Raw genomic sequence first — 57278 nt, 5'->3', positions numbered from 1 at the left:
GAAGTCGAGCCACTTGCCGACGTCCGAGGGCAGGTCCACGTCGTACAGCGTCGTGCCGGTGAGGAGCAGGATCGCCGTCTCCACGAGACCGGTGACAAGGACGAGCCAGATCTTTCCGAGGAAGTACGAGGCGGGGGGCATCGGCGTGCCGCGCAGCCGGCGCAGCACCTTCTCGTCCCGTTCGATCGCGATCGAGATGCCGAGGGACTGGAAGCTGGTCGACATGATGCCGGCGGCCATCATCGCGGGGACGTAGAGCTGCGAGGCGGTGATGCCCGCCCCCTCCACGTCGTCGCTGAAGATGGACGCGAAGAGGAAGAGGAACATGACCGGGAAGGCGAAGGTGAACACCACCTGGTCGCGCTGGCGGAAGAACTGCTTGATCTCCAGAGCGCCCTGGTGAAGGCCGAGTCCCCACACTCCGGGGAGCCGCTGTGCCGCCCGGGCCTCGGTCGCGGTGCCGCTCGTGGTCGTGATCGTGGTCATCGCGGGTTCTCCTGTCCGGTCAGCCGCAGATAGACGTCCTCCAAGGTGGGGCGGGTGATGCTCAGTCCCGGGATCTCCCCGTCGAAGCGCCGCGTCAGCTCGGCGACCGTGCGCGTGGGCGTGGTGGTGCGCTCGCCGCGCGGGGTGCCGTCCGGCTCCGTCCACTCGACCGTGGCTTCGTCGCCGTACCGGTCGCGCAGTGCCGCGGGCTCTCCCTCCGCCACGACCTGCCCCTTCGCGATCACCGCGAGCCGGTGCGCGAGCGCCTCCGCCTCCTCCAGGTAGTGCGTGGTCAGCAGGATCGTCGTGCCCTCGGCCGCCAGCTTCCGGATCAGCTCCCAGAACTGGCGACGGGCCGCCGGGTCGAAGCCGGTCGTCGGCTCGTCCAGGAGCAGCAGTTCGGGACCGCCGATCACACCGAGCGCCACATCCAGACGCCGCCGCTGTCCGCCGGAGAGGGCCTTGATCCGGCTGCCCGCCTTCTCCTCGAGGCCCACCAGGCCGATGACTTCCTCCGGGTCACGCGGCTTCGGGTAATACCGGGCGAAATGCCGCACCGTCTCGCGCACCGTCAACTCGGCGGGCGCCGATTCGTCCTGCCATACGATCCCGACGCGCGAGCGCCACGCGCGCGTGGCCGTCGCCGGGTCCGAGCCGAGCACGGACACCTCGCCCGCGTCCCGGCCGCGATTGCCCTGGAGGATCTCCACCGTGGTGCTCTTGCCCGCGCCGTTGGGTCCGAGCAGGCCGAAGACCTCCCCCTGCCGGATGCCGAGATCGATACTGTCGACGGCGGTCACGTCCCCGTACTGCTTGCGCAGCCCCCGTACGTCCACCGCGAGATCGTTCGCGTGTGCTGTCATACCGACGAGCGTCCCGCCGAAGCGAACGTTCCGGGACGACCGTGCGTACCTCCTTATGTCCATCGAACGGTGGACAGACGCGCGTGTGCGGCACAATGACCGTGCCCGAAAGGTCCTCTCAAGCTACGGAAACGGCGTGATGAGCAAGACGACAGTCAGGGAAGGCGTCACCACCGACCAGCAGCGCGCCGAGGTCCCACGGACGGCGGGCGGCAGCCGTGCTCTCGCGGTCCTGCTGGTGATCACGGGCGCGGCCGGTCTGCTGGCCTCCTGGGTCATCACGATCGACAAGTTCAAGCTGCTGGAGGACCCCAACTTCACGCCGGGCTGCAGCCTGAACCCGGTCGTCTCCTGCGGCAACATCATGAAGAGCGACCAGGCCTCCGCCTTCGGGTTCCCCAACCCGATGATGGGGCTCGTCGCCTACGGCATCGTGATCTGCGTCGGCATGAGCCTGCTCGGCCGGGCCACCTTCCCGCGCTGGTACTGGCTGACCCTCAACGCGGGCACGCTCTTCGGGGTCGGCTTCTGCACCTGGCTGCAGTACCAGTCGCTGTACAACATCAACTCGCTGTGTCTGTGGTGCTCCCTCGCCTGGGCCGCCACCATCGTCATGTTCTGGGCCGTGACCTCGTTCAACATCCGCAACGGATTCCTGCCCGCGCCGGGCTGGCTGAAGGCCTTCCTCGGCGAGTTCGGCTGGGTGCTGCCGGTGCTGCACATCGGGATCATCGGCATGCTGATCCTTACGCGCTGGTGGGACTTCTGGACCAGCTGACGGACGGGCGGATCCCTTGGAACGGACCGGCGGATTGCTTGAGGACAGCGGCCCCGACGGCGTTGTCAGTGGCGTGACATAGGGTTTTGGACGTGGAGCCCGACCTTTTCACCGCCGCAGCAGAAGAACGCCAGGAGAAGGACCCGTCCAGCAGCCCCCTGGCGGTACGGATGCGCCCGCGCACCCTCGACGAAGTGGTGGGCCAGCAGCATCTGCTGAAGGCGGGCTCGCCCCTGCGCAGGCTGGTCGGCGAAGGTGGCGGAGGCCCGGCGGGACCGGCCTCGGTGATCCTCTGGGGGCCGCCCGGCACCGGCAAGACGACCCTGGCGTACGTGGTCTCCAAGGCCACCAACAAGCGCTTCGTGGAGCTCTCCGCGATCACCGCCGGCGTCAAGGAGGTCCGAGCGGTCATCGAGGGCGCCCGCCGCGCCACCGGTGGCTTCGGCAAAGAGACCGTCCTCTTCCTCGACGAGATCCACCGCTTCAGCAAGGCCCAGCAGGACTCCCTGCTCCCCGCGGTGGAGAACCGCTGGGTGACGCTGATCGCCGCGACCACCGAGAACCCGTACTTCTCGGTGATCTCTCCGCTGCTGTCCCGCTCCCTCCTGCTGACCCTCGAACCGCTCACCGACGACGACCTGCGCGGACTGCTCCGCCGCGCCCTCACCGACGAGCGCGGCCTCAAAGAGGCCGTCACCCTCCCCGAGGACACCGAGGAGCACCTGCTGCGGATCGCCGGCGGCGACGCCCGCCGCGCGCTGACCGCGCTGGAGGCCGCGGCCGGCTCCGCCCTCGACAAGGGCGAGCCGGAGGTCACCCTCCAGACCCTGGAGGAGACCGTCGACCGGGCCGCCGTGAAGTACGACCGCGACGGCGACCAGCACTACGACGTGGCGAGCGCCCTGATCAAGTCCATCCGCGGCTCCGACGTGGACGCCGCGCTGCACTACCTGGCCCGGATGATCGAGGCCGGCGAGGACCCCCGCTTCATCGCCCGCCGCCTGATGATCTCCGCCAGCGAGGACATCGGGCTCGCCGATCCGAACGCGCTGCCGATAGCCGTCGCCGCCGCACAGGCCGTCGCCATGATCGGCTTCCCCGAGGCCGCGCTCACCCTCAGCCACGCCACCATCGCCCTGGCCCTGGCCCCGAAGTCGAACGCCGCGACGATGGCGATCGGCGCCGCCATGGAGGACGTACGGAAGGGCCACGCGGGCCCCGTGCCGCTCCACCTGCGCGACGGGCACTACAAGGGCGCGGCCAAGCTCGGCCACGCGCAGGGGTACGTGTATCCGCACGACCTGCCCGAAGGCATCGCCGCCCAGCAGTACGCGCCGGAGGAGCTCAAGGACCGGGAGTACTACACACCCACCCGGCACGGCTCCGAGGCGCGCTACGCGGACGCGGTGGAGTGGACCAGGAAGCACCTCGGTCGAGGGCGGTCCTGACCACCCTGTAGACTTTCCCGAAGCGCTGCGTCCCGTGTCCGGCTCCGGTCGGCACCACCAGAACGGGACATCCAGCCGGAGCCCCCGCCTTCACGGGGGGATTCCAGGAGCGTCGCGCACCGTCGAAGGTGTCGCGGGCCGCCCACCACCCTCCCGGACCTCCGGGAAACGGTCGGTGGGCCACTCGCGTGCTGCACGTATGTGCCCAGACCAGGGAGCGGCTGCCCAGCAGGTCCGTAAGGGCCCGCGGGGTTTCCCAGGCTGCGGATGCGACCTCCCCTAACCCTGGTGAAGCCGTATTCGCATCAGAAACACGAGGTGTTTGGTTCATGCCGAACCAGTCCCGCCCCAAGGTCAAGAAGTCGCGTGCCCTCGGCATCGCGCTGACCCCGAAGGCCGTCAAGTACTTCGAGGCCCGCCCCTACCCGCCCGGCGAGCACGGCCGCGGCCGCAAGCAGAACTCGGACTACAAGGTCCGTCTGCTCGAGAAGCAGCGCCTCCGCGCGCAGTACGACGTGTCCGAGCGCCAGCTCGTCCGCGCCTACGAGCGTGCCGCCAAGACGCAGGGCAAGACCGGTGAGGCCCTGGTCATCGAGCTCGAGCGCCGTCTCGACGCGCTGGTCCTGCGTTCGGGCATCGCCCGCACGATCTACCAGGCCCGTCAGATGGTCGTCCACGGCCACATCGAGGTCAACGGCCAGAAGGTCGACAAGCCGTCCTTCCGCGTCAAGCCCGACGACGTCGTGATGGTCCGCGAGCGCAGCCGCGAGAAGACGCTGTTCCAGGTCTCCCGCGAGGGTGGCTTCGCCCCCGACGGCGAGACCCCGCGCTACCTCCAGGTGAACCTCCGCGCCCTGGCCTTCCGCCTGGACCGCGAGCCGAACCGCAAGGAGATCCCGGTGATCTGCGACGAGCAGCTGGTCGTCGAGTACTACGCCCGCTGATCCAGCGGCCATAGCACCACCGGCTTCGCGCCTCAGCCCGCCGCTTTCCCGCCGTCACCGGTGGGGGAGCGGCGGGCTTTCGCGGCTCCCCTCCCAAGGGCCCCCGATCCGGTAAGGCGAGCCACCGCGGTCGCGATAGGGTCGGTGGCGACTTTCGAAGTACCCATGGACGAGAAGTACCCATAGACGAGCAGAGAGTGGTGCAGCGTGACCGGTGGAGAGGTTGCCGGGATCCTGGTGGCCGTCTTCTGGGCGATCCTGGTCTCCTTCCTCGCCGTCGCGCTGGTGAGGCTGGCCCAGACCCTCAAGGCGACCACCAAACTGGTGTCGGACGTGACGGAGCAGACCGTGCCGTTGCTGGCCGACGCCTCCCAGGCGGTGCGCTCGGCGCAGACCCAGATCGAGCGGGTCGACGCCATCGCCTCCGACGTCCAGGAAGTCACCTCCAACGCGTCGGCGCTCTCCACGACCGTCGCCTCGACCTTCGGCGGCCCGCTCGTCAAGGTCGCGGCATTCGGTTACGGCGTACGCCGGGCGATGAGCCGCAACAGGGCCGACGAGGCGCCGCCCGAGCGGACCCGGCGCACGGTCGTCGTCGGCCGCACCGTGCCGGCCGCAAGGCGCCGCAAGCAGAAGGGCTGAGCCCTCGATGTTCCGTCGTACGTTCTGGTTCACCGCGGGCGCCGCAGCCGGTGTGTGGGCCACCACCAAGGTCAACCGGAAGCTCAAGCGGCTGACCCCCGAAAGTCTTGCCGCCCAGGCCGCCAACAAGGCGATCGACGCCGGGCACCGCCTCAAGGACTTCGCCCTCGACGTCCGGGACGGAATGGCCGAGCGCGAGGCCGAGCTCGACGAGGCACTGGGCATCGCGGCACCCGAACGCCGTGGGCTCCCCGCGCAGCGACGCCTGGTCGCCCTCGACGGCCGCGTCGAAAACCAGAAGCAGGAAGAGAAGCACTACGGGATGCTGGACAACAAGCACTCGTACAACCGGAATGAGGACCACTGATGGAGTCGGCCGAGATTCGTCGCCGCTGGTTGAGCTTCTTCGAGGAGCGCGGGCACACCGTCGTCCCTTCGGCGTCGCTCATCGCGGACGACCCGACTCTGCTCCTGGTCCCGGCCGGCATGGTGCCCTTCAAGCCCTACTTCCTGGGCGAGGTGAAGCCGCCGTACTCGCGCGCCACCAGCGTGCAGAAGTGCGTGCGTACGCCGGACATCGAAGAGGTCGGCAAGACCACCCGGCACGGCACGTTCTTCCAGATGTGCGGCAACTTCTCCTTCGGCGACTACTTCAAGGAAGGCGCCATCAAGTACGCCTGGGAGCTGCTCACCAGCTCCGTGGCGGACGGCGGCTACGGCCTGGAGCCGGAGAAGCTCTGGATCACGGTGTACCTGGAGGACGACGAGGCCGAGCGCATCTGGCACGAGGTCGTCGGCGTGCCCAAGGAGCGGATCCAGCGCCTCGGTAAGGCCGACAACTACTGGTCCATGGGCGTCCCGGGCCCCTGCGGCCCGTGTTCCGAGATCAACTACGACCGCGGCCCGGAGTTCGGCGTCGAGGGCGGCCCGGCCGTCAACGACGAGCGGTACGTGGAGATCTGGAACCTGGTCTTCATGCAGTACGAGCGCGGCGAGGGCACCTCGAAGGAGGACTTCGAGATCCTCGGCGACCTGCCCAGCAAGAACATCGACACCGGCCTCGGCATGGAACGCCTCGCCATGATTCTGCAGGGCGTGCAGAACATGTACGAGATCGACACCTCCATGGCCGTCATCAACAAGGCCACCGAGCTGACCGGTGTCGAGTACGGCGCCGGCAAGAACTCCGACGTCGCCCTGCGCGTGGTCACCGACCACATGCGGACATCCGTGATGCTCATCGGCGACGGCGTCTCGCCCGGCAACGAGGGCCGTGGCTACGTGCTGCGCCGCATCATGCGCCGCGCCATCCGCAACATGCGGCTCCTCGGCGCCACCGGCCCCGTCGTCCAGGACCTCATCGACGTCGTGATCGAGATGATGGGCCAGCAGTACCCGGAACTCATCTCCGACCGCAAGCGCATCGAGACCGTGGCCCTCGCCGAAGAGGCCGCCTTCCTCAAGGCCCTCAAGGGCGGCACCAACATCCTCGACACAGCCGTCACGGAGACCAAGGCCGCCGGCGGCAAGGTCCTGTCCGGCGACAAGGCCTTCCTGCTCCACGACACCTGGGGCTTCCCGATCGACCTCACCCTGGAGATGGCCGCCGAACAGGGCCTCTCCGTGGACGAGGACGGCTTCCGGCGCCTCATGAAGGAACAGCGCGAGCGCGCCAAGGCCGACGCCAAGTCCAAGAAGACCGGCCACGCCGACATGGGCGCCTACCGCGAGATCGCCGACGCCTCCGGCGAGACCGACTTCATCGGCTACACCTCCACCGAGGGCGAGTCGAGGATCGTCGGCATCCTGGTCGACGGTGTCTCCTCGCCGGCCGCCACCGAGGGCGACGAGGTCGAGATCGTCCTCGACCGCACTCCGTTCTACGCCGAGGGTGGCGGCCAGATCGGTGACACCGGCCGTATCAAGGTGGACACCGGTGCCGTCATCGAGGTCCGTGACTGCCAGAAGCCGGTCCCGGGCGTGTACGTCCACAAGGGCGTCGTCCAGGTCGGCGAGGTCACCGTCGGTGCCTCCGCCCAGGCCGTCATCGACGTACGCCGCCGCACGGCCATCGCCCGCGCCCACTCGGCCACGCACCTCACGCACCAGGCCCTGCGCGACGCCCTCGGCCCGACGGCCGCCCAGGCCGGTTCCGAGAACCAGCCCGGCCGCTTCCGCTTCGACTTCGGCTCCCCGTCCGCCGTGCCCACGGCCGTGATGACGGACGTCGAGCAGCAGATCAACGAAGTGCTCGCCCGCGACCTCGACGTCCACGCCGAGATCCTGAGCATCGACGAGGCCAAGAAGCAGGGCGCCATCGCCGAGTTCGGCGAGAAGTACGGCGAGCGGGTGCGCGTCGTCACCATCGGCGACTTCTCCAAGGAGCTCTGTGGTGGCACGCACGTGCACAACACCGCCCAGCTGGGCCTGGTGAAGCTGCTCGGCGAGTCGTCGATCGGCTCGGGTGTACGCCGTATCGAGGCCCTGGTGGGTGTCGACGCCTACAACTTCCTCGCCCGCGAGCACACGGTCGTCGCCCAGATCCAGGAGCTGGTCAAGGGACGTCCCGAGGAACTGCCGGAGAAGGTCTCCGCCATGCTCGGCAAGCTGAAGGACGCCGAGAAGGAGATCGAGAAGTTCCGCGCGGAGAAGGTCCTGCAGGCCGCCGCCGGTCTCGTCGAGTCCGCCAAGGACGTACGCGGCGTCGCTCTCGTCACCGGTCAGGTCCCGGACGGCACGACCGCCGACGACCTGCGCAGGCTGGTCCTCGACGTGCGCGGCCGCATCCAGGGCGGACGGGCCGCCGTGGTCGCCCTGTTCACCACGGTCAACGGCAAGCCGCTGACGGTCATCGCCACCAACGAGGCCGCCCGCGAGCGCGGCCTCAAGGCCGGCGACCTGGTCCGTACGGCCGCCAAGACCCTCGGCGGTGGCGGTGGCGGCAAGCCGGACGTCGCCCAGGGCGGCGGCCAGAACCCGGCCGCCATCGGCGAGGCCGTCGACGCTGTCGAGCGCCTCGTGACCGAGACGGCCAAGTGAGCCAAGTGAGCGGAGACGAGCGGGTCATGCGCCGCGGCCGCCGTCTCGCCATCGACGTCGGGGACGCCCGCATCGGGGTCGCCTCGTGCGACCCCGACGGGATCCTCGCCACTCCGGTGGAGACCGTGCCGGGACGCGATGTCCCCGCCGCCCAGCGGCGGTTGAAGCAACTCGTCGACGAGTACGAACCGATCGAGGTCGTGGTCGGACTCCCTCGCTCCCTCAAGGGGGGCGAGGGCCCGGCCGCGGTCAAGGTCCGCGCCTTCGCCCAGGATCTCGCCCGCATGATCGCCCCTGTTTCGGTGAGGCTCGTGGACGAGAGGATGACTACCGTGACGGCCAGTCAGGGATTGCGCGCCTCGGGCGTGAAGTCCAAAAAGGGCAGAGCGGTCATTGACCAGGTAGCGGCCGTGATCATTCTTCAGCAGGCACTGGAGTCCGAACGAGTGTCGGGTATATCTCCGGGCGAGGGCGTCGAAGTGGTCATCTGATCGCGATACGGTAACGTTCCGCGCGATGCGGAGGTGTTCGAATAACCTCCATAACCTCCGCACAGGAGAAGAGGCGGACAAGAGCCGTGCCGCAACAGCCAGCGGCCGCCGCCTCGCGGCTCTAGGGGATCGATGACTGAGTATGGCCGGAGCCCAGGCTCCGAACCGTGGCATCCGGAGGACCCGTTGTACGGGGACGGCGGATGGGGAGGGCAGGAGGGCCACGAGCCCCAGTCCCCCTACGGCGGCCAGCCGCAGCACTATCCGCAACAGCCGCAGCAGCCGCAGTACGGCGACTGGGGCACGGGCCAGCAGGGCGGCTACGACCAAGGGCAGCAGCAGTACGCCCAAGGACAGCAACAGCAGCAGCCCTACGGCCAGGGGCAGCAGCAGTACGGCGACCAGGGTCCGCAGCAGTACAACAACCAGGGCGGCCAGGGCGGTCAGCAGTACGGCAACGGCCAGGGCGGTCACCAGTACGGCAACGGCCAAGGTGGTCAGCAGTACGGCAACGGTCAAGGCGGTCAGCAGTACGGCAACGGCAACGGTCAGGGTGGCCAGCAGTACAACGGCGGCTGGGACACGGGGCAGCAGCAGCCCCAAGTCCCGTACGGTGCCGATCCCTCCGGCTCTTATGGGAATCAGCCAGGTGCGTACGGCGGCCAGCAGCACGACTATTACGGGACCCCCGACGCGTATCCGCCGCCGGAGCCGCCCAGCCGCCGCGGTGCCGAGCCCGAGTCGCGGACCGACTGGGACCCGGGTCCCGACCAGGGCGAGCACGCCTTCTTCGCGGGCGGCGACGATGACGACGACGACTTCGACGACGACGACTCTCAGGGTCGACGGGGTAAAGGCGGCAAGGGCAAGAAGGGCAAGGGCGGCAAGAAGCGCCGCAGTGGCTGTGCCTGCCTGGTCCTGACGCTCGTCTTCGTCGGTGGTGTCGGCGGAGTCGGCTATTTCGGCTACCAGTTCTACCAGGATCGTTTCGGCGAGGCTCCCGACTATGCGGGGGACGGCACGAGCGAGCAGGTCACCGTCACCGTTCCCAAGAACGCGACCGGCTACGCCATCGGGCAGGCGCTGAAGGACAAGGACGTCGTCAAGAGCGTCGACGCCTTTGTGACCGCGCAGGCGAATAATCCCAAGGGTGACTCGATTCAACCGGGCGTCTACACGCTCAGCAAGGAAATGTCCGCCAAAAGCGCTGTTGCGCTCATGCTCGACCCCAAGAGTCGTAATAACCTGATCATTGCCGAGGGTAGGCGTAATGTCGAAGTATATACGCTGATCGACAAACGCCTTGAGCTCAAGAAAGGCACGACCGCGGCGGTCGCGAAGAAGGAGTGGGACAATCTCGGTCTGCCTGAGTGGGCGAACAACGGCAAGGACATAAAGGATCCGCTGGAAGGGTTCCTCTATCCGTCCAGCTATCCCGTCTCCAAGGGCATGAAACCCGAGGATGTCCTGAAGGAAATGGTCAAGCAGGCGACGGTGAAATACAAGGAATTCGGGCTCGAGTCGAAGGCCGAAGCGCTGGACCTGAAGAACCCACTGCAGCTCCTCACGGCGGCGAGCCTCGTTCAGGTCGAGGGCAAGTACGATCACGACTTCCGCAAGGTCGCCCGCGTCGTCTACAACCGCCTCAAGCCGGGCAACCTCGAGACGGTCGGCAGGCTGGAGTTCGACTCCACCATCAACTACATCAAGGGTCAGAGCACCCTGGACCTCGGGCCGGTTTCTCAGCTGCGGCAGATCAAGGACCCGTACAACACGTACGACATCAGGGGACTTCCGCCGGGCCCCATCAGCAACCCCGGCAAGGAAGCGATCGAGGCCGCGATGAAACCGACCCCCGGGCCCTGGTACTACTTCGTGTCGATCAACGAGGACAAGACGGTGTTCTCGGTCACCAACGAAGAACACAACAAGAACGTGGAAGAGTACGAGAAGGAACGGAACTAACAAGGTCAATGAGGACAGCGAAGCGCGCCGGGGTTGTCGGCTCGCCCATCGGCCACTCTCTCTCCCCAGTGCTGCACAGGGCCGCTTATGCGGAGTTGGGCCTTACTGACTGGATGTATGGGCGTTTTGAGGTCGATGAGGCCGGACTGCCCGGTTTTTTCGAGAAGCTCGACACGTCGTGGGCCGGGCTGTCCCTTACCATGCCGTTGAAACGGGCGGTCCTTCCGCTGCTTGACGAGATCAGTGAGACGGCGGCCTCGGTTGAGGCGGTCAACACCGTCGTGTTCACCGAGGACGGGCGTCGCGTCGGCGACAACACCGACATTCCCGGGATGGTCGCCGCCCTGCGTGAGCGGGGAATCGAACAGGTGGAGTCCGCGGCGATTCTCGGCGCCGGCGCCACCGCGTCCTCCGCGCTGGCCGCGCTCGCGCGGATCTGTACGGGCGAGGTCGTCGCGTACGTCCGGAGCGAGGCGCGCGCCGCCGAGATGCGGCAGTGGGGCGAGCGGCTCGACGTGGAGGTGCGTACGGAGGACTGGGCGGACGCCGAACGGGCCCTGCGGGCCCCGCTCGTGATCGCGACGACGCCCTCGGGCACCACCGACTCCCTCGCGGCCGCCGTTCCCGAGCGGCCGGTCGCGCTCTTCGACGTCCTGTACGACCCGTGGCCGACCCCTCTCGCGGCGCGCTGGTCGGCGTACGGCGGCGCCGTCGTCAGCGGTCTCGACCTGCTTGTGCACCAGGCGGTGCTCCAGGTCGAGCAGATGACGGGCCGCGTACCTGGCCCGCTGGACGCCATGCGAGAGGCAGGGGAGAAAGCGCTCGCGGGCCGCTAGGTTCCGGTTTCCGGTTCCGCGGCGCCGACGCGAGAGCGCCCGCCGACTAGCTCTCGGCCCAATCAAGCCCATCCCCGACGTGCCGTACGCGCAAGGACGCGGCGCCGACTGTCTGGGCTCGTACGCACCCGGCCTCGCCAGGACGACGCCACGACCTGACGAGGTCGCGTCCGCCTGATGGACCGGCGGCCGGGTCGGGGGCGCGGACGTGGGAGGATCGGAAGTGGCGGGCCAGGGCCGCGCACCCGGTCGCGCCGTCGCCGTACGCGAGGACGCGCGTACGCAAAGGCAGTACGCAGTACCAGGGCGCGAGCATGAGGAGCACCGTTGAGCAGGTTGCGTTGGCTGACCGCGGGGGAGTCCCACGGTCCCGCACTTGTCGCGACGCTGGAGGGCCTTCCCGCCGGCGTGCCGATCACCACGGAGATGGTGGCGGACCACCTGGCCCGGCGGCGGCTCGGGTATGGGCGCGGTGCCCGGATGAAGTTCGAGCGGGACGAGGTCACCTTCCTGGGCGGCGTACGTCACGGGCTGACCCTCGGTTCGCCAGTCGCGGTCATGGTGGGCAACACCGAGTGGCCCAAGTGGGAGCAGGTCATGGCGGCCGACCCCGTCGACCCGCAGATCCTGGGTGAGCTGGCGCGCAACGCGCCGCTGACGAGGCCGCGGCCCGGTCACGCGGACCTGGCGGGGATGCAGAAGTACGGCTTCGACGAGGCCCGGCCGATCCTGGAGCGGGCGAGTGCCCGTGAGACGGCGGCGCGGGTGGCGCTGGGTGCGGTGGCCCGGTCGTACCTGAAGGCGACCGCCGGGATCGAGGTCGTCTCGCACGTCGTGGAGCTGGCGGCCGCGAAGGCGCCGTACGGTGTCTACCCCAAGCCGTCGGACGTCGAGAAGCTCGACGCCGACCCGGTGCGCTGCCTCGATGCGGACGCGTCGAAAGCGATGGTCGCGGAGATCGACCAGGCCCACAAGGACGGCGACACCCTCGGTGGCGTGGTCGAGGTGCTGGCGTACGGGGTGCCGGTGGGCCTCGGCTCGCATGTGCACTGGGACCGGCGGCTGGACGCCCGGCTGGCGGCCGCGCTGATGGGGATCCAGGCGATCAAGGGGGTCGAGGTCGGTGACGGTTTCGACCTGGCGCGGGTGCCGGGCTCGAAGGCGCACGACGAGATCGTGCACACCGAGGACGGGATCCGGCGGACCTCGGGGCGTTCCGGCGGTACCGAGGGCGGCCTGACGACCGGTGAGCTGCTGCGCGTGCGGGCGGCGATGAAGCCGATCGCGACCGTGCCGCGCGCGTTGGCGACCATCGACGTGGCGACCGGTGAGGCCGCCAAGGCGCATCACCAGCGCTCGGACGTGTGCGCGGTGCCGGCTGCAGGAATCGTGGCCGAGGCCATGGTGGCGCTGGTGCTGGCGGACGCGGTCGCGGAGAAGTTCGGCGGCGACAGCGTGCCGGAGACGCGCCGCAACGTCGAGTCGTACCTCGAGAACCTGGTCGTGCGGTGAGTCCGCTGAGTGCGCCGCGGGTGATCCTGGTCGGGCCGATGGGCGTCGGCAAGTCCACGGTGGGCGCGCTGGTCGCGGAGCGGCTCGGCTGTGCCTACCGGGACACCGACGACGACATCGTGGCCGAGCAGGGCCGCACCATCGCGGACATCTTCCTCGACGAGGGGGAGGCGGCCTTCCGCGCGATCGAGAAGCGGGCCGTGCACAAGGCGCTGGCCGAGCACGACGGCGTACTGGCGCTGGGCGGCGGCTCGATCCTCGACGCGGACACCCGCGCACTGCTGGCCGGGCAGTCTGTCGTGTACCTCTCGATGGACGTCGAGGAGGCGGTCAAGCGGACCGGGCTGAACGCCGCCCGGCCGCTGCTCGCCGTCAACCCGCGCCGGCAGTGGCGCGACCTGATGGAAGCCCGCCGCCACCTGTACACCGAAGTCGCCCGTGCGGTCGTCGCCACCGACGACCGTGGCCCCGAAGAGGTCGCCCAGGCGGTCCTCGACGCCTTGGAGTTGAAGCACGCATGAGCGAGCAGGCCCTCACTCGGATCCACGTCGGCGGCACGGCGGGCACCGACCCGTACGAGGTGCTGGTGGGCCGTCAACTGCTGGGCGAGCTCGGTGCGTTGATCGGCGATCGGGCCAAGCGGGTCGCGGTGATCCACCCCGAGGCGCTCGCCGAGACCGGTGAGGCGCTGCGGGCCGACCTGGCCGGGCAGGGCTACGAGGCCGTCGCCATCCAGGTGCCCAACGCCGAGGAGGCCAAGACCGCAGAGGTCGCGGCCTACTGCTGGAAGGCGCTGGGCCAGTCCGGCTTCACACGTACCGACGTCATCGTGGGCGTGGGTGGCGGTTCGACCACCGACCTGGCCGGGTTCGTCGCGGCGAGCTGGCTGCGCGGGGTGCGCTGGGTGGCCATCCCGACCACGGTGCTGGCCATGGTGGACGCGGCGGTCGGCGGCAAGACCGGCATCAACACCGCCGAGGGCAAGAACCTCGTCGGCGCCTTCCACCCGCCCGCCGGTGTGCTGTGCGATCTGGCGGCGCTGGACTCGCTGCCGGTCAACGACTTCGTGTCCGGGCTCGCCGAGATCATCAAGGCCGGCTTCATCGCCGACCCGGTGATCCTCGAACTCATCGAGGCCGACCCGCAGGGTGCCCGTACCCCGGCCGGTCCGCACACCGCCGAGCTGATCGAGCGCTCCATCAAGGTCAAGGCCGAGGTCGTCTCGTCCGACCTGAAGGAGGCCGGGCTGCGGGAGATCCTCAACTACGGGCACACGCTCGCGCACGCCATCGAGAAGAACGAGCGCTACGAGTGGCGGCACGGTGCGGCGGTCGCGGTGGGTATGCACTTCGCGGCCGAACTGGGCCGACTGGCAGGGCGGTTGGACGACGAGACCGCGGACCGGCACCGCACGGTCCTGGAGTCCGTCGGGCTGCCGCTGAGCTACCGCTACGACCAGTGGCCCAAGTTGCTGGAGACCATGAAGGTCGACAAGAAGTCCCGCGGCAACCTGCTGCGCTTCATCGTCCTGGACGGCCTGGCCAAGCCCACCGTCCTGGAGGGGCCCGACCCGGCGGTCCTCCTCGCGGCCTACGGCGAAGTGGGCGAATAGCTCCCCGGGGCACCGCTTGGGCCGATTTGCCTTGTGCGGATGGGCACTTCGGACCGTTCCCGGCCGTTCACCAAACGGCGGCCGGGGACGGTACCGTTCGGTAGGGAGCGGGGCAGGTACCCCGCTGCCAGCGCCAATCGCCTGCGGCGAGTGAGCTGAAGGGGCGCGTCGGGCTCTCGAAACCGACTGAGGCGCCCCGGAGGCGAATGAGTCAAGGACACGAGACGGAGTGGCACCGGATGCAGGACGCAGTGGGGTCTCCGCTGCCGCCGCCCCACCAACCGGGGCACGGACCGGCCGTCGGCTGGTCGTCGGCCGCGCAACACCCGGGACCGCACCACCCGGGCACGCACCCGGGCCCCGCGCCTGCGAGTCTGCCCGCGGGTCCCGCGCCCGTGGGTCCGCCGCCCGGCTTCGCCGGAGTGCCGACGGGGCCCGGCGCACCGCACCCGCCGAGCCACGCGCCGGCGTCGCATCACCCGGGCCCGCCGCGCCACGCTCCCGTACCGCCGACACCGGACACCACGGGTCATGTGCAGCTGCCCCCGGGCGGCCCCGTCCCCATGCCGAGCGCGCCGCCCGCGACCGGCACGCCCGACCCCACGTCCACGACGCTCGCCGTTCTGCTCATCGGCCCGGCCGGCGCCGGGAAGACCAGCGTCGCCAAGTACTGGGCGGGCCACCGCCGGGTGCCCACGGCGCACATCAGCCTCGACGACGTACGTGAATGGGTGCGCTCGGGCTTCGCCGACCCGCAGTCGGGGTGGAACGACAACTCGGAGGCGCAGTATCGTCTCGCCCGCCGCACCTGCGGCTTCGCGGCCCGCAACTTCCTGGCCAACAACATCTCCTGCATCCTCGACGACGCGGTGTTCCCCGACCGGCCCGTCGTGGGCCTCGGCGGCTGGAAGCGGCACATCGGCCCCGGGCTGCTGCCGGTCGTCCTCCTGCCCGGCCTGGAGATAGTCCTGGAGCGCAACGCCGAGCGCTCCGGAAACCGCCGCCTCACCGACGAGGAAGTCGCCCGCATCCACGGCCGGATGGCCGGCTGGTACGGGTCGGGGCTCCCCATCATCGACAACTCACAGCTCGACGTGCCGACCACGGCGCGAGTCCTGGACGACGTACTGGCACGGTCGATCGCGAGCCCGCCCCAGTGGTAGGGGACGTTCGAGGGGACTGAGCCCACCCACCCCACCCAGGGCACGCAGGGGCGCGGGGCTGTATCGATATGCGGCTCCGCCGCGCGGGCGCGACAAGCCCCCACAGACCCGCACCCGGCAAACAACCGTCGAACCCACCACATCCCCCGAACGGCACCCGCCCACTCGGCCTCCCTCAACCGGCGCCAACCCCCCGGAGCTCTTACGCTCGGGTCATGTCAGAGGTGTACGCGGCCCGCCGGGAGCGGCTACGGGAACGTTGCACGGCGGGCGGCAACGCGACCGCGCTGGTCTCCCGTCCCGCCAACGTCCGCTATCTAGCGGGTATGGCGCCGCTCGGCGCCGTTCTCCTGCTGGGCAAGACCGAGGACCTGCTCGTATGCGGCGGTCCGCCTGATACCCCACTGGACGAGGGCCGGCCGGACGAAGCCCTCCGGGTCCACCCGCTGCCGAGCCCCGGCGGCGACCCCGCCGTCGCCGCCGCGGACCTCGCGGCGGCCCAGGGCGCCGAGTCCCTCGCCGTCGAGGAGCACCACCTCACCGTGGCGCGGCACCGCGCGATCGGCTCGGTGGTGCCCCGGCTGCGCCTCGGCGACCTCGGCGGAGCCGTCGAGCAGCTGCGCGTGGTCAAGGACGAGGAGGAGATCTCCTGTCTGCGCATCGGCGCGGAGATCGCCGACCAGGCTCTGGGCGAGCTCCTGGAGTCGATCCTCGTCGGCCGCACCGAACGCCATCTCGCCCTGGAGCTGGAGCGCCGCCTCGTCGACCACGGCGCCGAGGGCCCGGCCTTCGCGACCTCGGTCGGCACGGGGCCGAACTCCGGGCGCGGCGGCCACCGACCCACCGACCGCCGGGTCGAGGAGGGCGATTTCCTCTCCGTCTGCCTCGGCGCGGTCTACCGCGGCTACCGCTGTGAGATCGGCCGCACGTTCGTCATCGGCACCTCGCCCGCCGACTGGCAGATCGAGCTGTACGACCTCGTCTTCGCATCCCAGCGCGCCGGACGCGAGGCTCTCGTACCCGGCGCCGCCTACCGTGACGTGGACCACGCGGCCCGTCAGGTACTCGACTCCGCGGGGTATACGGATGGCCTTCCTCCGCTGACCGGGCACGGTGTAGGGCTCGAAATCGACGAGGACCCGCAGTTGGCCCCCGCGGCCATGGGTAAACTGGACGCTTGCGTGCCGGTCACCGTCGAACCGGGGGTCCACCTTCCGGGCCGGGGCGGTGTCAGGATCGATGACACGCTCGTCGTACGCCCTGAGGCGGACGGCGGACCCGAGCTACTCACCATCACGACCAAGGAGCTGCTCGCGCTCTAGCTTCGAGCTGTCGCGCCTGCCCCGTGGTCGTCCACGTCAGTCCAGGAGATTCCGCAACCGTGGCTTCCACGAACGACCTCAAGAACGGCCTGGTGCTCAAGCTCGAAGGCGGCCAGCTCTGGTCCGTCGTCGAGTTCCAGCACGTCAAGCCCGGCAAGGGCCCGGCCTTCGTGCGCACCAAGCTCAAGAACGTGCTCTCCGGCAAGGTCGTCGACAAGACGTTCAACGCCGGCGTCAAGGTCGAGACGGCCACGATCGACAAGCGCGACATGCAGTTCTCGTACATGGACGGCGAGTACTTCGTCTTCATGGACATGGAGACGTACGACCAGCTCCACGTGGACCGCAAGGCCGTCGGCGACGCCGCCAACTTCCTCATCGAGGGCTTCACCGCCACCGTCGCGCAGCACGAGGGCGAGGTGCTCTTCGTCGAGCTGCCGGCCGCCGTCGAGCTCGTCATCCAGGAGACCGAGCCGGGCGTCCAGGGCGACCGCTCCACCGGCGGCACCAAGCCCGCCATCCTGGAGACCGGCCACCAGATCAACGTGCCGCTCTTCATCACCACCGGTGAGAAGATCAAGGTCGACACCCGCACGAGCGACTACCTCGGCCGGGTGAACAGCTAACCGTGGCTGCCCGCAACACGGCCCGCAAGCGCGCCTTCCAGATCCTCTTCGAGGGCGACCAGCGCGGCGTGGACGTCCAGACGGTCCTGGGGGACTGGATTCGGCACTCCCGGACCGACACCCGGCAGCCGCCGGTGAGCGAGTACACGATGCAGCTTGTCGAGGGCTACGCGAACTACGCGAAGCGCATCGACGAGCTCATCGCGCAGTACTCCGTCGGCTGGACACTCGACAGGATGCCCGTCGTCGACCGGAACATCCTGCGTCTCGGCGCGTACGAGCTGCTTTGGGTCGATGAGACTCCGGACGCTGTGGTGCTCGACGAGGCTGTACAGCTTGCCAAGGAGTTCTCGACGGATGAGTCGCCCGCCTTTGTGAACGGGTTGCTCGGCCGCTTCAAGGAGCTGAAGTCGTCGCTGCGTCGCGACGAGGTCTGACCTTCAGCTCAAGTGCTCCGTGCCGTCCGCTGTGAGGTGCGGGCCGTATTGGGCCGGTCGCACAGTTCCCCGCGCCCCTACCGGGGCGTGCACGAATGCCGGAGGGCCCCCAGCGAGACTGCTGAGGGCCCTCCGGCGTTCCCGTACGTGTGGGGCCTCTGAGGGTTTCCGGCCGCCCCGGCGGCACGTTTCTTCTCAGTGGTGGTACGGGTCAGGCGTCTTCGTGGGAGACCGCGCGGCGCGCGTCCGCGTCCAGGACGCCCCAGCTGATCAGCTGCTCGGTGAGGACCGAGGGCGACTGGTCGTAGATGACGGCGAGCGTGCGAAGGTCGTCCTGGCGGATCGACAGCACCTTGCCGTTGTAGTCGCCGCGCTGCGACTGGATCGTGGCCGCATACCGCTGGAGAGGACCCGCCTTCTCGGCCGGGACGTGGGCCAGCCGCTCCAGGTCCAGGACCAGCTTCGGCGGCGGCTCGGCGGCGCCGCCAGGCGTGGTGCCCGGCAGCAGCTCCTGCACCGGCACGCCGTAGAAGTCCGCCAGCTCGGCAAGGCGCTGCACGGTCACGGCGCGGTCGCCGCGCTCGTAAGAGCCGACCACGACCGCCTTCCAGCGTCCCTGGGACTTCTCCTCGACGCCGTGGAGGGAAAGGCCCTGCTGGGTGCGGATGGCGCGGAGCTTGGCCCCGAGCTGTTTGGCGTATTCGCTGGACATATAGCTCCCCGGACACTGTGTCATCATGCGGCTCCGCCGCGCGGCTGGTGACTCACTGTGAGGTTACGCAGCGTGACTCTGCCCCGTCAAGCCGAATGGTCCGGACCGACCCTTCCGTGGGAGTCACGCAAACGTGACGACAGGGTGGTGATCAGGGCTGTTGCCGGGCTGGTACCGTGGATGGCGCAATTCCGACGTCCTTTAATGATCCGTCCAGTGAGGCGGAGAAGGAGGTCCGTTTTTTATGGACTCAGAGCAGGACAAGCAGCAGTACGAATCCGATGCGCGGGCCGTTCTCGAAGCCCCCGACATCGCGCGGGTCCTGACCCGCATCGCCCACGAGATCGTCGAGCGCGCCAAGGGCGCCGACGACGTGGTGCTCCTCGGCATCCCGACCAGAGGCGTCTTCCTCGCCCAGCGGCTCGGCGCCAAGCTCGAGGAGATCACCGACCGCAAGATCCCGGTCGGCTCCCTCGACATCACCATGTACCGCGACGACCTGCGCATGCACCCGCCGCGTGCGCTGGCCCGTACCGACATCCCAGGTGACGGCATCGACGGCCGCCTGGTCGTCCTCGTCGACGACGTGCTCTTCTCCGGCCGCACCATCCGCGCGGCGCTCGACGCGCTGAACGACATCGGCCGCCCGCGCGCCGTGCAGCTCGCGGTCCTCGTCGACCGCGGCCACCGCGAACTCCCGATCCGCGCCGACTACGTCGGCAAGAACCTCCCCACGTCGTTGCGGGAGACGGTCAAGGTCCAGCTCGCCGAGGAGGACGGTCGCGACACCGTGCTGCTCGGTGCGAAGCGGACCTCCCAGCCCGGCGAGCAGTAGCAGGGTTCAGGCGTACGCCCACTCGTACGGCCCCCTCAGCGCGCCCCTGCGCGTCCGCGCGCCCGAATCCTCCCGATCTTGAACTGCCTTACGGAGCCTGACAGATGCAGCGTCATCTCATCTCGGCCGCCGACCTCACCCGCGACGACGCCGTCCTGATCCTCGACACCGCCGAGGAGATGGCCCGGGTCGCCGACCGGCCGATCAAGAAGCTGCCGACCCTGCGCGGCCGCACCGTCGTCAACCTCTTCTTCGAGGACTCGACCCGCACCCGGATCTCCTTCGAGGCCGCCGAGAAGCGCCTCTCCGCTGACGTCATCAACTTCACCGCCAAGGGATCCAGCGTCTCCAAGGGCGAGTCCCTGAAGGACACCGCCCAGACCCTGGAGGCGATGGGCGTCGACGCCGTCGTCATCCGGCACGGCGCCTCCGGAGCCCCGTACCGCCTCGCGACCTCCGGCTGGATCGACGCCGCCGTCATCAACGCCGGTGACGGCACCCACCAGCACCCCACGCAGGCCCTGCTCGACGCGTTCACCATGCGGCGCAGGCTCGTCGGCCGGGACGCGGGCCTCGGTCACGACCTGGCGGGCAAGCGCATCACGCTCGTCGGCGACATCCTGCACAGCCGGGTCGCCCGCTCCAACGTCGACCTGCTGCACACCCTCGGTGCCGAGGTCACCCTCGTGGCCCCGCCGACCCTGCTGCCGGTCGGCATCGGATCGTGGCCCTGCGAGATCTCGTACGACCTCGACAGCACGCTGTCCAAGTCCGATGCCGTGATGCTGCTGCGCGTCCAGCGCGAGCGGATGAACGCGGCGTTCTTCCCGACCGAGCGCGAGTACTCGCGGCGCTACGGGCTCGACGGCGACCGCATGGCGAAGATGCCCGAGCACGCCATCGTGATGCACCCCGGCCCGATGGTCCGCGGCATGGAGATCACCGCCGAGGTCGCCGACTCCGCGCGCTGCACGGCGATCGAGCAGGTCGCCAACGGTGTCTCGATCCGGATGGCCGTCCTCTACCTGCTGCTCGGCGGAAACGAGCCCGCCGTCACCCACACCCGTACCGAGGAGAAGTAAGAACATGAGCAAGACCCTGATCCGTGGTGCGAAGGTGCTCGGCGGCGAGCCGCAGGACGTGCTGATCGACGGCCGGACGATCGCGGCGGTCGGTGTCGGACTCGGCGCCGACGGCGCTGAGGTCGTCGAGGCCGACGGCAAGGTGCTGCTTCCGGGACTCGTGGACCTGCACACCCACCTGCGTGAGCCCGGTCGTGAGGACTCCGAGACCGTGCTGACCGGTACGCGAGCCGCCGCCAGGGGTGGCTACACCGCCGTGTTCGCCATGGCCAACACCTTCCCGGTCGCCGACACCGCCGGTGTGGTCGAGCAGGTCTACCGGCTCGGCCAGGAGCACGGCTACTGCGACGTGCAGCCCATCGGCGCCGTCACCGTCGGCCTGGCGGGCAGGAAGCTCGCCGAGCTGGGCGCCATGCACGAGTCGGCGGCCGGTGTCACGGTCTTCTCCGACGACGGCAAGTGCGTGGACGACGCGGTGATGATGCGCCGGGCGCTCGAATACGTGAAGGCCTTCGGCGGTGTCGTCGCCCAGCACGCGCAGGAGCCCCGGCTCACCGAGGGCGCCCAGATGAACGAGGGCGTCGTCTCCGCCGAGCTGGGGCTCGGGGGATGGCCGGCGGTGGCCGAAGAATCGATCATCGCCCGGGATGTGCTGCTCGCCGAGCACGTCGGCTCCCGCGTCCACATCTGCCACCTCTCCACCGCCGGTTCCGTCGAGATCGTGCGCTGGGCCAAGTCGCGCGGCATCGACGTCACCGCCGAGGTGACCCCGCACCACCTGCTCCTCACCGACGAGCTGGTGCGGACGTACAACCCGGTCTACAAGGTGAACCCGCCGCTGCGTACCGAGCGCGATGTGCTGGCCCTGCGCGAGGCGCTCGCCGACGGCACGATCGACATCGTCGCCACCGACCACGCCCCGCACCCGCACGAGGACAAGGACTGCGAGTGGGCCGCGGCCGCCATGGGCATGGTGGGGCTCGAGACCGCGCTGTCCGTCGTTCAGCAGACGATGGTCGAGACCGGGCTGCTCAACTGGGCCGCGGTCGCCGACCGCATGTCCTTCAAGCCCGCCGAGATCGGCCGGGCCAAGGGCCACGGCCGTCCCGTCTCGGCAGGTGAGCCCGCCAACCTCACGCTGGTCGACACGGCATACCGTGGTGACGTGGACCCCGCGGGCTTCGCGTCACGCAGCCGCAACACTCCGTACGAGGGTCGTGAGCTGCCGGGCCGTGTCACGCACACGTGGCTCCGGGGCAAGGCCACGCTCGTCGACGGGAAGCTCGCGTGACATCTCTGCCGCATCTGACGTACATCGCCGCCGAACAGAAGTCGGCGGAAGTGACCGACTGGGCCGCCCGTATCGGCTGGCTCGTGGGCCTCGCCCTGTTCATCGCGCTCGTCTACTGGCTGATGCGCGAGGGCTGGAAGTGGCGCGGCACCCTCCAGGGGGACCTGCCCGAGCTGCCCAGCGCGCCGACCGAGCCTGGTCCGGCCAAACTGACGATGAGCGGGCGCTACCACGGCTCCACCACCGCCGGGCAGTGGCTCGACCGCATCGTGGCGCACGGCCTGGGCACCCGCAGCCGGGCCGAGCTCACGCTGACGGACGCGGGACTGGACGTCGTACGCCCCGGAGCTGCCGACTTCTTCGTCCCCGTCTCGCAGCTGCGCGAGGCGCGGCTCGACAAGGGCATCGCGGGCAAGGTCCTCACCGAGGGCGGTCTGCTGGTCGTCACCTGGGAGCACGGCGACAAGCTGATCGACTCCGGGTTCCGCTCCGACCACGCGGCCGAGCACAGCGAGTGGGTCGAGGCCCTGAACCACATGATCAACAAGACGGAAGGCGCACGATGACCACCTCCACCAGGGGAGCCTCGAAAACTCCCGCCGTACTCGTCCTCGAGGACGGCCGGATGTTCCGCGGCCGTGCCTACGGGGCCGTGGGGGTGACTTTCGGCGAGGCCGTGTTCTCCACCGGGATGACCGGCTACCAGGAGACCCTCACCGACCCGTCCTACCACCGCCAGGTCGTCGTGATGACCGCCCCGCACGTCGGCAACACCGGCGTCAACGACGAGGACCCCGAGTCCAAGCGGATCTGGGTCGCCGGATATGTCGTACGCGACCCCGCGCGCGTGCCCTCCAACTGGCGCTCCCGGCGCTCGCTGGACGAGGAGCTCGCCAAGCAGGGCGTCGTCGGGATCTCCGGCATCGACACGCGTGCCCTCACCCGCCACCTCCGCGAGCGCGGCGCCATGCGCGTCGGCATCTTCTCCGGCAACGCGCTGCCCGACGAGGGCACCATGCTCACCGAGGTCCGCCAGGCGCCCGAGATGAAGGGCGCCAGCCTCTACGAGGAGGTGGCCACCGAGGAGGCGTACGTCGTCCCCGCGATCGGCGAGAAGAAGTTCACCGTCGCCGCCGTGGACCTGGGCATCAAGGGCATGACCCCGCAGCGCATGGCCGAGCGCGGTATCGAGGTGCACGTGCTGCCCGCGACCGCGACCGCCGAGGAGATCTTCGCGGTCGCCCCCGACGGCGTGTTCTTCTCGAACGGCCCCGGCGACCCGGAGAAGGCCGAACATCCCGTTTCCCTGATGCGGGAAGTCCTGGAGCGCAAGACGCCCCTCTTCGGCATCTGCTTCGGCAACCAGATCCTGGGCCGCGCGCTCGGCTTCGGCACGTACAAGCTGAAGTACGGCCACCGGGGCATCAACCAGCCCGTGCAGGACCGTACGACCGGCAAGGTCGAGGTCACCGCGCACAACCACGGCTTCGCCGTCGACGCCCCGCTCGACAAGGTGTCCGACACCGCCTACGGGCGTGCCGAGGTCTCGCACGTCTGCCTGAACGACCAGGTCGTCGAGGGGCTCCAGCTGCTCGACCAGCCGGCCTTCAGCGTCCAGTACCACCCCGAAGCGGCAGCGGGCCCGCACGACGCCGCCTACCTGTTCGACCGCTTCGTATCCCTGATGGAGGGCCAGCGTGCCTAAGCGCACCGATATCCAGTCCGTCCTGGTCATCGGCTCCGGCCCGATCGTCATCGGCCAGGCCGCCGAGTTCGACTACTCCGGCACCCAGGCCTGCCGCGTCCTCAAGGCCGAGGGCCTGCGGGTGATCCTGGTCAACTCCAACCCGGCGACGATCATGACCGACCCGGAGATCGCCGACGCGACGTACGTCGAGCCGATCACCCCGGAGTTCGTGGAGAAGATCATCGCCAAGGAGCGGCCGGACACCCTGCTGCCGACGCTCGGCGGCCAGACCGCCCTCAACACCGCCATCTCCATGCATGAGCAGGGTGTGCTGGAGAAGTACGGCGTCGAGCTGATCGGCGCCAACGTCGAGGCGATCAACAAGGGCGAGGACCGCGACCTCTTCAAGGACGTCGTCGAGGCCGTCCGCGCGAAGATCGGGCACGGCGAGTCCGCCCGGTCGGTCATCTGCCACTCCATGGACGACGTTCTCAAGGGCGTCGAGACGCTCGGCGGCTACCCCGTCGTCGTCCGGCCCTCCTTCACCATGGGCGGTGCCGGCTCCGGCTTCGCGCACGACGAGGAGGAGCTGCGCCGGATCGCCGGACAGGGCCTCACGCTCTCGCCGACCACCGAGGTGCTCCTGGAGGAGTCCATCCTCGGCTGGAAGGAGTACGAGCTCGAGCTGATGCGCGACAAGCACGACAACGTCGTGGTCGTCTGCTCCATCGAGAACTTCGACCCGATGGGCGTCCACACCGGCGACTCGATCACCGTGGCGCCCGCGATGACGCTGACGGACCGCGAGTACCAGCGACTGCGCGACATCGGCATCGCGATCATCCGCGAGGTCGGCGTCGACACCGGCGGCTGCAATATCCAGTTCGCGGTGAACCCCGAGGACGGCCGGGTCATCGTCATCGAGATGAACCCGCGGGTGTCGCGTTCGTCGGCGCTGGCATCGAAGGCGACGGGTTTCCCGATCGCCAAGATCGCGGCGAAGCTCGCCGTCGGCTACACGCTCGACGAGATCCCGAACGACATCACCGAGAAGACCCCGGCGTCGTTCGAACCGACTTTGGACTACGTCGTCGTCAAGGCGCCGCGTTTCGCCTTCGAGAAGTTCCCGTCCGCCGACTCCACGCTGACCACGACCATGAAGTCGGTCGGCGAGGCCATGGCGATCGGCCGGAACTTCACCGAGGCGCTGCAGAAGGCGCTGCGGTCGCTGGAGAAGAAGGGCTCGCAGTTCACGTTCGTGGGCGAGCCGGGTGACAAGGCCGAGCTGCTGGCCGAGGCCGTCCGCCCGACCGACGGCCGGATCAACACCGTGATGCAGGCCATCCGCGCGGGCGCGACCCAGGAGGAGGTCTTCGAGGCGACGAAGATCGACCCCTGGTTCGTGGACCAGATGTTCCTGATCAAGGAGATCGCGGACGAACTGGCCGCCGCCGACAAGCTGGACCCGCTGCTGCTCGCGGAGGCGAAGCGGCACGGCTTCTCCGACGTCCAGATCGGTGAGATCCGCGGGCTGCGCGAGGACGTCGTCCGCGAGGTCCGGCACGCGCTGGGGGTGCGGCCGGTCTACAAGACGGTCGACACCTGCGCGGCCGAGTTCGCCGCCAAGACGCCGTACTTCTACTCCTCGTACGACGAGGAGAGCGAGGTCGCGCCCCGGACCAAGCCCGCCGTGATCATCCTGGGCTCGGGACCGAACCGCATCGGCCAGGGCATCGAGTTCGACTACTCCTGTGTCCACGCCTCCTTCGCGCTGAGCGACGCCGGCTACGAGACCGTGATGGTCAACTGCAACCCGGAGACCGTCTCCACGGACTACGACACCTCCGACCGCCTGTACTTCGAGCCGCTCACCCTCGAAGACGTACTGGAGATCGTCCACGCGGAGACCCTGGCCGGACCGATCGCGGGCGTGATCGTGCAGCTCGGCGGACAGACACCGCTGGGGCTGGCGCAGGCCCTGAAGGACAACGGCGTGCCGATCGTGGGCACTCCGCCCGAGGCGATCCACGCCGCCGAGGACCGCGGCGCCTTCGGACAGGTGCTCGCGGAGGCCGGGCTGCCGGCGCCGAAGCACGGCACCGCCACGACGTTCGCCGGGGCCAAGGCCATCGCCGACGAGATCGGGTACCCCGTCCTCGTACGGCCGTCGTACGTCCTGGGCGGGCGCGGCATGGAGATCGTGTACGACGAGACGCGGCTGTCCTCGTACATCGCCGAGTCGACGGAGATCTCCCCGTCCCGCCCGGTGCTCGTCGACCGCTTCCTCGACGACGCGATCGAGATCGATGTCGATGCCCTCTACGACGGGCAGGAGCTGTACCTCGGCGGCGTCATGGAGCACATCGAGGAGGCCGGCATCCACTCCGGTGACTCGGCGTGCGCCCTGCCGCCGATCACGCTCGGCGGATTCGACATCAAGCGGCTGCGGGCGTCGACCGAAGCCATCGCCAAGGGTGTCGGCGTGCGCGGACTGATCAACATCCAGTTCGCGATGGCGGGCGACATCCTCTACGTCCTCGAAGCCAACCCGCGAGCCTCGCGCACCGTCCCCTTCACCTCGAAGGCGACCGCGGTGCCGCTCGCGAAGGCCGCCGCCCGCATCTCGCTGGGCGCGACCGTCGCCGAACTGCGCGCGGAGGGCCTGCTCCCGGCCGTCGGTGACGGCGGTGAACTGCCGCTGGACGCACCGATCTCCGTCAAGGAGGCGGTCATGCCGTGGTCGCGCTTCCGCGACATCTACGGGCGCGGCGTCGACACGATCCTCGGCCCGGAGATGCGATCCACCGGTGAAGTCATGGGCATCGACTCGGTGTTCGGCACGGCGTACGCCAAGTCGCAGGCGGGCGCGTACGGTCCGCTGCCGACCAAGGGGCGCGCCTTCATCTCCGTCGCCAACCGCGACAAGCGCTCGATGATCTTCCCGGCGCGTGAACTGGTCGCCCACGGCTTCGTGTTGCTCGCCACGTCCGGCACGGCCGAGGTGCTCAAGCGCAACGGCATACACGCCACCGTCGTACGCAAGCAGTCCGAGGGCGAGGGCCCGAACGGCGAGAAGACCATCGTCCAGCTCATCCACGAGGGCGAGGTCGACCTCATCGTCAACACGCCGTACGGCACCGGAGGCCGCCTCGACGGCTACGACATCCGCACCGCCGCCGTGGCCCGCTCCGTGCCCTGCCTGACGACGGTCCAGGCGCTCGCCGCCGCCGTCCAGGGCATCGACGCGCTCAACCACGGTGATGTGGGCGTGCGTTCACTCCAGGAACACGCCGAGCATCTGACCGCGGCCCGCGACTAGCAGCCCCGAGGGGGACACCGGAAACGGTGTCCCCCTCTTCATGAGGCTCTCCCGAGGCTCTTCATGAGGACATGACTATGTACAAGCTCTTCTTCCGGCTCGTCTTCAAGCGGATGGACCCCGAGCGGGCCCACCACCTCGCGTTCCGCTGGATCCGGCTCGCCGCCCGGATCCCCGTCCTGCGGACGTTCGTCGCGGCCGTGCTCGCGCCCCGCCACAAGGAGCTGCGGACCGAGGCGTTCGGGCTGCGGATGCACGGGCCCTTCGGGCTCGCGGCGGGCTTCGACAAGAACGCCGTCGCCGTCGACGGGATGTCGATGCTCGGCTTCGACCACATCGAGATCGGTACGGTCACGGGGGAGGGCCAGCCGGGCAATCCGAAGAAACGGCTGTTCCGGCTCGTCCCCGACCGCGCGCTGATCAACCGCATGGGCTTCAACAACGAGGGCTCGGCGGCCGTCGCCGAGCGCCTGGCCTCCCGTACGCCTGTCTTCAGGACCGTCGTGGGCGTCAACATCGGCAAGACCAAGATCGTCCCGGAGGCCGACGCGGCCGCCGACTACGTGAGGTCCACCGAGCGGCTGGCCGCCCACGCCGACTACCTCGTGGTCAACGTCAGCTCCCCGAACACGCCCGGGCTGCGCAACCTCCAGGCCACGGAGTCGCTGCGGCCGCTGCTGACCGCCGTCCGCGAGGCCGCGGACCGGGCGGTGACCACGCGCCGCGTGCCGCTGTTGGTGAAGATCGCGCCGGACCTCGCCGACGAGGACGTCGACGCCGTCGCCGACCTCGCCGTCGAGCTCGGCCTGGACGGCATCATCGCCACGAACACGACCATCGCGCGCGAGGGCCTCGGTCTGAAATCAGACCCCTCACTGGTCAAGGAGACCGGCGGGCTCTCGGGCGCGCCGCTGAAAGCGCGCTCCCTGGAGGTGCTGAGGCGCCTCTACGCGCGCGTGGGGGACCGGATCACCCTGGTGGGTGTCGGCGGCGTGGAGAACGCCGAGGACGCCTGGCAGCGGATCCTGGCCGGTGCCACGCTCGTCCAGGGCTACAGCGCCTTCATCTACGAGGGCCCCTTCTGGGGACGTGCCGTCCACAAGGGCCTCGCCGCCCGCCTGCGCACCAGTCCGTACGCCACCCTCGCCGACGCGGTCGGCGCCGACGTGAGGAAGACAGCATGAGCCTTACCGGAGAAATCGCATGAGCGTTTCTGGAGATTCCGTATGAGCCTTTCTGGAGAACCCTTCGGCGCCCGGCTGCGCCGTGCCATGGATGAGCGGGGGCCGCTGTGCGTCGGCATCGACCCGCACGCTTCCCTGCTCGCCGACTGGGGCCTGAACGACGACATCGCCGGCCTGGAGCGCTTCAGCCGCACCGTCGTCGAGGCGCTGGCCGAGCGGGTCGCCGTCCTGAAGCCGCAGAGCGCGTTCTTCGAGCGCTTCGGGTCGCGCGGCATCGCCGTCCTGGAGAAGTCGGTGGCGGAGGCGCGGGAGGCCGGGGCGCTCGTCGTCATGGACGCCAAGCGCGGCGACATCGGATCGACCATGGCGGCGTACGCGTCCGCCTTCCTCGAGAAGGACTCGCCGCTCTTCTCGGACGCGCTGACCGTTTCCCCGTATCTCGGCTACGGCTCGCTGAAGCCGGCGGTCGAACTCGCGCGCCGGAGCGGTGCGGGTCTGTTCGTGCTGGCGCTCACCTCCAACCCGGAAGGCGGCGAAGTGCAGCACGCGGTACGTCCCGGGGACCAGGTCGGCAGGAACGTCGGCGCGACCATGCTGGCGCACCTCGCCGAGGAGAACGCGGGGGAGACCCCGATGGGCTCCTTCGGCGCGGTCGTCGGAGCCACGCTCGGCGATCTCTCCTCGTACGACCTCGACATCAACGGCCCGCTGCTCGCCCCCGGAATCGGTGCCCAGGGCGCCACCCCGGCCGATCTGCCGGGCGTCTTCGGAGCGGCGGTGCGCCAAGTGGTACCGAACGTCAGCCGAGGTGTTCTGCGTCACGGACCCGACGTCGGCGCGCTACGCGCGTCATCGGACCTCTTCGCGGAAGAGATCCGCGCGGCCGTGGCGGCGGCGTAACGGCTTCGGCGAGCGTCTTGCGGGCGTCCCGAGCTTGAATACATCCTCAAATCCGGGGCATTTTGTCCCAAAAGTCCAGCTCGATGGAGGCTGACCAGGACTTTTCCGCTGTTCTCGCTGACTCAGGCGCACTTGCCCGCTAGTCTCCGACGAGTGGGGCACCCCCCACGCTTTTAAGGCAGTGGGGGAGAACGGGCGAGAGCGTTGCTCGTTGCTCCCCAGGTGTGGGGCGACTAGGTTCCTCACCGGTCCGTATCCGACAGTTCGACATCCGAGGTGACGTAGGCGTGGCTCTTCCGCCCCTTACCCCTGAACAGCGCGCAGCCGCGCTCGAAAAGGCCGCCGCGGCTCGCCGGGAGCGGGCCGAGGTCAAGAATCGACTCAAGCACTCCGGCGCCTCCCTCCACGAGGTCATCAAGCAGGGTCAGGAGAACGACGTCATCGGCAAGATGAAGGTCTCCGCTCTCCTGGAGTCCCTGCCGGGCGTGGGCAAGGTCCGCGCCAAGCAGATCATGGAGCGACTTGGCATCTCCGAGAGCCGCCGTGTGCGCGGACTCGGCTCCAACCAGATCGCGTCTCTCGAGCGCGAGTTCGGTGGCGGCGCCGCCTGACGTTCTCAGGCACTCCTGAGAACCTGGATAATCGCTGCATGGCTGCAACATCCCGGGGGACGACCCCCGTACCCCCGGTTTCACGTCCGCGGCTGACCGTGCTCTCCGGCCCCTCTGGGGTCGGCAAGAGCACGGTCGTCGCCCATATGCGCAAGGAACACCCCGAGGTCTGGCTCTCGGTGTCGGCGACGACCCGCAAGCCGCGCCCCGGTGAGAAGCACGGCGTCCACTACTTCTTCGTCAGCGACGAGGAGATGGACAAGCTGATCGCCAACGGCGAGCTGCTCGAGTGGGCGGAGTTCGCGGGCAACCGCTACGGGACGCCGCGCCGGGCCGTGCTCGAACGGCTGGAAGCGGGCGAGCCGGTGCTCCTGGAGATCGATCTCCAGGGTGCCCGGCAGGTCCGCGAGTCCATGCCGGATGCCCTGCTGGTGTTCCTGGCTCCTCCCTCCTGGGAGGAGCTGGTGCGCAGACTCACCGGGCGGGGCACCGAGCCTCCCGCGGTGATCGAGCGCCGGCTGGAGGCCGCCAAGATCGAACTGGCGGCCGAGCCGGAGTTCGATGTCACCCTGGTCAACACCTCCGTCGAGGACGTGGCGCGCGAGCTGCTAGCCTTGATGGAAGTTGTCTGATCTTTCAGGTCATTTTTTCCCCTTTCGGAAGGCAGAGCGTGTCCTCTTCCATCACTGCTCCCGAGGGCATCATCAACCCTCCGATCGACGAGCTCCTCGAGGCCACCGACTCGAAGTACAGCCTCGTGATCTACGCGGCCAAGCGTGCCCGCCAGATCAACGCGTACTACTCGCAGCTCGGTGAGGGCCTCCTCGAGTACGTCGGTCCCCTCGTGGACACGCACGTCCACGAGAAGCCGCTCTCGATCGCCCTGCGCGAGATCAACGCGGGTCTGCTGACGTCGGAGGCCGTCGAAGGCCCGGCGCAGTAGTCATCTTGTTTTTCGCGGCACAGGCCCGGCAGCGCGACTGCCGGGCCTGTGGTGTGTCATGGGGATGTACGTTTTCGACTGTGGGGAGGCCCGGTGGACAAGCCGAAGGTCGTGCTGGGGGTCAGCGGTGGCATCGCCGCGTACAAGGCCTGTGAGCTGCTGCGAAGGCTGACCGAGTCGGGTCATGACGTACGCGTCGTACCCACCGGGTCCGCGCTGCACTTCGTCGGTGCCGCCACCTGGTCCGCGCTCTCCGGGCACCCCGTGTCCACCGAGGTCTGGTCGGACGTCCATGAGGTCCCGCACGTCCGTATCGGGCAGCACGCCGACCTGGTGGTCGTGGCCCCTGCGACGGCCGACATGCTCGCCAAAGCGGCCCACGGTCTCGCCGATGACCTGCTGACGAACACCCTGCTCACCGCCCGCTGTCCGGTGGTCTTCGCGCCCGCCATGCACACCGAGATGTGGGAGCACCCGGCCACGCAGGAGAACGTGGCCACGCTTCGCCGCCGCGGAGCCGTCGTCATCGAGCCCGCGGTGGGACGCCTGACCGGCGTGGACACCGGCAAGGGGCGCCTCCCCGACCCAGGGGAGATCTTCGAGATCTGCCGCCGGGTGCTCGCTCGGGGCGTGGCCGAGCCGGATCTGGCCGGCCGGCATGTGGTCGTGAGCGCCGGCGGCACGCGCGAGCCGCTCGACCCGGTCCGTTTCCTGGGCAACCGTTCCTCCGGGAAGCAGGGGTACGCCCTCGCGCGCACCGCCGCGGCCCGGGGCGCCCGGGTCACGCTGATCGCCGCGAACACCGGACTGCCGGACCCCGCGGGGGTGGACGTGGTGCCGGTCGGGACGGCCGTCCAGCTGCGTGAGGCGGTGCTCAAGGCCGCCCCGGACGCGGACGCCGTGGTGATGGCGGCCGCGGTGGCCGATTTTCGGCCATCGACGTACGCGGCCGGAAAGATCAAGAAGAAGGACGACCAGGAGCCGGAACCGATCGTCCTGGTCCGCAACCCGGACATCCTCGCGGAGATCTCGGCGGACCGCGCCCGCCCCGGCCAGGTGATCGTCGGCTTCGCCGCGGAAACGGACGACGTCCTGGCCAACGGGCGGACGAAACTCCAGCGCAAGGGCTGCGATCTCCTCGTCGTCAACGAGGTCGGGGAGCGCAAGACCTTCGGCGCCGAGGAGAACGAGGCGGTCGTGCTCGGTGCCGACGGAAGCGAGACTCCGGTGCCTTACGGGCCCAAGGAAGCCCTGGCCGAAATTGTGTGGGACCTGGTGGCACGCCGGATCCGGTGAATGTCTCATTCACTTCATCTCATTCACTTCAAGGGGCTCGTCAAAAACATCCGAGCAGGGTGTGTGAGCCTGGCGGAGAAGGTTCGCCGTGTCGCAGAATGCCCGTGCCGCAGGTCACAGCACTCCCGAGTGGCGAGACGGTAGCCCTGCGGCCGAGTGCGACCGATAAACTGTTCTTGGACTACGCCGGGCGCAGCTCCCGACAGTCCACCAATGATCAGCCAGCAGCCGCTGCAACCCCAGGGAGCGTTGTGTCCCGTCGCCTGTTCACCTCGGAGTCTGTGACCGAGGGTCACCCCGACAAGATCGCTGACCAGATCAGTGACACCATTCTCGACGCGCTTCTGCGCGAGGACCCGAAGTCCCGGGTCGCCGTCGAGACCCTGATCACGACCGGCCTGGTGCACGTGGCCGGCGAGGTCACGACCAAGGCGTACGCACCGATCGCGCAGCTCGTGCGCGACAAGATCCTCGAGATCGGCTACGACTCCTCGAAGAAGGGCTTCGACGGCGCCTCCTGCGGCGTGTCCGTGTCGATCGGCGCGCAGTCTCCTGACATCGCGCAGGGTGTCGACACCGCGTACGAGAACCGGGTCGAGGGCGACGAGGACGAGCTCGACAAGCAGGGCGCGGGCGACCAGGGCCTGATGTTCGGCTACGCGACGGACGAGACCCCGGAGCTGATGCCGCTCCCGATCCACCTCGCGCACCGCCTGTCGAAGCGCCTGTCCGAGGTCCGCAAGAACGGCACGATCCCCTACCTCCGGCCGGACGGCAAGACGCAGGTCACCATCGAGTACGACGGTGACAAGGCGGTCCGCCTGGACACGGTCGTGGTCTCCTCGCAGCACGCGTCGGACATCGACCTCGACTCCCTCCTTGCCCCGGACATCCGGGAGTTCGTCGTCGAGCCGGAGCTGAAGGCACTCCTGGACGACGGCATCAAGCTGGACACCGAGGGCTACCGCCTCCTGGTGAACCCGACCGGCCGCTTCGAGATCGGCGGCCCGATGGGCGACGCCGGCCTCACCGGCCGCAAGATCATCATCGACACGTACGGCGGCATGGCCCGCCACGGCGGCGGCGCCTTCTCCGGCAAGGACCCGTCCAAGGTCGACCGGTCGGCGGCGTACGCGATGCGCTGGGTGGCGAAGAACGTCGTCGCCGCGGGCCTCGCCTCCCGCTGCGAGGTCCAGGTCGCGTACGCCATCGGCAAGGCCGAGCCGGTCGGTCTGTTCGTGGAGACCTTCGGCACCGCGAAGGTCGACGCGGAGAAGATCGAGAGCGCCATCAGCGAGGTCTTCGACCTCCGCCCCGCCGCGATCATCCGCGACCTGGATCTGCTCCGGCCGATCTACGCGCAGACCGCCGCGTACGGGCACTTCGGACGTGCGCTGCCCGAGTTCACGTGGGAGAAGACGGACCGGGTGGATGCTTTGCGGAAGGCTGCGGGGCTGTAGTCGGTCTGGTTCTGCGCGAGGCCCGGCTTCCCTGAGGGGGGCCGGGCCTCCGCTGTTGAGCCGGTCAGTCGTCGTACGGCATGGCGTTCTCATCGCTGTCGGCGGCCCGGGGTTCCGGAGAAGGAGGCCGGATCGGGAGCGGAAATCACGCTGGCGGGGCGGACTTGTGGGTTCGTGCGCCGGTGATCTCGGGCAGTGTCCGAGCCGTCGTCGGGTGGGGAACTCGGGACCGGGCGTTGTCAGTGCGGTCTGGTAGGAATGCAGCTGTGAGCAGCAACGACGGGCAGAGCGAAGGCAGGGCCGAAGGGCCGCCGCCGGAGCAGCTTGCGTTCATTCGGGAGGCGGTGCGCAAGGCTCCGCGGGCGAAGCCGCGGACCTGGCGGGGAGCCGCTCTCGCCAAGGAGTTGCCCGTTGCTCGGGTGCTTGTCGACAAGGGTGTGCTGCATCTTGATCGGTACTTCGACTACGCCGTGCCCGAGGAGTTGGACGCCGACGCGCAGCCCGGGGTTCGGGTTCGGGTGCGGTTCGGGGCCGGGCGGCATCGGGTGCGAGAGGGGCGGCGTGAGGGTGGGGGGCTGATCGACGGGTTTCTTGTCGAGCGGCTGGCCGAGTCCGATTACGCGGGGCCGCTTGCCGCGCTTGCCCAAGTCGTTTCGCCCGAGCCGGTGTTGAGCGAGGAGTTGTTGGGGCTCGCGCGCGCTGTCGCGGATCGGTACGCGGGGAGTCTGGCCGATGTGCTGCAGCTCGCCGTGCCGCCGCGCAACGCGCGGGCCGAGGGGAAGCCGTCGCCCGAGCCGCTGCCCGTTCCTGGTGTGCCTGAGGTGGGGTCCTGGGCTCGGTACTCGCGGGGGGCCGCCTTTGTCGAGTCGCTCGCGGCGGGTGGGGCGCCGCGAGCCGTGTGGAACGCGTTGCCGGGGCCCGAGTGGGCCGACGAGCTGGCGCGGGCCGTGGGGGCGACGCTCGCGTCGGGGCGGGGTGCGCTGGTCGTCGTGCCGGATGGGCGGGCTGTCAGCCGGGTCGATGCCGCGCTGACCTCGGTGCTGGGGGACGGGCGGCACGCTGTGCTCACCGCCGAGGCCGGGCCCGAGAAGCGGTACCGGCAGTGGCTCGCGGTGCGACGCGGGTCCGTACGGGCCGTTGTGGGGACCCGGGCCGCCATGTTCGCGCCCGTACAGGATCTGGGGCTCGTCGCCATCTGGGACGACGGGGACGGCAGCCACAGTGAGCTGCACGCGCCTCAGCCGCATGCGCGGGAAGTGCTGCTGCTGAGGGCCGCTCAGGACAAGTGCGCGTTTCTGCTGGGGAGTTGGAGCTGCACCGTCGAGGCCGCGCAGCTCGTGGAGAGCGGCTGGGCGGCTCCGATCGTCGCCGAGCGGGAGCAGGTGCGGGGGGCGGCTCCGCTCGTGCGGACCGTGGGGGACGGGGATCTCGCGCGCGACGAGGCGGCACGGGCCGCGCGGCTGCCCACCCTTGCCTGGCAGGTCGTGAGGGAGGGACTGCGGCACGGGCCCGTGCTCGTGCAGGTGCCCCGGCGTGGCTACGTACCTCGGATGGCCTGTGCGCAGTGTCGGGCGCCCGCGCGGTGCCGGCAGTGCGCCGGCCCGTTGGAGGGCCAGGACGCTGGGCTGCTGCGGTGCGGGTGGTGCGGGCGGGACGAGGGGGAGTGGCGTTGTCCGGAGTGCGGTGGGTTCCGGCTGCGGGCGCAGGTCGTGGGGGCGCGGCGGACCGCCGAGGAGCTGGGGCGCGCGTTTCCGGCCGTGCCCGTACGGACCTCCGGGCGCGAGCAGGTGCTCGATACGGTGCCGGGGGCGCCCGCGCTCGTCGTCAGTACGCCGGGCGCGGAACCGGTGGCCGAGGGCGGCTACGCGGCTGCGTTGCTGCTCGACGGCTGGGCGATGCTGGGGCGGCCCGATCTGCGGGCCGGTGAGGACGCGTTGCGGCGGTGGATCGGGGCGGCGGCGCTGGTGCGGGGACAGCGGGACGGCGGGACCGTGGTGATCGTCGCCGAGCCGACGCTGCGGCCCGTGCAGGCGCTGGTGCGGTGGGATCCTGTCGGCCATGCCGTTCGTGAGCTTGCCGAGCGGGCCGAACTGGGCTTTCCGCCCGTGTCACGGATGGCGGCCGTGTCCGGGACGGCGGAGGCACTCGCCGGATTCCTGGCCGCGGTCGAACTGCCGGGTGAGGCTGAGGTGTTGGGGCCTGTGCCGGTGCCTGCGGCGGATCCGGGGCGGCCTCGCCGGGCGGGGGCGCCGCCGGTGGGGGAGCAGTGGGAGCGGGCGTTGATCCGGGTGCCGCCGGGGAGGGGGGCCGCGTTGGCGTCCGCGCTGAAGAGTGCGCAGGCGGCCCGGATGGCTCGTGGGGGGAGTGGAGCGGGTGGGGGGAGTGAATTGGTGAGGATTCGGGTTGATCCAGCGGATATTGGATGACCGTGTGGGGCGGCTGGGCGGCTGGATGGCTCCATGTAGTTGGCTCACCGGTCGAGCGTACGAGTCTGCCCCCGACGCTCGTCGGGGGCAGACGGGTGGGTGTGTCAGCCGTTGCGCGGGCCCGGGAAGGCGCTCGGCCTGGCCTCCTCGCGGAGGGTGGGGCTGCCTGATGTCGGCTGGGTCGGCATGGGCATCGGCATCGGCATGGAGCGGGCCGCGGGGACCGTGGGGATGCCGGTGTTGACGGCGATCGCGCGGGAACCCGACGGTTCCGTGGCGCGCTCGGCGTCCGCTGCGGCCTGGGCCGTGGCTCGGCGGGCACCGTAACGGCGGTGTACGGCCTGTTTCGTGACCCCGAGTGCCGAGCCCACCGCGTCCCACGAGAAGCCCAATGAGCGGTCGAAGTCCACGGCGGCCGTGACCAGGGTCTCGACGCTGTCCCGCAGCTCCTGGGCGAGGCGGACGGTCGGGGCGGGAGCCCGTCCGTAGACGACGAAGCCCGTGGACGGGCCGGAGCGGCGCGGGCGGTAGACGTTGCCCAGCTGGGCGGTCAGCGTGCGCAGTGCGTCCACCTGCCGGCGGACCCGCTCGATGTCCCGCACCAGCAAGTGCAGGCTGGCCCGAGCCTGGGCGTCGTGGGTTGCGTGGTCGGCCATGAACAAGCCTCTCGAACCGGCGTTGAAAAGGACCGGGCCGCGATTGCGGCCCGTTTTGGTCAACTCTTTCTTGACCAACGCGTTTCGGGGTGACTGGTCACGCATCAGGGGCGTGGGGGCATATGCGTACGCCCCCGGCGGTCGGGCGGGCGCTTGCCGCGGCCTTCGGCCTGCGGGTGGGACGGGTGGGGGAGGGCGTTTCCCGCCCACACCGCCCCACCGCCCGTGCGGGTTCGTTGTCGGGTGCGGGTCTTCCCGTGGGGTTGAGCGCTGTCGGCGGCCGGCGACCACGCTGCTGTGTCCGGCCGGTGCCCGGCCCACCCGGCCGCCACGCGGCGGCCGTTGGGGCAGTCAACGTGCGTGCCGCATAGACTGGTGTGCTGCCCGTCACCAACCCGCCCGAGAGGCCGACTCCCACCCATGAAGCTCGTCTTCGCAGGTACCCCCGAGGTCGCCGTTCCCGCTCTGGATGCCCTGATCGCCTCTGGTCGGCACGAGGTGGCCGCTGTCGTCACCCGCCCCGACGCGCCGGCGGGACGGGGGCGGAGGCTCGTCGCGAGCCCCGTCGCGGAGCGAGCGGAGGAGGCCGGGATCGAGGTGCTGAAGCCGGCGCGGCCGCGGGACGAGGAGTTTCTCGCGCGGCTGAGGGAGATCGCGCCGGACTGCTGCCCCGTCGTCGCCTACGGCGCCCTGCTGCCCCGGGTCGCGCTCGACATCCCCACCCATGGGTGGGTCAATCTGCACTTCTCGCTGCTGCCCGCCTGGCGCGGGGCGGCGCCCGTGCAGCACGCGATCATGGCGGGCGATGAAATCACCGGCGCGTCCACCTTCCTCATCGAGGAGGGGCTCGACTCCGGGCCCGTCTACGGCACCGTCACCGAGGAGGTACGGCCCACCGACACCAGCGGGGACCTGCTGACACGGCTCGCCTTCGCGGGCTCCGGGCTGCTCGCCGCGACCATGGACGGGATCGAGGGCGGCGCCGTCAAGGCCGTACCGCAGCCGACGGACGGCATCACCATGGCCCCGAAGATCACCGTCGAGGACGCCCACGTGGACTGGGCCGCGCCCGCGCTGCGCGTGGACCGCGTCGTACGTGGGTGCACGCCCGCCCCCGGTGCGTGGACCGTCTTCCGCGGGGAGCGGCTGAAGCTGATCCAGGCCGCGCCGGTTCCCGAGCGGACGGATCTCGCCCCGGGAGCGCTGTCCGTCGGCAAGAACAACGTGTACGTCGGCACCGGTTCGTACGCCGTCGAGCTGCTGTGGGTCCAGGCCCAGGGCAAGAAGCCGATGCGGGCGGCGGACTGGGCGCGCGGGGTACGGATCGCCTCCGGCGAAACGCTCGGGGCGTAGCTGCGTCAGGCGGTCCCGCCGAGTTGTCGGCCGGCCCCGCCCGAGACTGCTCCTGCCCGGCTGCGCAGCCGTGTCCGTCTGCCCGCCTGCCGGGTGCCGTCCGCCGGACGTCGGTCTTCGGGCGTCGGCCTTCGGAGGCTGCCCGGCGACGGCGCCCGGCCGCAGTGCCTTGGCCGTGATCGTGGTCGTGATCGTCGGTCAGTGGGCTCACACTTGTGCCCGGCGGCCGGAGCGACGCGGTTCGGTCCGTGGCCGGCCAGTCGGGGATTTCGCCTTCGTGACCGGCGGGCTGTGACTCTCGGTCGTCGTTGTCAGGGCACTTGCCCTCGACAAGCCTGTCGGATCGGCTGACGCCCGCGACCACCGTCGTCAGTCAGCGGCCGGGCCGCCTCGGCCGCGGTTGTCGGGGCTCGCCCTCACGTGCCCCACACCCCACCCACCCCGCCGACGTACGCTGGGTGCGTACCTCTTCCACGATCCGGAGCACCTTTTACGTGAACGAGCAGGCCCGTCGGCCCCGTCAGCAAGGCAAGCCCTACCGTCGTCCCAAGAAGGACCCCGTGCGGATGCTTGCCTTTGAGGCGTTGCGGGCGGTGGACGAGAGGGACGCGTACGCGAATCTCGTGCTGCCGCCGTTGTTGCGGAAGGCGCGGGACAAGGGGGACTTCGACGGTCGGGACGCTGCGCTCGCGACGGAGCTGGTGTACGGGACGCTGCGCCGGCAGGGGACGTACGACGCTGTCATCGCCGCGTGTGTCGACCGGCCCCTGCGCGAGGTCGACCCGCCGGTGCTGGACGTGCTGAGCCTCGGTGCGCATCAGCTGCTGGGGACGCGGATCCCTACGCACGCCGCCGTGTCCGCGTCGGTCGAGCTGGCGAGGGTCGTCCTCGGCGACGGGCGGGCGAAGTTCGTCAACGCCGTGCTGCGGAAGATCGCGCAGCAAGACCTGGACGGATGGATCGAGCAGGTCGCGCCGCCGTACGCCGACGATCCCGAGGACCATCTCGCCGTCGTGCACTCGCATCCGCGGTGGATCGTCTCCGCGCTGTGGGACTCGCTCGGTGGCGGGCGCGCGGGGATCGAGGACTTGCTCGAGGCCGACAACGAGCGGCCCGAGGTGACCCTGGTCGCCCGGCCCGGGCGCGCCACGGCCGACGAACTCCTCGGCGCGCTCGGCGAGGAGTCCGCGCTTCCGGGGCGCTGGTCGCCGTACGCCGTGCGGCTGTCCGAGGGCGGCGAGCCGGGTGCCATCGAGGCCGTGCGCGAGGGCCGGGCCGGCGTCCAGGACGAAGGCAGCCAGCTCGTGGCGCTCGCCCTCGCCAACGTGCCCCTCGACGGGCCGGACAAGGCGTGGCTCGACGGCTGCGCGGGGCCCGGCGGCAAGGCGGCCATGCTCGCCGGGCTCGCCGCCGAGCGCGGGGCCGTGCTGCTCGCCTCCGAGAAGCAGCCGCACCGGGCCGGGTTGGTGGCGAAGGCGCTCGATGGGAATCCCGGGCCCTACCAGGTGATCGCCGCCGACGGGACGCGTCCGCCGTGGCGGTCGGGGACTTTTGACCGCGTACTCATGGACGTACCGTGCACGGGACTCGGTGCCCTGCGTCGTCGGCCCGAGGCCCGCTGGCGTCGTCGTCCCGACGATCTGGAGGGCTTCGCTCCGCTGCAGCGCGGGCTGCTGCGCACGGCGCTCGACTCCGTGCGGGTCGGCGGTGTCGTCGGGTACGCCACCTGTTCGCCGCACCTCGCCGAGACCCGGGCCGTGGTGGACGACGTACTCAAGCACCACGACGCCGAACTCCTCGACGCCCGCCCGCTCTTCCCGGGCGTACCGGCCCTGGGCGACGGGCCCGACGTACAGCTGTGGCCGCATCTGCACGGGACGGACGCGATGTATCTGGCGCTGATCCGCCGGATCGGCTGAGCTGCCTGCTCCCTATTCGGATGGTTTCGGATGGTCCGCACTCCCTGTTCGGACGCTCCGTTCTCCCTACTCGGACGGTCCGCCCGGCCTCGACGCCGGTTCCGGTTCCTCCGTGGCCGCCGTCGGGTGTGCCGTGCCGCCGTCCTCGTGGGCCAGTCGGTGTGGCCACCACACCTTCGGGCCCACGTCGAGGAACAGGGACGTCACGAGGATCGACCGCACGACGAACGTGTCGAGCAGTACGCCCAGGGCCACCGCGAAGCCGATCTCGGCGAAGGCGACCATCGGGAGGGTGCCGAGGGCGGCGAAGGTGCCCGCGAGGACCAGGCCCGCCGAGGTGATGACCGCGCCGGTCGCGGCCAGGCCCGTCACCACGCCCTTGCGCGTGCCCTGGCGGGTCGCCTCCTCGCGGATGCGGGTGGTCAGGAAGATGTTGTAGTCGATGCCCAGGGCCACCAGGAAGACGAAGACGAACAACGGGAAGTCCGTCGACTCGCCCGCGTAGTCGAAGAGGTACCGGAACGCGAGCGCGCTGATGCCCAGCGCGGAGGCGAAGGACAGCACCACCGTGCCGATCAGCAGCAGCGGGGCGATCAGAGCGCGGAGCAGGACGCAGAGGATCAGCAGGACGACCACGAGGACCAGCGGGATGATCAGGATGTTGTCGTGGGTCGTCGCCTCGTCCATGTCGAGCAGGGACGCGGTGCCGCCGCCCACCTGCGCGTCGGCGTCAGGGATCGCGTGCAGGGTGTCCCGTACCCGTTCCACCGTCTGTTTCGCGGCCTCGCTGTCCGCGGGCTCGGTCATCGTGGCTTCGAAGAGGACCTTGCCCTCGAACTCGGGTTTCGTGCCGGGTGGCAGGCCGAGGGAGTCCGGTACGACTCCGGAGGTGGCCGCGACCGCCTGGCCGACCTCCTCGGCCTGGGCGCGGTCGCTGACGATGACGAGCGGATCGCCGCTGCCCGCGGGGAAGTAGCGCGCGGACACCTCCTGGCCGACGATCGAGTCGGGTTTGCCGGTGAAGGCGTCGGCGTTGCTGATGCCCTCCGCACGCAGCTGGATCAGGCCCAGCGAGAGCAGCGCGAGCACTGCCGCGGTGACGCCCCAGATCAGACGCGGGCGACGGGAGATGCGGCGGCCCATGCGGGCCCAGAGACCGCGCTCGGTCGGGTCGGCCTGGCCGAAGTGCGGGATCACCGGCCAGAAGATCCAGCGGCCGAAGATCACGAGCAGGGCAGGGAAGAGGGTCATCATCGCGGCGAGGGCTACCGCGACGCCGATGGCGGCGACCGGGCCGAGGCCGCGCGTCGAGTTCATCTCGGCGGCGAGCAGCACCAGCATGCTCAGGACGACGGTCGCGCCGGACGCGAGCACCGCCGGCCCCGCCCGGTGCAGGGCGAGCGCCATCGCCTCGTGGCGGTCCTCGTGACGGCGCAGCTCCTCCCGGTAGCGGGCGACCAGGAGCAGGGCATAGTCCGTCCCCGCGCCGAAGACGAGGACCGTCAGGATGCCCGCGCTCTGGCCGTTGACGGTCAGGCCCGCGTGCTCCGCGAGGAGGTAGATCAGGGCTTGGGAGGTGAACAGCGCCGCGATCACACCGAGCAGCGGGACCAGGAGCAGGGTCGGACTGCGGTACGTGAGCAGCAGCATCGCGATGACGACGATCATCGCGGAGAACAGCAGCGTGGAGTCGATGCCCTCGAAGGCCTCGGAGAAGTCCGCGGACGTACCGCCCGGGCCGGTGATGTGCACGGCGAGCCCGTCCCCGCCCTCGCCCACCACGTCACGGATCGAGTCGACGGCGGGAGCGATCTCCTCCCAGCCCTTCTCGTCCATCGTGATGGGGACGAGGATCTGGGCCGCGCGCGGATCGGTGTCCCGGTCGAAGACAGGTCCCCGGGTCTCCGCGCCGCGGAGGCCGTGCGCCCGCAGCTCCTTGATCTCGCGTGCGTCCTCGGCGATCTGCGCCCGCTCCTGAGCCGTCAGGCCGCTATCGCGGGCGTACACCACGACCGCGGGGATCTGTTCCGGCCTGAAGTCCTCGGAGATCTCCAGGACTTGGGTGGACTCGGCGGACCCGGGCAGCCAGGACGCCGCGTCGTTGTCCTGGGCGTCGGTGAGTTTCTGGGCGAAGGGCGCCGTGAGAATGAGCAGCACCAGCCACAGTCCCACCACGAGCCACTTGGCCCGGCGCCCGCAGACCAGATGTGCGATGCCTCGTTTCGGCCGGTTTCCTACGTCCGTCATGGCCACCCCCGCAGCCGTATCTGGACCCTGTGGGCGGCCCAGCATGGCACGGGCGGAGGCGCCTCGTAAGGGGCGCGGGGCCGTGACACACGCGGCTGCGTCGCGTGAGCGCGACCAGCCACGAACGACCCGCGGAATCCGCGTTGCCCGAGCCACAGGGAACCGGCGTTACAGCACAGCGCGGCGCATGGCACGCTTGGTACATGGCCGCGCAGATCAACCCCAGCATCCTGTCCGCCGACTTCGCCCGCCTTGCCGAGGAGGCGAAGGCGGTGCAAGGGGCTGACTGGCTCCATGTCGATGTGATGGACAACCATTTCGTCCCCAACCTCACACTCGGAGTGCCGGTCGTAGAGTCGCTGGCGCGTGCTACGGACACACCGCTGGACTGCCATCTGATGATCGAGGACGCCGATCGCTGGGCGCCCCAGTACGTAGAAGCGGGTGCCGGTTCCGTCACCTTTCATGTCGAGGCGGCCGCCGCGCCGGTACGGCTCGCCCGCGAGATCCGGGCCAAGGGTGCCCGTGCCTCCATGGCGCTCAAGCCCGCGACGCCCATCGAGCCGTACGAGGATCTGCTCCCCGAGCTCGACATGCTGCTGATCATGACCGTCGAGCCGGGCTTCGGAGGTCAGTCGTTCCTCGACATCATGCTCCCCAAGATTCGCCGCACCCGCGAATTGATCAACAAGCACGGCCTTGAGCTGTGGCTTCAGGTCGACGGGGGTGTCTCGGACTCCACCATCGAGCGCTGCGCCGAGGCGGGCGCCGACGTCTTCGTCGCCGGATCGGCGGTGTACGGGGCATCCGACCCGGCAGCGGCGGTACGTGCATTGCGCACCCAGGCCGAGGCGGCGACGAGCCGCGGGGCATGGGCGGGCGACCACTGAGCCAAGGGAACGTGAACGCCGCCCCTCAGGGCTGATCAAGTACGCCGGATCTGCAAGGATGAACGGCGAGTCCAGAGTGTGAACAGCAGAAGAGGAGATCGCCGTGTCGGGTATGTCGGCGGGCCGGTCAGCCATGCGGATGGGACCCGCTGAGCTGGTGCAGGCGGCGGCCATGGCCCGCCGCTTCTACCTCGAGGGCAAGTCCAAGATCCAGATCGCCGAGGAGTTCGGCGTCAGCCGCTTCAAGGTGGCCCGGGTCCTGGAGACCGCTCTCGAACGTGATCTCGTGAGGATCGAGATCCGCGTCCCCGCCGAGCTCGACGCGGAGCGCTCGGACGCGCTGCGCGCCCGCTACGGCCTGCGGCATGCCGTCGTCGTCGAGTCCCCGGCCGAGGCCGCGGAGTCGCCCGACCCGGAGAACCTCGGCGAGGTCGCCGCCGACCTGCTGGGCGAGCTGGTCGCCGAGGGCGATGTGCTCGGCCTCGCCTGGGGACGCTCCACCATTCACATGGCGGCCGCCCTCGACCGGCTGCCGCCCTGCACGGTGGTGCAGCTGACGGGTGTCTACGACGCCGGGACGGCCGAGCGCGGCTCGGTCGAGGCCGTCCGCCGGGCCGCCCAGGTCTCCGGCGGGGACGCCCACCCCATCTACGCGCCGATGCTGCTGCCGGACGTGGCCACCGCGGCCGCGCTGCGCAACCAGACGGGAATCGCCCGCGCCTTCGAGTACTTCGACAAGGTGACGGTCGCCTGTGTGTCCATCGGCTCCTGGGAGGCGGGCATCTCCACGGTGCACGACATGCTCAGCGACGAGGAGCGCGCGAACTACGCGTCGCTCGGTGTCGCCGCCGAGATGGCCGCGCACCTCTTCGACACCGAGGGCCACCGGGTCGGGCGGGACCTGGGGGAGCGGTGCATCACGGTCGAGGCCGACCGGCTGCGGCGTATCCCCGAGGTCGTCGCGATCGCCGGCGGGCAGCGCAAGGCGGCGGCCATCGACGCGGTACTCCGCTCCGGTCTGGTCACCAGCCTGGTGACGGACACGGCGGCCGCGGACTACCTGATGACGGCCGGGTCGACGCCGCGTCCGGCCCTGGGTCGGACGGACCCCGACGGGCCGTGATCACTGACGTGATCATTTAGAGCGGCTGACCTCCGCGGAACCTCTCGCGGATGTCTCGCGGATGTCTCGGAGAGTCGGCAACGCGCCGTACGGGGACGGCCGTGGCAGCATCGGCGGCATGCTGCTCCGGTCCGTCCCCCGCCTGTTCGCGGGGCTTCTCGTCTGCCTCGCGGTGCTGCTGACCGGCTGTTCGTCGACGGATACGCGGACGGATGGGAGCGCGGACGCCAGGACGGATACGAGCGCGGACACCAGGACGGATACGAGCGCAGACGCCAGGACGGCCACCACGACGGAGGCGAGCGTCTCGGTGTCGGGCCCCGCGTGGGCCGCCGGCATGGGGACGGTGGAGGAGGCGCGGCTTCCCGCTGAGGCCCGTCGGACACTCGCCCTCATCGACAAGGGTGGCCCCTTCCCGTACGCCAAGGACGGCGCCGTCTTCGGGAACTTCGAACGTGAGCTACCGCGGCGTGAGCGCGGCTACTACCGCGAGTACACGGTGAAGACGCCGGACGAGCGGGACCGCGGCGTCCGGCGCATTGTCACGGGGCAGGGCGGCGAGGTCTACTACACCGATGATCACTACCAGTCGTTCAGGGCGGTGTTGAGATGACCGAGGACGTGGCGGGCCGGCTCGCGGTCACGCTGGACCTCGACGGGGTCGCGGACAAGGCGGACTTCATGGAGCGCTGCGCACGCGCCCTGGAGCTGCCGGACTGGTTCGGCCGCAACTGGGACGCGCTCGCCGACAGCCTCGGAGACCCCTCCGTCTGGCCCGCGGCCGCAGTCGAGAAGGGGCTGCTGGTCGTCGTCACCGGTTGGCGGTCGTACGCGAAGGCCCGGCCCGACGAGTGGGAGATCGCGCAGGACGTATTCTCCCAGGCGGCGGACGGCACGCCGGCGCTCTCCGTGATGCTGGCTCTTGGCGGGGCCCACCCGTAGCCCCGCTGCCGGCCCGCGGACGCCGGGGGCCTCACGAGGGGCAGTGGGTCACGACGGCCAGTGGGTAGTGCCCGCTCGGCCGCACCCGCCAGGTGAACTGCGAGTCCGTCCCCCGCCTCGGCGACCTGTGCACCACGGATGCGCTCGATCAGTACCGAGCTGGCAGTACCGACCTGTCCACGGCCAGTACCGACCTGCCCAGGGCGTACTCCTGTGTACCGGCCGTCTCCAGCGCGAACCTCGTGACGCCGCAGCCTGGTTGGGCCGCCCGCTCGTCGCTCGTTCACCGGGCCCGGCCGGAGAGAAAACCGGCGCGGAACGCGTCACCCCACCTCTGCCGGTCGGGTCGGTGATCGTGGCGGAGGCGACGGCCGGGACCGTCAGCGGGCGGTGCCCGGTGCTCGCCGGACGCGGACGCCCTCGGATCCCAGGGGCGTGACCGGGCCGCGGGCGCGGTCCGGCACCCGGTGTTCGGTCTCCCCGGTGCGCTCCTCGATCAGGAAGGACCCGCAGACTGGAACCCGTCGATCCGGTCAATCCCGTAAATCCCGCCGAACTCCCGATGGCGGGTTAATGAGGGCCGTCGACGATGTCCGTGCGGCGTTTGATCTCCGGGTTGAGCGGTTCCAGATCTTCGGTTCGTGGGCTGTGCAAATGCTCGGGTAACGTTTCTGCGTAAGGCAGGTCTGCGCTCGACGCCGGAGCCCCCGTACTCCCTTGGAGAATTACCTGAACCCGGGGGCTTTCTGCTGTGTCTTCGTGGGAGTGACCTGCGCCGTTTCGCGTGAAAATGTGAGACTCATGCGCTTTATCGAACCCGGCAGCGGTCGCTACGTAGATTCATCTCCGGTTCCCTATGACCTGACGTACGACGACGTCTTCATGGTCCCGAGCCGTTCCGCGGTCGGCTCGCGGCTGGGCGTCGACCTGACTTCGCCGGACGGCACTGGCACCACGATTCCGCTGGTGGTCGCCAACATGACGGCGATCGCGGGTCGCCGGATGGCCGAGACCGTGGCCCGCCGCGGCGGACTCGTCGTCATTCCGCAGGACATCCCCATCGAGGTCGTCACCGAGGTCGTCTCCTGGGTCAAGAGCCGCCACCACGTCCTGGACACCCCGATCGTGCTGGACCCGCACCAGACCGTCGCCGACGCGCTGGCGCTCCTGCCGAAGCGGGCGCACAACGCCGGCGTCGTGGTGGACGAGGACGGCAGGCCGGTCGGCGTTGTCACCGACGCCGACCTCGGCGGGGTCGACCGCTTCACGCAGCTGTCCGAGGTCATGTCCCGGGACCTGCTGCTGATCGACGCGGACATCGACCCGCGTGACGCGTTCAACAAGCTCGACCACGCCAACCGTCGCTACGCGCCCGCCGTCGACAAGGACGGCAAGCTCGCCGGCATCCTCACCCGCAAGGGCGCCCTGCGCGCCACGCTCTACACCCCGGCCACCGACGCCGACGGCAAGCTGCGGATCGCCGCCGCCGTCGGTATCAACGGCAACGTCGCGGGCAAGGCCAAGCAGCTGCTCGACGCGGGCGTCGACACGCTCGTCGTGGACACCGCGCACGGCCACCAGGAGTCGATGATCGCCGCGATCAAGGCCGTTCGCGGACTCGACCCGCAGGTGCCGATCGTCGCGGGCAACATCGTCGCCGCCGAGGGCGTACGCGACCTGATCGAGGCCGGCGCGGACATCATCAAGGTCGGCGTGGGTCCAGGTGCCATGTGCACCACGCGCATGATGACCGGCGTGGGCCGCCCGCAGTTCTCGGCCGTGCTGGAGTGCGCCGCCGAGGCGAAGAAGTACGGCAAGCACGTGTGGGCCGACGGGGGCGTCCGCCACCCGCGCGATGTCGCCATGGCCCTGGCCGCCGGCGCCTCGAACGTCATGGTCGGCTCTTGGTTCGCCGGTACGTACGAGTCGCCGGGGGACCTCCAGCACGACGCCAACGGGCGCCCCTACAAGGAGTCGTTCGGTATGGCGTCGGCGCGCGCGGTGCGCAACCGCACGTCGGAGGAGTCCGCGTACGACCGCGCCCGCAAGAGCCTCTTCGAGGAGGGCATCTCGACCTCCCGCATGTTCCTCGACCCGACCCGGCCGGGCGTCGAGGACCTGATCGACTCGATCATCGCGGGCGTCCGCTCCTCCTGCACTTACGCGGGCGCCAACTCCTTGGAGGAGTTCGCCGAGAACGCCGTCGTCGGCATCCAGAGCGCCGCGGGCTACGCGGAGGGCAAGCCGCTGCACGCAAGCTGGTGACGCACGTTCCCTCTGTACGTAGACCTGTACGGCCCTTCTGCACATACGACCTGTACGGCCCTTCTCTACGTACGACCTGTACGGCCCCTGTTGCTCCGTCGCCGGGAGCGCGGGGGCCGTTGGCGTCAGGCCCTCTTGACGTCAAGGTGGCTTGACGAGAGCCTGGGGGCATGACGACACCGCAGAGCATCGAGCCCCAGTACACGCTGCTGACCGCTGTCGCCCGTCTCGACGAGCTACGGGTCCGGGAGTCGATGGCCGGGGCCGGAAGTGACGAGGAAGCCCTCGACCGCGCCGGGCTCCTCGAACTGCTCGCGCTGAGCGAGGTGGTGGCCCGCAAGGCCGCGTACGGCCGTCAGCTCACCGTCCGCGCGGCCCGCGCGTCGGGCGCCTCCTGGTCGCAGATCGGGGCCGCCCTGGGCACCAGCAAGCAGGCCGCCTGGGAGGCGCACAACCGCTGGATCGACGACCAGGCGGCGGCACACGGGCGGCCCGGACAGATGGGCTTCGACGAGGACGACGTGGCCGAGGCGCGGGCGATCGCGGGGGAGCCGGAGGGGCCGGAGGGGCCCTGAGATGCGAGAGGAGACCGAGGCCGGGGGCACGCTGCTCGCGGCAGTCTCGACTCCACGCCCTCGGTCGTCTTCCGGTTCTGGATGGCCGTCGGGCTCGTGTTCTACTTCAGTCACGGCTGCCGCCGGTCCCGTCTCGCCGCCTCAGAAAAGTGAACCGCCCGCAGTGCTGAACGATCTCGACGAACGCATCGTGCACGCCCTCGCCGAGGACGCCCGCCGTTCCTACGCGGACATCGGCCAGGAGGTCGGGCTGTCCGCGCCCGCGGTGAAGCGGCGGGTGGACCGGTTGCGGGCCACCGGGGCCATCACCGGGTTCACGGTTCGGGTGGATCCGGCGGCGCTCGGCTGGGAGACCGAGGGGTTCGTCGAGATCTACTGTCGCCGGAACACCTCGCCCGAGACCATTCAGCGGGGGCTTGAGCGGTATCAGGAGGTTGTGGCCGCGTCCACCGTCACCGGGGAGGCGGATGCGGTTGTGCAGGTCTTCGCTTCCGACATGCGGCACTTCGAGCGGGTGCTGGAGCGGATCGCGGGGGAGCCGTTCGTCGAGCGGACCAAGTCTGTGCTGGTGTTGTCGCCGTTGTTGCGGCGGTTCTCTTCGGGGTCTCCTACGTAAGCGCTTCGCGCGAGGTCCGGTGTGCGGTGTGCGGGTCGGTGGGTGCCTGTCACGCAGTTCCCGTGCCCCTGAAGCATTGGAGGGCTCGCGTCGGTTCGTATCGTGCGGGTCCTCGTGGGCTGAGCGCGCAGTTCCCCGCGCCCCTTGAGGGAGCGCCCTACGGAGCGCGCCTCGCCAGCGCGTTGTTGGCTATCGAGTTGTGGACGCTGAATGTCACGGCGTCCGAGCGGTAGCGGTCGTCGGACCATTCGACCGGGCGGCCTTCGCGGGTCGTCGTGACTCGGCGGACCCGGAGCAGGGGGCTGGTGCGGCGGATGTCCAGGAGGTCGGCGTCCTGGGCGCCGGCCGCAACCGCGTCGATGACGTGCTCGCCGTAGGCGAAGACCAGGCCGGTGTCCTCGTAGAGGCGCTGGGTGACCGACGGGCAGTCCGGCTCGATGCGCTCCACGGCGGGGGAGATCCAGTCGGCGTAGACCGTGCGCTCCAGAAGCACGGGTTCGCCGTCCAGGCCGCGTACGCGCAGGACGTGCAACACGGGGGTGCCGGGGGCGAGTTGGAGGCGTACCGAGTCCTCGGGAGTGGCCGGGCGGTACGTGGCCGACACCACGCGTCCTGTCGCCTCGCGGCCCATCGCGCGCGCCCACTGGGCGAAGCTGCGCAACTCCTCGAAGGTCTGGCTGCGGCGGCTGGCCAGGACCACGCGGCGCGCGCCCTGCCGGGAGCCGATGAGCCCCTCGGAGGTCAGCGCGGCGACGGCCTGGCGGACGGTGCCGCGGGATACGCCGTAGCGAGCCGCGAGGTCGGTCTCGGCGGGCAGTCGACTGCCCACGGTGTACTCCTCGCGGTCGATCGCCCGCCGGAGTTCCTCGGCGATCTCCTCGTGTCGTGCCGCCATGCTCCCCCTCTGTGTGCAGGTGCGTACCCCTTGACCAGCCTAGACGAGGATCGGCGGTGACACGTGCGCCCGGCGACTGGCCGGAGAATCAAGGGTCATGGTTTTTCCAGAGTTTACGAACAGGACATCAATGGCGGGCCTACTGAGGCCAACTTGTTCAGACAAGTTCCGCTGACGAGTTCTCAGTCCCGTATGACTCCTGCTTCTTATGACCCCTGCCTCGTGTGACCTCTGCCTCGTGTGATCCCTGAGCGCACCCCTGGAGAAGACCGTGACCGTGTCCCTGCCGAGAACAGCCGTCTTCGTCGGCGCTGCCGCACTCGCCCTGAGTGCCTGCGGCGCGGCCCCCGACGACGCGTCCACCACCACCGACGGCAAGAGCGCCGCCACCGCGACCTCGGCCGAGGCCTTCGGCGGTATGGACGCGCTCGTCAAGGCGGCCAAGAAGGAGGGCACGCTGCAGGCGATCGCGCTGCCCCGCGACTGGGCCAACTACGGCGCGCTGATCGACGGCTTCGAGAAGAAGTACGGCATCAAGATCGAGGTCGAGAACCCCGACGGCAGCAGCCAGGACGAGATCAACGCCGTCACCTCCCGAAAGGGCCAGGACCGCGCTCCCGACGTGCTCGACCTCGGCAGCTCCTTCGCCCTGAGCGCCGCCCAGCAGGGACTCCTGGCGCCGTACAAGGTCGCGGGCTTCGGCGACATCCCCGAGGGCCAGAAGGACGCGCAGGGCCGCTGGTACAACGACTACGGCGGCTACATCTCCATCGGCTGCGACGCCAAGCGCGTGAAGACGTGCCCGACCACCTTCGAGGACCTCCTCAAGCCGCAGTACAAGGGCCAGGTCGCGCTCAACGGCAACCCCACCAAGTCCGGTTCGGCCTTCGGCGGCGTCTGGGCGGCCTCCCTCGCGAGCGGCGGCTCCTTCGACGACATCCAGCCCGGGCTCGACTTCTTCGCCGAGCTCAAGAAGAACGGCAACTACACGCCCGTCGAGTCGACTCCCGCCACGGTCGAGAAGGGCGAGACGCCGATCAGCATCGACTGGGACTACCTCAACGCCGGGTACGCCGACGAGTTCAAGTCCAAGGGGCTGGACTGGAAGGTCGCGGTCCCGTCCGACGGCGAGTTCTCCCAGTACTACTCGCAGGCCGTCAACAAGGACGCCCCGCACCCGGCGGCCGCCCGCCTGTGGCAGGAGTACCTCTACAGCGCCGAGGGCCAGAACCTCTGGCTCAAGGGATACGCCCGCCCGGCCCTGATGACCGCCATGGAGAAGGCCGGCACCCTCGACAAGACCGCCGCGGCCAAGCTGCCCGAGGTCTCCGGTACTCCGGAGTTCCCCACGGAGGCGCAGCAGAGCAAGGCCAAGGACGTGCTCGGGCAGGGCTGGGGCAAGGCCGTCTCCGGATGACCGCGACCCTCACACGAGTCGACGTGGCGCCGCCGGTCGCTTCTCCGAAGCGGCGGCGCCACGCGCCCGGCTGGCTCGCCGTCGTCCCGCTGCTCGCCTTCGTGGCGCTCGCCTTCGGGATCCCCGCCCTCGCCATGCTGAACGGCGCCTTCACCGTCAAGGACCCGGCCGGCGGGGCGAGTTCGTACACCACGGCCAACGTGACGGCCTCGCTCAAGGGCGCGTACTTCACCGCCCTGCTCGGCAGCGTCAAGTTGTCCGCCGTCTCGGCGGTCATCTCGGCCGTCCTCGGACTCCTGCTGGCCCAGGCCGTGGTGACCTCACGCTTCCGCGCGCTGCGCGAGGCCGTACTCACCGCCTCCGGCGTCCTCGCCAACTTCGGCGGCGTCCCGCTGGCCTTCGCCTTCGTCGCCACCCTCGGCAACTCCGGGGTCCTGACCCGGTACTTGGACCTCTCCGACAAGGGCTGGGACCTCTACAGCTTCTGGGGACTGGTGATCGTCTACCTGTACTTCCTGATCCCACTGATGGTCCTCACCATCACCCCCGCCCTCGACGGCCTGCGCGTCCAGTGGCGTGAGGCCGCGCGCAACAACGGGGCCACCGCCGTCCAGTACTGGCGGCACGTCGCCCTGCCCGTCCTCGCACCGTCGCTCCTCGGCGGGTTCGTGCTGCTCTTCGGCAGCGCCTTCGCCGCGTACGCCACCGCCGCGGCCATGGTGGGAAGTTCGATCCCGCTGGTCACCCTGCAGATCGCCGACGCCATCTCCGGCAACGTCCTGGTCGGCCAGGAGAACGTGGCGCTCGCCCTCAGCCTCGACATGGTCATCGTGGCGGGCCTGGTGATGGCCGTGTACCTGCCCCTGCAACGACGGAGCGCGCGATGGCTCGAAGCATGACCACATCCGCTCGAAACGTGAACGCATCCGCTCGGAGCCCGAAAAGGTCCGAACGCGTACGTCCCTGGCGCGGGGTCGTCCTCGTCGGCGCCGCGCTCTACTTCCTGGTGCCGCTGGCCGCGTCCGTGATCTTCACGGTCGACGTGCCGGGGGAGGGCGTCACCTTCGAGGCGTACACCCAGATCTTCGGCACCGACGGCTTCGTCTCCAGCCTGCTGCTCTCGCTGGAACTGGCCGCCGCCACCATCGCGATCGTCCTGCTGCTGATGGTGCCCGCCATGGTCGCGCTGCGGCTCGGCGCGCCGAAGCTGCGGCCGGTCGTCGAGGTGGTCTGCTCGCTGCCGCTCGTCGTGCCGCCGATCGCGTTCGTCGCCGGGATCGGCACGGTCCTGAAGTGGGGGCCCGAACACCTCTCGCGCACCCCGCTGTTCCAGACGTTCACGGCGATCCAGAATCCCGACTTCCCGTTCGTGCTCGTCCTCGCGTACGTCGTGATGGCGCTGCCGTTCGTGTACCGGGCGCTGGACGCCGGGCTGCGCGCGATGGACGTACGCACCCTCGTCGAGGCGGCCCGCAGCTGTGGCGCGGGCTGGCCGCAGGCGCTCGTACGGGCCGTGCTGCCGAACCTGCGCGGGGCACTGCTCAACGCCTCGTTCCTCACGCTGGCCCTGGTGCTCGGCGAGTTCACCGTCGCCCAGCTGCTCGGCTTCCAGCCTTTCGCCGTGTGGATCGTCAACGTCAGCGGCTCGCAGGCCCAGCTGTCCGTCGCCGTGTCCGTGCTCAGTCTGCTTGTCACCTGGGCACTCCTTCTCGCGCTCGCCGGGTTCGGCGGGCGCTCCCGTACCGCTCCCCGGGGATGAACCATGACCGTCACCACTCCGCTTGAGAAGGCCACCGACACCGAGGCGGCCACCGTCGAATTCCGGGGACTGCGCCGCGAGTTCGGGCCCACCGTCGCCCTGGACGGACTGGACCTGACCGCACGCCCCGGCGAACTCCTCGCCCTCCTCGGCCCGTCCGGCTGCGGCAAGACCACCGCGCTGCGGATGCTCGCCGGGTTCGAACACCCCGACTCCGGAGAGGTACTGGTCGACGGCGAGGACGTCACGCGCGTCCCGGCCCACCGGCGCGACGCCGGGATGGTCTTCCAGTCGTACAGCCTCTTCCCGCACCTCAGCGCCCTCGACAACGTGGCGTTCGGGCTGCGGATGCGCAAGGTGCGTACGGCCGAACGGCGGTCCCGCGCCGCCGAGTTGCTCGAACTCGTCGGGCTCGGCGACAAGGGCGGCAACTTCCCCCACCAGCTTTCCGGAGGTCAGCAGCAGCGCGTCGCGCTGGCCCGGGCGCTCGCTCTGCGGCCGCGCGTGCTGCTGCTCGACGAACCGCTGTCGGCGCTCGACGCCAAGGTGCGGCTCAACCTGCGCGAGGAGATCCGCCGGCTTCAGCAGGAACTCGGCATCACCACATTGTTCGTGACACACGATCAGGAAGAGGCCCTGTCGATGGCCGACCGGGTCGCCGTGATGCGCGCCGGACGGCTCGAACAGTGCGCGGCTCCGGCGGAGTTGTACGGTCGGCCCGCCACGGCCTTCGTCGCCGAGTTCGTCGGGACCATGAGTCGTATTCCGGGGCGGTCGGCCGACGGGACGGTCGAGGTGCTCGGTCAGCGGCTGCCGGTCGACGGCGAAGCGCCCGCCGCGGCGGAGGTAGACGTACTCGTACGGCCCGAGGCGGTGCGGGTGAAGGCCGAGGAGGCCGGCGACGCCAGCGTCGTCTCCTCCGCCTTCCTCGGTGCGGCCACCCGCGTCACCGTCCGCCTCGCCGACGGCACCGAGGTGAAGGCCGACCTGCCGACCCACGAGGCCGCCGCTCTGGGCGCGGGCTCCACGGTGACCGTCAGCCTGCCGGAGCGTCCGGTCCTTGTGGCCGAACGCGTATGAGAGAGAGCCACGTGACCCCCCACAACCCCCGCACGGCTGACACCCTCCACACCTCCCACACGGCCGACACCCACCAACTACCGCTCCAGGCAGTCCTGTTCGACATGGACGGCACCCTCGTGGACACCGAGCGGCTGTGGTGGGAGGCGGTCGAGGAGGTGGCGGCGGGACTCGGCCGTTCGCTCGCGGAGACCGACGAGGCCGATGTGCTCGGGCGGCCCGTCGAGCACACCGCCGAGGTGCTGAGCCGGGCCACGGGCGCCCCGTTCGCCGAGGTCGCCGCGGACCTGCACCGGGAGTTCGCGGTACGGGTGCGCTCGGGTGTCGTGGCCCGGCCCGGCGCTCTCCGGCTCCTCGACGCGCTGGCGGCGGACGGCGTACCCACTGCCTTGGTGACCGCGTCCCCGCGTGCCGTCGCGGACCACGTCGTCGAGGCCCTGGGCGCCGGACGGTTCGCGGTCACCATCACCGCCGACGACACCCCGCGCACCAAGCCCGACCCCGACCCGTATCTCGCCGCCTGCCACGCCCTCGGCGTCGACCCCGCCGCCTGCGTGGCCGTCGAGGACACCCAGACCGGTGTCTCCTCCGCCGAGGCGGCGGGCTGCGCGGTCCTCGCGGTGCCGTCGCTGGCGCCGATCGCCGCCGCGCCCGGGCGCACGGTCCTGGAGAGCCTGGAGGAGGTGACCCCGGCACGGCTGCGCGAGATGATCACGCCCCATGAATCCCATGAGTCCCGCGAGCCCCCTGAGCCCCGCGAACTCCGCGTGATGACCTGGAATCTCTGGTACGGCGGTACGAAGGTCGCCCACCACCGCGAGAAGCAGCTCAAGGTCATCCTGGAGGCGGGCGTCGACGTGGTCGGCCTCCAGGAGACGTACGGCACCTCCGCCCGCGAACTCGCCGACGCTCTCGGCTGGGAGCACCACCAGGCGGGCGAGAACCTCGGCGTCATCAGCCGGTATCCGGTCGTCGCCCGTCTCGGCGCCCCGGACCCCGGCTTCTACGGGGCCACCGGAGTGCGAATCCGGCTCAGCGAGCGGCAGGAGATCGTGCTCTGGAGTGCCCACCTCGACTACACGCCGTACGGCCCGTACGAAGCCTCCTTCGACGGACTCGCCGCGCCCGAGCTCGTGGCCCACGAGGGGGGACGGCTCGGCCAGTTGAGGGAGATCCTGGACACGATGGCCCCGGACCTCGCGGCCCGCGACACCACTCCGGTCCTCCTCGTCGGCGACTTCAACGCCCCTTCCCACCTGGACCGCACGGACGCCGAGTGGCCTGTGACCAAGGCCGCCGCGGAGGCGGGCCTGCGCGACTCCTACCGCGATGCCCACCCCGACCCGATCGAGGAACCCGGCGTCACCTGGTCCCCGGTGCACACCGAGCACGAGGACGGCAGCGGACGCCCGGAGCCGCGGGACCGGATCGACTACGTCCTGCACGCGGGTGACAGCCTGCGCGTGCTCGACTCGCGGACCCTCGTCACCGGCAATCCCCGACCCTGGCCCGACGTCGAGGACAACGACTGGCCCTCGGACCACGCGGCGGTGATCACGACTTTCTCGCTCACGACCATTCCGCTGGGCCGGACCGCCGGTCCCGTCTAACATCGGTCTCATGACCTGGCGACATTGATCCACCAGCCGTGCCTCCCGAGGACCGCCTCGGCCGCCGTACCTCCGGCGTCCGAACTGTCCCTGCGGTCCCTTCGGGAAGGCCTCATGAGTCTCTCACCTGCACGTGTGCCCAGCACCGGTACCGGTACCGGCCTCGCCGTCCGGCGGCTGGCGGCCACGCTGTACGGCTACATGTTCCTGGACAACCTCGTCCTGCTCTACCCGGTGTACGCGCTGCTGTTCCACGACACCGGGCTCACCGTCTGGCAGATCTCCTCGCTGTTCGGCCTGTGGTCGCTGACCGGCGTCGTGCTGGAGATCCCGTCCGGCGCCTGGGCCGACGCCGTCTCGCGGCGCGTGCTGCTGTGGTTCGGGCCGCTGCTCACCGCCGCCGGATTCACGCTGTGGGTGCTCGCCCCGTCGTACTGGGCGTTCGCCCTCGGCTTCGTACTCTGGGGCGCCAAGGAAGCGCTCGGTTCCGGCGCGCTGGAGGCGCTGGTGTACGAGGAGCTCGACCGGCTCGGCGCGGCCGACGGGTACGCGCGCACCATGGGCCGGGCCCACGCGGCCGGCCTCGTGGGCGTGATGGCGGCGATGGGGCTGGCCGGCCCGGTGCTCGACTTCGGCGGCTACCCGGCCGTGGGTTTCGCCAGTGTGCTGGCCTGTCTGCTGACGGCTGTCACCGCGGCCGGTTTCCCGGAGCACCGGGACCCGACCGCCGCCACGGCGGACGGACCAGGCGACGGATGGGCCCGGACACTGCGGGCCGGACTCGCCGAGGCCCGCGACGACCGGTCCGTCCGCGGTGCCCTGCTGCTCGTGCCGGCCGTCACCGCGGTGTGGGGCGCGCTGGACGAGTACACGCCGCTGCTCGTGCGCGACACGGGCGTCGCGGAGAGTGCCGTCCCGTACTGGCTGTTGCTGATCTGGGCGGGCGCGACGGTGGGCGGCCTGCTGGCCGGTGCGGGACGGCGGCTGGGCAGGGGCGGGTTCGCCGGGCTGCTGGCGGGCTCCGCGCTGGCGCTGGCCGCGGGCGCGGCGGCGCGGACTCCGGCCGGCATCGGGCTGGTCGCCCTCGCCTTCTGCGGCTTCCAGCTGGCGACCGTGCTGGCCGACGCCCGGCTCCAGGACCGCATCGGCGGAACGGGCCGGGCCACCCTGACCTCGGTGGCCGGGGTGGGCACCGACCTGACCACCATCGCGGTGTACGGCGCCTACGCGGTGGCCGGGACGGCGACCACACACGGCACCGCCTTCGCCCTGCTCGCGGTGCCCTACCTCCTGGCCGCGCTGCTGACGGCTGCCGGGAAGAGGACACTCGCCCGGCCAGAAGCTAGAAGTTCGGGTTCCAAGGCACGACCTTGAAGTCGCCCGTGCCCTTCTTCACCTTCTCGAAGGGCGCGGAGCCGACACACTTGGGCAGGTCCTTCGGGCCCATGTCCTCGGACGCGGCCCAGCTGTAGCCGAGCCGGTCGGTGCCGCCGGTGTCGTGCACGGTGATGCCCACCCGGTGGCCCTTGACCCCCTCCAGGTCCGTGTCGGTGATGACCCCGGAGACGACGGCCACCTTGCCGCCGGTGACGAGGCAGTCGACCTTCGCCTTCGCCCAGCCGCCGCCCTCGCCGTTCGCGTCGTGGTGGCTCCAGCGGAAGGTGCCGGTGGCCTTCAGCGGGTTGTCGGTGTTCCTGGCCGCCAGATGCGCGTCGAAGGAGAACGTGATGACGTCACCCGCCGTCCGGTGCAGCTTCGCGGTGCCGGTGAGAGCGGCGGCCTCGCGCTGCCCCTCACCGGACGCGGTGGCGGAGGTGGTGGCCGAAGCCGTGGTCGTCGCGGTGGCGGAGGCCGCGGCGGATCCCGTGACTCCGGCGGTGACGAGCAGGGCCGTGCCGAGCACGGCGGTCTTCGTACGGCGGTTCATGGCGGTCCTTTCGACGGGTCGTTCGGACAGCTCTCACTGTCCTGGCGCCGACGCCGCGGCGAATCGCGCCGGAGGCTGCACCGCGCGTCCACCA

The 57278-nt window shown here is 70.1% G+C and carries 52 protein-coding genes (1 of these 52 running past the window's edge); 45 read left to right on the top strand and 7 right to left on the bottom strand.

The window, feature by feature from the left end; translation table 11 throughout:
- Positions 1 to 486, bottom strand: the 5' portion of a protein-coding gene (locus tag ACTWQR_RS09015) for an ABC transporter permease (protein ID WP_443226407.1). The gene continues 369 nt to the left of window position 1, outside the view; 486 of the gene's 855 nt are visible here — the first part of the coding sequence; it begins with the start codon at positions 484 to 486; its stop codon lies beyond the left edge, outside the window.
- The gene (locus ACTWQR_RS09010; protein ID WP_443226406.1) at positions 483 to 1349 is read right to left on the bottom strand and encodes an ABC transporter ATP-binding protein; all 867 of its coding nucleotides are present in this window, start codon (positions 1347 to 1349) and stop codon (positions 483 to 485) included. Before ACTWQR_RS09010 ends, ACTWQR_RS09015 begins: the two co-directional genes overlap by 4 nt.
- Positions 1350 to 1488: 139 nt before the next feature.
- Between ACTWQR_RS09010 and ACTWQR_RS09005 the strand changes: the two genes are divergently transcribed.
- From ACTWQR_RS09005 to nusB, 16 genes are all read left to right on the top strand, one after another.
- On the top strand, positions 1489 to 2127 hold the full coding sequence (locus tag ACTWQR_RS09005; RefSeq protein ID WP_443226405.1) for a vitamin K epoxide reductase family protein: 639 nt from the start codon (positions 1489 to 1491) through the stop codon (positions 2125 to 2127).
- 92 nt (positions 2128 to 2219) lie between these two features.
- On the top strand, positions 2220 to 3575 hold the full coding sequence (locus tag ACTWQR_RS09000) for a replication-associated recombination protein A (protein WP_443226404.1): 1356 nt from the start codon (positions 2220 to 2222) through the stop codon (positions 3573 to 3575).
- Between the two features lie 329 nt (positions 3576 to 3904).
- Positions 3905 to 4519 carry a 30S ribosomal protein S4 gene (gene rpsD / locus ACTWQR_RS08995; protein ID WP_443226403.1) on the top strand — a complete coding sequence of 205 codons (615 nt, stop codon included), beginning with the start codon at positions 3905 to 3907 and terminating at the stop codon, positions 4517 to 4519.
- Between the two features lie 207 nt (positions 4520 to 4726).
- Positions 4727 to 5161: a DUF948 domain-containing protein gene (locus ACTWQR_RS08990; RefSeq protein ID WP_443226402.1), complete on the top strand. Its 435-nt coding sequence runs from the start codon at positions 4727 to 4729 to the stop codon at positions 5159 to 5161.
- Between the two features lie 7 nt (positions 5162 to 5168).
- Positions 5169 to 5528, top strand: coding sequence for a DUF6167 family protein (locus ACTWQR_RS08985; protein ID WP_443226401.1), 360 nt, complete (start codon positions 5169 to 5171; stop codon positions 5526 to 5528).
- The gene (alaS, locus tag ACTWQR_RS08980; protein ID WP_443226400.1) at positions 5528 to 8200 is read left to right on the top strand and encodes an alanine--tRNA ligase; all 2673 of its coding nucleotides are present in this window, start codon (positions 5528 to 5530) and stop codon (positions 8198 to 8200) included. Before ACTWQR_RS08985 ends, alaS begins: the two co-directional genes overlap by 1 nt.
- 26 nt (positions 8201 to 8226) lie before the next feature.
- Complete coding sequence (ruvX, locus tag ACTWQR_RS08975; protein ID WP_443226508.1) at positions 8227 to 8691, top strand: Holliday junction resolvase RuvX; 465 nt, start codon at positions 8227 to 8229, stop codon at positions 8689 to 8691.
- A gap of 132 nt (positions 8692 to 8823) precedes the next feature.
- Positions 8824 to 10656, top strand: coding sequence for an endolytic transglycosylase MltG (mltG, locus tag ACTWQR_RS08970; RefSeq protein ID WP_443226399.1), 1833 nt, complete (start codon positions 8824 to 8826; stop codon positions 10654 to 10656).
- 8 nt (positions 10657 to 10664) lie between these two features.
- Positions 10665 to 11492, top strand: coding sequence for a shikimate dehydrogenase (locus ACTWQR_RS08965; RefSeq protein WP_443226398.1), 828 nt, complete (start codon positions 10665 to 10667; stop codon positions 11490 to 11492).
- A 327-nt stretch (positions 11493 to 11819) separates the two neighbouring features.
- Positions 11820 to 13004 (top strand): chorismate synthase, encoded by a 1185-nt coding sequence (gene aroC, locus ACTWQR_RS08960; RefSeq protein ID WP_443226397.1) that lies wholly within the window; start codon positions 11820 to 11822, stop codon positions 13002 to 13004.
- A gap of 5 nt (positions 13005 to 13009) precedes the next feature.
- Entirely contained in the window at positions 13010 to 13525 is a 516-nt protein-coding gene (locus ACTWQR_RS08955; RefSeq protein WP_443226507.1) for a shikimate kinase, read from the top strand.
- The gene (aroB, locus tag ACTWQR_RS08950) at positions 13522 to 14616 is read left to right on the top strand and encodes a 3-dehydroquinate synthase (protein WP_443226396.1); all 1095 of its coding nucleotides are present in this window, start codon (positions 13522 to 13524) and stop codon (positions 14614 to 14616) included. Before ACTWQR_RS08955 ends, aroB begins: the two co-directional genes overlap by 4 nt.
- A gap of 239 nt (positions 14617 to 14855) precedes the next feature.
- A complete protein-coding gene (locus tag ACTWQR_RS08945) occupies positions 14856 to 15779 on the top strand; it encodes a Pro-rich N-terminal domain-containing protein (RefSeq protein ID WP_443226395.1) in 924 nt (307 codons plus the stop codon).
- 215 nt (positions 15780 to 15994) lie between these two features.
- Positions 15995 to 17101 (top strand): M24 family metallopeptidase, encoded by a 1107-nt coding sequence (locus ACTWQR_RS08940; RefSeq protein WP_443226394.1) that lies wholly within the window; start codon positions 15995 to 15997, stop codon positions 17099 to 17101.
- A 59-nt stretch (positions 17102 to 17160) separates the two neighbouring features.
- On the top strand, positions 17161 to 17727 hold the full coding sequence (efp, locus tag ACTWQR_RS08935) for an elongation factor P (protein WP_443226393.1): 567 nt from the start codon (positions 17161 to 17163) through the stop codon (positions 17725 to 17727).
- A 2-nt stretch (positions 17728 to 17729) separates the two neighbouring features.
- On the top strand, positions 17730 to 18164 hold the full coding sequence (gene nusB / locus ACTWQR_RS08930) for a transcription antitermination factor NusB (RefSeq protein WP_443226392.1): 435 nt from the start codon (positions 17730 to 17732) through the stop codon (positions 18162 to 18164).
- A 211-nt stretch (positions 18165 to 18375) separates the two neighbouring features.
- On the opposite strand, the gene bldD is transcribed toward nusB, so the two are convergent.
- Complete coding sequence (bldD, locus tag ACTWQR_RS08925; protein WP_027751102.1) at positions 18376 to 18876, bottom strand: transcriptional regulator BldD; 501 nt, start codon at positions 18874 to 18876, stop codon at positions 18376 to 18378.
- Between the two features lie 244 nt (positions 18877 to 19120).
- Between bldD and pyrR the strand changes: the two genes are divergently transcribed.
- From pyrR to ACTWQR_RS08855, 14 genes are all read left to right on the top strand, one after another.
- Positions 19121 to 19711 (top strand): bifunctional pyr operon transcriptional regulator/uracil phosphoribosyltransferase PyrR, encoded by a 591-nt coding sequence (gene pyrR, locus ACTWQR_RS08920; protein WP_443226391.1) that lies wholly within the window; start codon positions 19121 to 19123, stop codon positions 19709 to 19711.
- Positions 19712 to 19815: 104 nt separating this feature from the next.
- The gene (locus ACTWQR_RS08915) at positions 19816 to 20793 is read left to right on the top strand and encodes an aspartate carbamoyltransferase catalytic subunit (RefSeq protein ID WP_443226390.1); all 978 of its coding nucleotides are present in this window, start codon (positions 19816 to 19818) and stop codon (positions 20791 to 20793) included.
- Between the two features lie 4 nt (positions 20794 to 20797).
- The gene (locus ACTWQR_RS08910; RefSeq protein ID WP_443226389.1) at positions 20798 to 22084 is read left to right on the top strand and encodes a dihydroorotase; all 1287 of its coding nucleotides are present in this window, start codon (positions 20798 to 20800) and stop codon (positions 22082 to 22084) included.
- Positions 22081 to 22650 carry a PH-like domain-containing protein gene (locus ACTWQR_RS08905; RefSeq protein WP_443226388.1) on the top strand — a complete coding sequence of 190 codons (570 nt, stop codon included), beginning with the start codon at positions 22081 to 22083 and terminating at the stop codon, positions 22648 to 22650. The genes ACTWQR_RS08910 and ACTWQR_RS08905 overlap by 4 nt, the downstream gene beginning before the upstream one ends.
- Positions 22647 to 23789 carry a glutamine-hydrolyzing carbamoyl-phosphate synthase small subunit gene (gene carA / locus ACTWQR_RS08900; protein WP_443226387.1) on the top strand — a complete coding sequence of 381 codons (1143 nt, stop codon included), beginning with the start codon at positions 22647 to 22649 and terminating at the stop codon, positions 23787 to 23789. Before ACTWQR_RS08905 ends, carA begins: the two co-directional genes overlap by 4 nt.
- Entirely contained in the window at positions 23782 to 27090 is a 3309-nt protein-coding gene (gene carB, locus ACTWQR_RS08895; RefSeq protein ID WP_443226386.1) for a carbamoyl-phosphate synthase large subunit, read from the top strand. The genes carA and carB overlap by 8 nt, the downstream gene beginning before the upstream one ends.
- A 77-nt stretch (positions 27091 to 27167) precedes the next feature.
- Positions 27168 to 28274, top strand: coding sequence for a quinone-dependent dihydroorotate dehydrogenase (locus tag ACTWQR_RS08890; RefSeq protein ID WP_443226506.1), 1107 nt, complete (start codon positions 27168 to 27170; stop codon positions 28272 to 28274).
- 42 nt (positions 28275 to 28316) lie between these two features.
- The gene (gene pyrF / locus ACTWQR_RS08885; protein WP_443226385.1) at positions 28317 to 29174 is read left to right on the top strand and encodes an orotidine-5'-phosphate decarboxylase; all 858 of its coding nucleotides are present in this window, start codon (positions 28317 to 28319) and stop codon (positions 29172 to 29174) included.
- A gap of 287 nt (positions 29175 to 29461) precedes the next feature.
- The gene (locus tag ACTWQR_RS08880) at positions 29462 to 29785 is read left to right on the top strand and encodes an integration host factor (RefSeq protein WP_005319887.1); all 324 of its coding nucleotides are present in this window, start codon (positions 29462 to 29464) and stop codon (positions 29783 to 29785) included.
- 38 nt (positions 29786 to 29823) lie between these two features.
- Positions 29824 to 30417 carry a guanylate kinase gene (gmk, locus tag ACTWQR_RS08875; protein WP_443226384.1) on the top strand — a complete coding sequence of 198 codons (594 nt, stop codon included), beginning with the start codon at positions 29824 to 29826 and terminating at the stop codon, positions 30415 to 30417.
- A 38-nt stretch (positions 30418 to 30455) separates the two neighbouring features.
- Complete coding sequence (rpoZ, locus tag ACTWQR_RS08870) at positions 30456 to 30728, top strand: DNA-directed RNA polymerase subunit omega (protein ID WP_003982715.1); 273 nt, start codon at positions 30456 to 30458, stop codon at positions 30726 to 30728.
- Between the two features lie 93 nt (positions 30729 to 30821).
- Positions 30822 to 32024 carry a bifunctional phosphopantothenoylcysteine decarboxylase/phosphopantothenate--cysteine ligase CoaBC gene (gene coaBC / locus ACTWQR_RS08865; protein WP_443226383.1) on the top strand — a complete coding sequence of 401 codons (1203 nt, stop codon included), beginning with the start codon at positions 30822 to 30824 and terminating at the stop codon, positions 32022 to 32024.
- A 251-nt stretch (positions 32025 to 32275) separates the two neighbouring features.
- The gene (metK, locus tag ACTWQR_RS08860; RefSeq protein ID WP_443226382.1) at positions 32276 to 33484 is read left to right on the top strand and encodes a methionine adenosyltransferase; all 1209 of its coding nucleotides are present in this window, start codon (positions 32276 to 32278) and stop codon (positions 33482 to 33484) included.
- Between the two features lie 266 nt (positions 33485 to 33750).
- The gene (locus ACTWQR_RS08855; RefSeq protein ID WP_443226381.1) at positions 33751 to 35910 is read left to right on the top strand and encodes a primosomal protein N'; all 2160 of its coding nucleotides are present in this window, start codon (positions 33751 to 33753) and stop codon (positions 35908 to 35910) included.
- Positions 35911 to 36014: 104 nt separating this feature from the next.
- Here the strand turns inward: ACTWQR_RS08855 and ACTWQR_RS08850 are convergent, their stop codons facing one another.
- Entirely contained in the window at positions 36015 to 36566 is a 552-nt protein-coding gene (locus tag ACTWQR_RS08850) for a hypothetical protein (RefSeq protein WP_443226380.1), read from the bottom strand.
- A 420-nt stretch (positions 36567 to 36986) separates the two neighbouring features.
- Between ACTWQR_RS08850 and fmt the strand changes: the two genes are divergently transcribed.
- Positions 36987 to 37919 (top strand): methionyl-tRNA formyltransferase, encoded by a 933-nt coding sequence (fmt, locus tag ACTWQR_RS08845; protein ID WP_443226379.1) that lies wholly within the window; start codon positions 36987 to 36989, stop codon positions 37917 to 37919.
- A gap of 494 nt (positions 37920 to 38413) precedes the next feature.
- The gene (locus tag ACTWQR_RS08840; protein WP_443226378.1) at positions 38414 to 39838 is read left to right on the top strand and encodes an RsmB/NOP family class I SAM-dependent RNA methyltransferase; all 1425 of its coding nucleotides are present in this window, start codon (positions 38414 to 38416) and stop codon (positions 39836 to 39838) included.
- Between the two features lie 66 nt (positions 39839 to 39904).
- Here ACTWQR_RS08840 and ACTWQR_RS08835 read toward each other — a convergent pair whose 3' ends face one another.
- Entirely contained in the window at positions 39905 to 42085 is a 2181-nt protein-coding gene (locus ACTWQR_RS08835; RefSeq protein ID WP_443226377.1) for an MMPL family transporter, read from the bottom strand.
- Between the two features lie 203 nt (positions 42086 to 42288).
- On the opposite strand from ACTWQR_RS08835, the gene rpe reads away from it, so the two are divergent.
- The 7 genes from rpe (at position 42289) to ACTWQR_RS08800 (ending at position 48496) form a co-directional block, all read left to right on the top strand.
- Positions 42289 to 42975: a ribulose-phosphate 3-epimerase gene (gene rpe, locus ACTWQR_RS08830; protein ID WP_443226376.1), complete on the top strand. Its 687-nt coding sequence runs from the start codon at positions 42289 to 42291 to the stop codon at positions 42973 to 42975.
- 112 nt (positions 42976 to 43087) lie between these two features.
- Positions 43088 to 44098: a sugar-binding transcriptional regulator gene (locus ACTWQR_RS08825; protein WP_443226505.1), complete on the top strand. Its 1011-nt coding sequence runs from the start codon at positions 43088 to 43090 to the stop codon at positions 44096 to 44098.
- Positions 44099 to 44216: 118 nt separating this feature from the next.
- Positions 44217 to 44711, top strand: coding sequence for a ribonuclease domain-containing protein (locus ACTWQR_RS08820; protein ID WP_443226504.1), 495 nt, complete (start codon positions 44217 to 44219; stop codon positions 44709 to 44711).
- Positions 44708 to 45040 carry a barstar family protein gene (locus ACTWQR_RS08815; protein WP_443226375.1) on the top strand — a complete coding sequence of 111 codons (333 nt, stop codon included), beginning with the start codon at positions 44708 to 44710 and terminating at the stop codon, positions 45038 to 45040. Before ACTWQR_RS08820 ends, ACTWQR_RS08815 begins: the two co-directional genes overlap by 4 nt.
- Positions 45041 to 45841: 801 nt before the next feature.
- A complete protein-coding gene (locus tag ACTWQR_RS08810) occupies positions 45842 to 47305 on the top strand; it encodes a GuaB1 family IMP dehydrogenase-related protein (RefSeq protein WP_443226374.1) in 1464 nt (487 codons plus the stop codon).
- 170 nt (positions 47306 to 47475) lie between these two features.
- A complete protein-coding gene (locus tag ACTWQR_RS08805) occupies positions 47476 to 47880 on the top strand; it encodes a hypothetical protein (RefSeq protein WP_443226373.1) in 405 nt (134 codons plus the stop codon).
- A 163-nt stretch (positions 47881 to 48043) separates the two neighbouring features.
- Positions 48044 to 48496: an Lrp/AsnC family transcriptional regulator gene (locus tag ACTWQR_RS08800; RefSeq protein ID WP_359310919.1), complete on the top strand. Its 453-nt coding sequence runs from the start codon at positions 48044 to 48046 to the stop codon at positions 48494 to 48496.
- Between the two features lie 157 nt (positions 48497 to 48653).
- On the opposite strand, the gene ACTWQR_RS08795 is transcribed toward ACTWQR_RS08800, so the two are convergent.
- Positions 48654 to 49391 carry a GntR family transcriptional regulator gene (locus ACTWQR_RS08795; protein WP_443226372.1) on the bottom strand — a complete coding sequence of 246 codons (738 nt, stop codon included), beginning with the start codon at positions 49389 to 49391 and terminating at the stop codon, positions 48654 to 48656.
- Positions 49392 to 49662: 271 nt separating this feature from the next.
- Here ACTWQR_RS08795 and ACTWQR_RS08790 point away from each other — a divergent pair, with 271 nt between their 5' ends.
- The 6 genes from ACTWQR_RS08790 (at position 49663) to ACTWQR_RS08765 (ending at position 56631) form a co-directional block, all read left to right on the top strand.
- Positions 49663 to 50808 carry an ABC transporter substrate-binding protein gene (locus ACTWQR_RS08790; RefSeq protein ID WP_443226371.1) on the top strand — a complete coding sequence of 382 codons (1146 nt, stop codon included), beginning with the start codon at positions 49663 to 49665 and terminating at the stop codon, positions 50806 to 50808.
- Positions 50805 to 51707 carry an ABC transporter permease gene (locus ACTWQR_RS08785; protein ID WP_443226370.1) on the top strand — a complete coding sequence of 301 codons (903 nt, stop codon included), beginning with the start codon at positions 50805 to 50807 and terminating at the stop codon, positions 51705 to 51707. Before ACTWQR_RS08790 ends, ACTWQR_RS08785 begins: the two co-directional genes overlap by 4 nt.
- Positions 51704 to 52567: an ABC transporter permease gene (locus ACTWQR_RS08780; RefSeq protein ID WP_443226369.1), complete on the top strand. Its 864-nt coding sequence runs from the start codon at positions 51704 to 51706 to the stop codon at positions 52565 to 52567. The genes ACTWQR_RS08785 and ACTWQR_RS08780 overlap by 4 nt, the downstream gene beginning before the upstream one ends.
- A gap of 3 nt (positions 52568 to 52570) precedes the next feature.
- Complete coding sequence (locus tag ACTWQR_RS08775) at positions 52571 to 53647, top strand: ABC transporter ATP-binding protein (protein ID WP_443226368.1); 1077 nt, start codon at positions 52571 to 52573, stop codon at positions 53645 to 53647.
- 95 nt (positions 53648 to 53742) lie between these two features.
- Positions 53743 to 55257 (top strand): HAD-IA family hydrolase, encoded by a 1515-nt coding sequence (locus ACTWQR_RS08770; protein WP_443226503.1) that lies wholly within the window; start codon positions 53743 to 53745, stop codon positions 55255 to 55257.
- Positions 55258 to 55371: 114 nt separating this feature from the next.
- Positions 55372 to 56631, top strand: coding sequence for an MFS transporter (locus tag ACTWQR_RS08765; protein WP_443226367.1), 1260 nt, complete (start codon positions 55372 to 55374; stop codon positions 56629 to 56631).
- Here ACTWQR_RS08765 and ACTWQR_RS08760 read toward each other — a convergent pair.
- Entirely contained in the window at positions 56600 to 57184 is a 585-nt protein-coding gene (locus ACTWQR_RS08760; RefSeq protein WP_443226366.1) for a hypothetical protein, read from the bottom strand. The two genes, ACTWQR_RS08765 and ACTWQR_RS08760, sit on opposite strands and share 32 nt — an antisense overlap.
- Positions 57185 to 57278 lie beyond the last annotated feature (94 nt).

Source organism: Streptomyces sp. 2A115 (assembly GCF_052245575.1).
Taxonomy (GTDB): domain Bacteria; phylum Actinomycetota; class Actinomycetes; order Streptomycetales; family Streptomycetaceae; genus Streptomyces.
This window is presented reverse-complemented; position numbering and strand designations above follow the sequence as displayed.

Bases quoted from the DNA above. Each gene is read 5' to 3' on its own strand.
- ACTWQR_RS08965 (WP_443226398.1), top strand. From the start codon at position 10,665: ATGAGGACAGCGAAGCGCGCCGGGGTTGTCGGCTCGCCCATCGGCCAC.
- rpsD (WP_443226403.1), top strand. From the start codon at position 3,905: ATGCCGAACCAGTCCCGCCCCAAGGTCAAGAAGTCGCGTGCCCTCGGC.
- ACTWQR_RS08915 (WP_443226390.1), top strand. From the start codon at position 19,816: ATGCAGCGTCATCTCATCTCGGCCGCCGACCTCACCCGCGACGACGCC.
- aroB (WP_443226396.1), top strand. From the start codon at position 13,522: ATGAGCGAGCAGGCCCTCACTCGGATCCACGTCGGCGGCACGGCGGGC.
- ACTWQR_RS08820 (WP_443226504.1), top strand. From the start codon at position 44,217: ATGCTGCTCCGGTCCGTCCCCCGCCTGTTCGCGGGGCTTCTCGTCTGC.
- ACTWQR_RS09010 (WP_443226406.1), bottom strand. From the start codon at position 1,349: ATGACAGCACACGCGAACGATCTCGCGGTGGACGTACGGGGGCTGCGC.
- ACTWQR_RS09005 (WP_443226405.1), top strand. From the start codon at position 1,489: ATGAGCAAGACGACAGTCAGGGAAGGCGTCACCACCGACCAGCAGCGC.
- pyrR (WP_443226391.1), top strand. From the start codon at position 19,121: ATGGACTCAGAGCAGGACAAGCAGCAGTACGAATCCGATGCGCGGGCC.
- ACTWQR_RS08850 (WP_443226380.1), bottom strand. From the start codon at position 36,566: ATGGCCGACCACGCAACCCACGACGCCCAGGCTCGGGCCAGCCTGCAC.
- ACTWQR_RS08780 (WP_443226369.1), top strand. From the start codon at position 51,704: ATGACCACATCCGCTCGAAACGTGAACGCATCCGCTCGGAGCCCGAAA.
- ACTWQR_RS08890 (WP_443226506.1), top strand. From the start codon at position 27,168: ATGTACAAGCTCTTCTTCCGGCTCGTCTTCAAGCGGATGGACCCCGAG.
- ACTWQR_RS08985 (WP_443226401.1), top strand. From the start codon at position 5,169: ATGTTCCGTCGTACGTTCTGGTTCACCGCGGGCGCCGCAGCCGGTGTG.
- bldD (WP_027751102.1), bottom strand. From the start codon at position 18,876: ATGTCCAGCGAATACGCCAAACAGCTCGGGGCCAAGCTCCGCGCCATC.
- ACTWQR_RS08945 (WP_443226395.1), top strand. From the start codon at position 14,856: ATGCAGGACGCAGTGGGGTCTCCGCTGCCGCCGCCCCACCAACCGGGG.
- ACTWQR_RS08815 (WP_443226375.1), top strand. From the start codon at position 44,708: ATGACCGAGGACGTGGCGGGCCGGCTCGCGGTCACGCTGGACCTCGAC.
- ACTWQR_RS08910 (WP_443226389.1), top strand. From the start codon at position 20,798: ATGAGCAAGACCCTGATCCGTGGTGCGAAGGTGCTCGGCGGCGAGCCG.
- ACTWQR_RS08775 (WP_443226368.1), top strand. From the start codon at position 52,571: ATGACCGTCACCACTCCGCTTGAGAAGGCCACCGACACCGAGGCGGCC.
- ACTWQR_RS08835 (WP_443226377.1), bottom strand. From the start codon at position 42,085: ATGACGGACGTAGGAAACCGGCCGAAACGAGGCATCGCACATCTGGTC.
- carA (WP_443226387.1), top strand. From the start codon at position 22,647: ATGACCACCTCCACCAGGGGAGCCTCGAAAACTCCCGCCGTACTCGTC.
- gmk (WP_443226384.1), top strand. From the start codon at position 29,824: ATGGCTGCAACATCCCGGGGGACGACCCCCGTACCCCCGGTTTCACGT.
- fmt (WP_443226379.1), top strand. From the start codon at position 36,987: ATGAAGCTCGTCTTCGCAGGTACCCCCGAGGTCGCCGTTCCCGCTCTG.
- ACTWQR_RS08760 (WP_443226366.1), bottom strand. From the start codon at position 57,184: ATGAACCGCCGTACGAAGACCGCCGTGCTCGGCACGGCCCTGCTCGTC.
- mltG (WP_443226399.1), top strand. From the start codon at position 8,824: ATGACTGAGTATGGCCGGAGCCCAGGCTCCGAACCGTGGCATCCGGAG.
- ACTWQR_RS08795 (WP_443226372.1), bottom strand. From the start codon at position 49,391: ATGGCGGCACGACACGAGGAGATCGCCGAGGAACTCCGGCGGGCGATC.
- ACTWQR_RS08785 (WP_443226370.1), top strand. From the start codon at position 50,805: ATGACCGCGACCCTCACACGAGTCGACGTGGCGCCGCCGGTCGCTTCT.
- pyrF (WP_443226385.1), top strand. From the start codon at position 28,317: ATGAGCCTTTCTGGAGAACCCTTCGGCGCCCGGCTGCGCCGTGCCATG.
- ACTWQR_RS08765 (WP_443226367.1), top strand. From the start codon at position 55,372: ATGAGTCTCTCACCTGCACGTGTGCCCAGCACCGGTACCGGTACCGGC.
- alaS (WP_443226400.1), top strand. From the start codon at position 5,528: ATGGAGTCGGCCGAGATTCGTCGCCGCTGGTTGAGCTTCTTCGAGGAG.
- ACTWQR_RS08810 (WP_443226374.1), top strand. From the start codon at position 45,842: ATGCGCTTTATCGAACCCGGCAGCGGTCGCTACGTAGATTCATCTCCG.
- ACTWQR_RS08805 (WP_443226373.1), top strand. From the start codon at position 47,476: ATGACGACACCGCAGAGCATCGAGCCCCAGTACACGCTGCTGACCGCT.
- ACTWQR_RS08940 (WP_443226394.1), top strand. From the start codon at position 15,995: ATGTCAGAGGTGTACGCGGCCCGCCGGGAGCGGCTACGGGAACGTTGC.
- ruvX (WP_443226508.1), top strand. From the start codon at position 8,227: ATGCGCCGCGGCCGCCGTCTCGCCATCGACGTCGGGGACGCCCGCATC.
- rpe (WP_443226376.1), top strand. From the start codon at position 42,289: ATGGCCGCGCAGATCAACCCCAGCATCCTGTCCGCCGACTTCGCCCGC.
- ACTWQR_RS08825 (WP_443226505.1), top strand. From the start codon at position 43,088: ATGTCGGCGGGCCGGTCAGCCATGCGGATGGGACCCGCTGAGCTGGTG.